The organism is Aeromonas sp. s1(2024) (assembly GCF_040908005.1).
GTDB classification, from domain to species: domain Bacteria; phylum Pseudomonadota; class Gammaproteobacteria; order Enterobacterales; family Aeromonadaceae; genus Aeromonas; species Aeromonas caviae.
On record NZ_JBFOCW010000038.1, the window covers coordinates 1 to 40,466 of the forward strand.

Here is a 40,466-nt window from a genome sequence, read left to right on the forward strand (position 1 = left end):
TGGATTTGACCCCATAGGTCCAGACACTTTTTCCCGCTTAGGGTTGTGATACCCGACTGCGCAGAAATTCCCGTGGTGAACGGTATCCCAAGGCGCTGTGCGGGTGGTGCTCGTTATAATGCTCAAACGCGATAGCCAAATTGCCTACCGCTGTTCGGCTATCCGGTTTTGGCATCATCTCGATATAGTCTCGCTTCATCGTCTTCACGAAGCTCTCCGCTATACCGTTACTCTGTGGGCTTCTCACTGCTGTCGTTCTGGGCTCCAACCCGATTTCTCGTGCAAACGCGCGGGTCTCATGGGCTCGATACGCCGAGCCATTATCAGTCAGCCACTCCACCGGTGATGCCGGCAACGAATCCCCAAAGCGATGTTCGACAGACCTCAGCATGACATCTTGCACAGTGTCACTATCGTAACCCCCAGTACTGGCCGCCCAGTCCAACGCTTCCCTATCGCAGCAATCCATGGCGAACGTGACACGTAGTTTTTCACCGTTATCGCAGCGAAACTCGAAGCCATCTGAGCACCACCGTCGATTGCTCTCCTTGACGGCAACACGCCCCTTATGTGCCTGCTGGGCCAATGGTGCAGCTGGTTTTCTTTCCAGCAGCAAGCCATGTTCGCGCATGACGCGATATACCCGCTTAGCGTTTACCACAGGTTGTTCTGTTGCCTCAGACTGACGCCGTAACAGCGCCCAGACCCGGCGATAGCCATAGGAGGGAAGCTCTGCCATCGCCTCCATGATACGGCCAAGTAAGGCTGCATCATCACGCTGGCGATGATGACGACCATCTTGCCAACCCGGTTTTCGATGAACACGAACGGATAGCTGCGCACGCGATACATTAAGAGCCTGGCTCACAGCACTTAATCGTCGTCCCCCGGCAACAAGGGCGCATGCGCAATCCATTTTTTTGCTCGACCATACTCCACGGCTTCTTTGAGGATCTCGTTCTCCATGGTCTTCTTCCCGAGCAGACGCTGAAGCTCTCGGATCTGCTTGATGGCAGCAGCCAACTCGGAAGCAGGAACAACATCCTCACCGGCGGTGATCGCCGTGAGAGACCCTTCTTGGAATTGCTTACGCCATTTGAAAAGCTGGTTTGCGTTGACGTCGTGCAAGCGAGCAACATGAGAGACGGTCATCCCGGGCTCAAAGGTCTGCTGCACGATGGCGATCTTTTCTTGTGGAGTCCGGCGTCGACGGCGCTCGGCCCCTGTTAACACTTCGACCATCTTCTCGTTGTGACTAGTACTGAACATAGCTCCAAGACTACCTCTTAAGTTAAGAGGGGCGAAGTGTCTGGATCTTCAAGGGGCCAATCTAATCCCTGTTTTACTATGTCCCGCCAACTCAGCCACAATATGCTCAGCAACGTCCGCCTGCTGTAACTCATCGATGTAGCTATGCCGCAGCCCGTAAAGCGTGGGACGGCCCTGACCTACGATGCCAGCATCATTGAAGTGGCGTTGGAAGCGACAGGTGATGTTATGCGCCCAGTCGTCGTCTTTGCCTGATGGTTTGTCGTCGAACAAAAATACCTGCCCCTGACCGCGACGACTCTCCACATAGTCCAGGAATTGATGTCCGATCAACGCACTATGTAGCGGCACGGTACGGTACGCATTGGCACTCTTGAGCTGTTGATCCACCTCTCCCGCATCGACCATCAGACACCAAATCCCCTCAACCTGTTTGATGTTCTGAGTTTTGAGCTGGCAAGCCTCGGAGGGTCGCAGCCCGGCATACAGGCACAGCAGGGGCACCCACCAGTCTTGAACTCTCAATTTTTTGCCTTTCTGGGATTGTTTGCTGCGCAGGCTGGCAAACAGCTGAGCCAGTTGAGGGCGATGCCAGCGCACTCGCTCCTCATCCGCCCGTTTGTGCGGCTTCTTGCCTGCCGTCAACCCATCAAAAGGGTTACGGCTGCAATAGTCCAGCGCCACGCACCAACGGAAGAACTGTTTCAGGGCGGCGAGGTAATCTCCTTTGGTTTTGAAACTGAGGTTGGTCTTGCGCAGCAAGCTGTTGCGGTACTCCTGTGCCAGCGCGGGCGTCACCTCATCGACTTTAACCCCTTTGGCCCAGGTGACGAAGGCGTTGATCCGAAGTTGGAGCTGGCCCACCGACCTATGCTGGATCCCCTCACTGGTTTTAGTCTCGATGAATCTCGCCAATGCGTGGGTGAGCATGATCCCACTGCTGGGGCAAGCTGGGGCATCAACAGAAGGTTCACGAGGTGTGGAAGGTGTTTGAGGAGGGATGAACCCCGCTGCTTTGAACGCGTCTAGATCGGCGCGGATCCAGCGATAGAAACTGCGGGGGGCAGTATCGGCAGGAGTAGCCGCGATAAGTGCGCGAGTACGAGCTGCCACTGCCAGGTTGCGGTCTACGGCGAGCTGACGATCTTTGGTGCAAAGGGAAGTACGGATAGCGAAGGGCAAGCCACGGTCACGTAATGACTTAGGCAGCGGGAGACGAGTGTAGTAGGTGCCGGAGGCATTTTTACTCAGATACATGATTGTTCCACCCAGTTGATCCAGGAAAAAAATCACGTAAGTCTAGAAATGAAAAAACCCGTTGAAATTCAACTGGTTATATTTGGCGGTGAGGGAGGGATTCGAACCCTCGATACGTTGCCGTATACACACTTTCCAGGCGTGCTCCTTCAGCCACTCGGACACCTCACCAAATTTTCACTTCTTTGAAGTGGCTTTCGTAACACGCGATGCGTGCTTCTTGCCAACTTCATCGTGGGCAGCCCTCGGGCACCCCACCAAAGTTCTGTCTGTGATTTAACGTGTTCAGCCAACACGGGTTCGTTGCGCTGCTGCGCTGGAACGGGGCGTAATGTAAGGGATAGGAGCGGGCCGGTCAATCCAATTTTTTATCTTTTGCCACTGATTGCTCAATTAGCGAACCAAGTGACCAAAAAGTTGCCGTTTCCTATCCCTTTCCATCAATTTTCAACCGCTTCGTGCAAATGTTCTCCTCGAATGGCCTCTTCCAGCGAACCGTAGAACTCCAACTCCCCCGCCACCGGGCGCACCTTGCCCCGGGCCAGGGTCTTGAGGGGCTGGAACTGCAACTCGGCCACCTTGAGCCGGACACCCGACTTGGCCATCCGTCTGGCAAACTGCTGGAAGGCGGAGAGTCCCCCCGCATCCAGGATGGAGACCGCCTCCATCTGCAGGATCAGCACCTTGTGATCCCGTACCTGGGCCAGCAACTCGTCGAAGACCCGCTCCGCCGCCGCAAAGAACAGGGGCCCGTTGATCTTGTAGATCAGGGTCTGGGCCGGCACCTCGCTCGCATAGCGCTTGTGCTCCGCCAGGTTGTGCAGCCGGGTCATCTTCGCAATTTCCCGCATGAACAGCAGCGAAGCCAGGATCACCCCGAAGGTGATGGCGATGACCATGTCGAAGATAACCGTGAGAGACAGGCAGACCAGCAGCACCAGCACGTCGGACCTGGGGGCACGGCGCACCAGATCCACCACCTTGTGGGCCTCGCTCATGTTCCAGGCCACCAGCAGCAGCAGGGCCGCCATGGCGGAGAGCGGCAGCCAGGAGAGCCAGGGGGCCAGCACCAGGATGGCGGCCAGTACCACCAGGGCATGGACGATGCCGGAGATGGGCGAGGTGGCCCCGGCCCGCACGTTGGCGGCGGAACGGGCGATGGCGGCCGTCGCCGTGATGCCGCCGAAGAAGGGGGCCAGAATGTTGCCAAGCCCCTGCCCCACCAGCTCGCCGTTGGAGCTGTGCTTGCGACCCGTCATGCCATCCAGCACCACGGCGCAGAGCAAGGATTCGATGGCACCCAGCATGGCCATGGAGAAGGCGGCGGGCAGCAGCCGCTCGATGGCGGCCAGGTTCCACTCCACCGGCGCCCCGTCCGGTCCCGGCAGGGCCCAGGGCATCACCAGGGTCGGCGCTATGGGGGGGATCCCCATCCCCTGGGTGCCATCGGCCAGGGTGTAGCTGAACTTGCTGCCTATGGTGGCCACGTCCACCCCGAACTGATGCAGGCCAAAACCCAGGCCCACCCCCACCAGCACGGCGGGCAGGTGGCCCGGCACCGGCAGCCGCAATCTGGGCCAGAGCAGCAGCACCACCAGGGTGGCCACCCCGACGAGCGTGTCACCCCACTGCCAGCTGGGCAGGGCATGGGCCAGCGCCTGCACCTTGCCCAGGTAGGTCTCAGGCATCTCGGGCACCTGCAGGCCGAAGAAGTCCTTGATCTGCAGGGTGGCGATCACAATGGCGATACCGCCGGTGAAGCCCAGGGTGACCGAAGGCGGAATGTACTCGATGAGGCGCCCGAGCCGCGCCATCCCCATGGCCACCAGGAAGCAGCCCGAGATCAGGGTGGCCATCAAGAGTCCCCCCACCCCGAATTGCTGGGCCACCGGATAGAGGATCACCACGAAGGCGGCGGTAGGGCCCGAGATGGAGAAACGGGAGCCCCCGGTCACGGCGATCACGATGCCGGCGATGATGGCGGTGTAGAGGCCGTGCTGGGGCGGCACGCCGCTGGCGATGGCCAGCGCCATGGCCAGCGGGATGGCGATGATGCCGACCGTGATGCCGGCGATGAGGTCGCGGCCGAAGCGCGCCACGCCATAGGGTTCGTCGATGCAGGATTGGCGCAATGCGATAGCCAGCTTCACGCCTTGTAAGGAAGCTTGATTGTGCATGTCTAGGGTAATACCAGAAGAAGGAGACAAAGGCCGGGGTGAACCGGCACCCGATCATCATCAAGGGCCGGCAGAGCTGTCGACGCGGCGATGGTATCCTGAGCAACCATACCCGAGCCGGCCCGATAATTCGATGGGCGGGATCAAGAAATGGACATGAGCGCGCAATATTGTCGCCTATCCCCTGTATTTGCGCGCCGTTTCCCGCCAACTGCGGCCGCCCTCCGTGCTGTTTCTCCCAAGAAAAACCCTGACCTGCACCTCTGGATGAAGGAGAGGACGCACAGGCGTGCATGTTCCCGCAAGGGCATCTCAAGCTGCTGATTGTGCTGAAAATAGTCCACAGCGACCAAGTTTTGGACAAACAGGCCAAAAAGCCATTTTTTACGCAAGCCATCGGGTTGACACCCGTCCCTCAGGCCATTAATATCCGCCCCGTCTCGACGAGACAGGCAATTCCTCCTTAGTTCAGTCGGTAGAACGGCGGACTGTTAATCCGTATGTCACTGGTTCAAGTCCAGTAGGAGGAGCCAATTCCCTCGTAGTTCAGTCGGTAGAACGGCGGACTGTTAATCCGTATGTCACAGGTTCAAGTCCTGTCGAGGGAGCCATCTTCCAAAGCCCAGCCTTATGGCTGGGCTTTTTCATTTCCCCTGCCCCACCTCGGGGCAAGAGCGGTCGCCTCCCGATGCGCTCGTCCCTTGCCGTCGGGTCCTGCCGCCACAAGATGGCGCAGGCATACCCTCCATGGGGTACCACTCTGGTGCACCCTCGGCCATCCACTGATGACAGAAGAGTCATCCATATGATTTTTCTATAAAAAATTAATGATACAGGCCTCGGCAGCGACTCGATTGGCTGGCACACCCCTTGCAACTCCTGAGATCAGGGACGTCACAAGGAGTTGCCTATGCTGCCCATCAAGCCCCCCGGACCCGGTTGTTACGACGAGATGCTGCTCGCCAACAACCAGTTTCGCGATCATTACCACGCCTACCTGTCGTGGCTGCACCAGACCGACGAGAAGAGCATAGAGCGCAAGCGTGAGGAGGCCGATCTGCTGTTTCGCCGGGTCGGCATCACCTTCAACGTCTACGGGGATGGGGACGGCGCCGAGCGCCTCATCCCGTTCGACAGCATTCCCCGCATCATTCCCGCCCGGGAGTGGCAACATCTGGACAAGGGGATCCGCCAGCGCGTCACCGCCCTCAATGCCTTCTTGCACGACATCTATCACGATCAGCGCATCCTGAAGGCGGGAGTGATCCCGGCCGCCCAGATCCTCACCAATGCCCAGTACCAGCCCTGCATGCAGGGGGTCGACCTGCACCGGGACACCTATGTCCACATCACCGGGGTCGACATCATCCGCAACCACGACGGTGAGTACTATGTGCTGGAGGACAACCTGCGCACCCCCTCCGGGGTCTCCTACATGCTGGAGAACCGCAAGATGATGATGCGCCTCTTCCCGGAGCTGTTTCACAACCAGCCCATCGCGCCGGTGGAGCGCTACCCGGCCCTGTTGCTGCAGACCCTGCGCGAGAGCAGCCCGGTGGACAACCCCTGCGTGGTGGTGATGACTCCAGGACGCTTCAACAGCGCCTACTTCGAGCACAGCTTCCTCGCCCAGCAGATGGGGGTGGAGCTGGTGGAGAGCGCGGATCTGGTGGTCAAGGATGGTCAGGTGCTGATGCGCACCACCACTGGGCTGAAAAGGGTGGATGTCATCTATCGCCGCATCGACGACGACTTCCTGGACCCCCTCGCCTTCAACCCGGACTCCCTCATCGGCGTGCCGGGCCTGCTCTCTGTCTACCGCGCCGGCGGCGTGGTGCTGGCCAATGCCATCGGCACCGGGGTGGCGGATGACAAGTCCATCTACCCCTATGTGCCGGAGATGATCCGCTTCTATCTGGGGGAAGATCCCATTCTCAACAACGTGCCCACCTGGCAGTGCCGCGAGCCGGCTGCCCTCTCCCACGTGCTGGCCAATCTGGAGGAGCTGGTGGTCAAGGAGGTCCATGGCGCCGGCGGCTACGGCATGCTTATAGGCCCCTGCGCCAGTCGCGAGGAGCTGGCCCGTTTTCGCGAGCTGCTCAAGGCTCGGCCGGACAACTACATCGCACAGCCGACCCTCTCCCTCTCCACCTGCCCGACTTTCGTCGACGCCGGCATCGCCCCCCGCCACATCGACCTGCGCCCCTTCGTGCTCACGGGGCAGGAGCTGCGCCTAGTACCGGGCGGCCTGACCCGGGTCGCCCTCACCGAAGGCTCCCTGGTGGTCAACTCCTCCCAGGGCGGTGGCACCAAGGACACCTGGGTCATGGAGGGCAGCCCATGCTGAGCCGCACCGCAAGCGAACTTTACTGGATGTCCCGCCACCTGGAGCGGGCGGAGAACACGGCGCGCATGCTGGACGTCACCCAGACCATGTCGCTGATGCCCTCCATCGACGCCGATCACAGCGAGCTGGTGGCGCCTCTCACCATCAGTGGCACCCACGAGCCCTTCCTGGCCCGCTACGGCCAGGTGAACATGGAGAACCTGCTGCAATTCTTCTGCTTCGACGAGGAGAACCCGAGCAGCATCTTCAGCTGTCTGCGCATGGCCAGGGACAACGCCCACGCGGTGCGGGGCAAGATCCCCGGTGAGGTGTGGGAGAGCATCAACGCCGCCTGGATAGAGATCCGTCGGCGGCGCCAGGCGGGGCTGTCCAGCGGTCAGGCACAGGAGTTCTTCGACTGGATCAAGGAGCGCTCCCACCAGTTTCGCGGCGCCACCTATGGCACCATCATGCGCGGTGACGTGCTCTGGTTCCTGCGCCTTGGCACCTTCATCGAGCGGGCCGACAACACGGCGCGCATCCTGACCGTGAAGTATCAGGTGATCCGGGAGGACGAGGACAGCGTGCGCGAGTTCTACCGCTGGAACGCCCTGTTGCGGTCAGTGGGCGCTTACGAGGCCCACCAGACCCTCTACAAGACGCTCTCCCATGCCTCCATCGCCGAGCTGCTGATCCTGCGCAATGAAGTGCCGCGCTCCCTGCGGGCCTGCCTCGACGAGATGGAGCTGATCCTGGCCCAGATCGAGGGCAACGCCGGTCAGACGCCCCGGCGTCTGACCACCATACTCAACGCCCATCTGACCTATGGCGCCATCGACGATGTCTTTGCCCTCGGCATGCAGGCGTACCTGAGTGATTTCCTCAGCGACATCGGCGCCATCGGCCAGAGCATCCACGCCGCCTACCTGGAGGTATTATGAGACTCATCATCGATCACCAGACCCGCTACCACTATGCCGACGTGGTGCGCCGCAGTACCCAGTACCTGCGCCTGACCCCCCACAGCACGGCCCGCCAGCAGATCCTCTCCTGGGAGCTGGAGCTGCCGGGGGAGGCCACCTGCACCACGGACGGTTACGGCAACATACTGCACGTGCTGAGCCTGGAGTCCCCCCACGAGGGGATCCTGATCCGCGCCCACGGGGAGGTGGAGATCTGCGACGACGCCCCGGAAGATGAGGAGTCCTCCCTCATCTCTCCCTTGAGCTACCTGAGGCCCACCCCCCTCACCCGCCCGACCCCGGCCCTGCAGGATCTCGCGAAGGCCTGCCTGCCAGAGGAGCCGACCCTGGCCGACTTGCAGAGCCTGATGGCACGCATCCTGGTGCTGATGCCCTATCAGCCCGGCAGCACGGATGCCACCTTCAGCGCCGACGAGGCACTTGCTTCGGGCAGCGGCGTCTGTCAGGACCACACCCATGTCTTCCTGACCTGCTGCCGCCACGCCGGCCTGCCGGCCCGGTACGTGAGCGGTTACCTCTACAGCCAGGACAACAGCCACGTGGCGATGCACGCCTGGGCCGAGGTGTGGATCGAGGAGCGCTGGCACACGTTCGACGTCACCAACCTCACCAGCTCCACCAGCGAGCACCTCAAGCTCGCAGTCGGCATGGATTATCTGGATGCCTGTCCGGTGCGCGGCGTGCGCTATGGCGGCGGGTGCGAACAGTTGCAGAGCCAGGCGCAGGTGACCCGCCTGGATGGACAGCAGCAATGAAGACCGGGAGAGTCCTGGCGGGAGTGCGGTCATGACCTATTGCGTCGCCATGTGCCTGCAAGACGGCATGGTGTTTGCGTCCGACTCGCGCACCAATGCGGGGGTGGATCACATCGCCACCTTCCGCAAATTGCACCTCTTCACCCGGGAGGACAGGGTGATAGTGCTGCAAAGCGCGGGCAATCTGGCCACCACCCAGAGCGTCATCAGCCTGCTGACGGAGGGGCAGGAACTCCTTGCCCTCCCCAGCCTCTACGAGGCTGCCGCCCTCATCGGCCAGACCATACGCACCGTCATCAGCCGGGATGGGGGTCAGCAGCAGGGCCATATCAACTTCGGCTGCAACATCCTGCTGGGGGGGCAGATCCGGGGGGAGCGCCACCGCCTGTTCCACATCTACCCGGAGGGCAACTTCATCGAGGCGAGCGCTGACACCCCCTACTTCCAGATTGGTGAGAGCAAGTACGGCAAACCCATCATCGATCGCATCATCCACCATGAGACGCCGCTTCAGACCGCCCTGCAATGCGCCCTCATCTCCATCGACTCGACCCTGCGCAGCAATCTGTCGGTGGGCTTGCCCCTGGATGCCCTGGTCTATCACGAGGGCAGCTTCTCGGCGACGAACCAGCACCGCATCACCGAACAGAACCCCCATTTCGTGGCGCTGCGAAAGGCCTGGGGCGAGGGGTTGCAACAGTTGTTCCAGGGTCTTCCCACCTTCCCCCTCTAGGCCGGGCGGGAGGCGCCAAGGCGCTTTCCCGCTCCTTTCTTTCCGGATATTCTGGCTGCCTTCCTTTTCGATGGAGTTTCCCATGCGCCGCTTCAACGTCATGCTCAACGGCAGCCGGTTGATGATGTTCCCCTTCTATGTCTGCATCCTTATCTGTGTCGCCCTCCTGATGGTGAAGTTCGCCATGCAGCTCTATGTGCTGTGCCGCGACATCATCGACATCCACTATCTGGATCTCATCACGGGGGTACTCACCCTGGTGGACTTCGTGCTGGTGGCCCAGATGCTGATCCTGGTGGCCATCTGCGGCTACGTGCAGTTCATCAAGACCCCGGAGCAGCGAGCAGCCCTCGGCGACAACTGGCTCAGCAAGATCAACTTTGCGTCCCTCAAGCTCATCGTCATCAACTCCCTGGTGACCATCGCCGGCATCGAGGTGCTCAAAGCCTTCCTTGACGACGGCACCGGCAACGAGATCGAGATGAAGTGGTCGGTCATCGTCTTCCTCGCCTTCTCCACCGCGGCACTTATCTATGCGGTGACCGAGCGGCTGGCGGAGCACAAATAGGGCCCGGCGCCATTCAGGGTCTATTCATCAAGAGCCGAATTGATAACTCTTTTCATTACCCTTACTGCATTGTAAACTTGCTCGCCCCGGGCTGAACCGCCCGGGAGCTGGAGCACCCATGACGAGTCTTTCCCTCTCACCACGACACTGCTGGCAGTGGCTGGCCTATCACCATCAGGCGGCCGAGGGTGCCCTTTATCTGATGTTTTTCTCCGGTCTGCTGCTGTGGGAACCCCTGACGCCGACCTGGTCCCTGGCGCGCTGGAACCTGTTTTTGCACGTTGCCCTCTCGCTCACCCTGTTCCCCTTGCTGTTTGGCGCCTTCTGGCTCTCCCATCGCAGCCTGCTGCGCAAAAGCCGCAAGCCTTTTTTGCGCACCACGGGGCGCATCATCGAAGCCTTGCTGCTGATCTGTCTGGCCAGCGGACTGGTGCTGGTGCTGCACGGCACCCCGGGGGATAGCCTCGGCAACCTTGCCAACTGGGCCCACTGGCTGAGCGCCCTCGCGTTGACGCCCCTGGTGCTGCGCCACGCCTGGCGCTGGACCATCTTGACATGGCGCACCTGATCTTATGTTGAAGTTGTTGTTATCCCTGATGTTGGCCACCCTGCTGCTGGGGACCGCCTCGGCCCGGGAGATGGGCACCGCCATGATTGCCTATGACGAGGGGAGTGCCCCGCGCCTTGTCACCGCCAACCAGAACGCCGGCTCGGTCACCCTGCTTGAGCGCGATAGCGGCAAGCGACTCAAGGAGGCACAACTAGGTGGCGATCTGCGCCAGCTGGCCCGCGCCGATGACGGCACCCTGCTGGTCACCGACTACAGCGGTGATCGCCTGCTGCTGCTGGATGATGATCTCGACCTGGAAAAGGTGATCCCCACCGACCATAGACCCTACGGGGTCATTTTCGATGCCAAGCGGCAGTGGTTTTGGGCCACGCTGTTCGAATCAGCTCGCCTGCAGGCCTATGACACAGCGGGCAAGCTGCAGCTGGATGTGGCCACTGCCGAAACCCCGCGCGGACTGGCCTTGACCGACAATGATCGCCTGCTGCTCACCCACACCATGACCGGCCAGCTCGCCATCTATGATCTTGCCAAGCTTGAGAAGGACGCTAAGGGAGCTACTCTGCCCAAGCCCAAGCTCATCACCCTGGCGGAAACCCACAGCGATACCCCGAGCGACTCCCAGGGATTGCCGCGCCTGCTGGACGGCATCGCCCTCTCCCCCGATGGCAGCGAGGCCTGGCTGCCCCACGTGCTCTGGAGCTTCGACCACCCCTTCCAGTTTCAGAGCACCGTCTTCCCGGCGGTCTCCATCATCGATCTCGATGAAGAGAAGGAGCGGGTCGATGAAAGAAAACAGCTCTTCTTGCAGATCAACCTGCCCAGCGTCGGCAACCGCAGCCAGATCGTCTCCAACCCGTTCGCGGCGCGCTTCGCCGCCGACGGCAAGCGGGTCTACCTGACCCTGGCGGGCTCGGAAGATCTGCTGGTGTTCGACCTGTCGCGCAGCGGCAAGCAGAACAGCAACCGCCACCGCCGCAAGAAGTTTCAGGGGGGTGCCAAGGCGACCCAGCTCTTGCGTCACCTGCCGGGCCAGAATCCGCGCGATCTGCTGATCGATGGCGACCACATCCTGGTGCACAACGTCATGGGGCAGGATCTCACCCGTCTCAACACCGGCGGCAGCGGCCCGTTTGCCCGGGTCACCGTCGATGTGCCCCACTTCGCCAAACTGGTAGAGACCGATCCCCGCCCCGCAGCCCTCAAGCGCGGTGAACGATTGTTCAACCTGGGTAATACCGCCGCCAACAGCCGCTTCCCCATGGCGGGGGACAACTGGATGAGCTGCAACTCCTGCCATCTGGACGGGTTCAATTTCACCAACCGCTATCTGATGGCGGCCCATCGCCAGCAGAGCGGCGACAACGCCATCAACGGCCACGCCAACCTCGCCAACATGGTGGCGGGGGACTTTATCGGCGAATACCTGCGCATGACCCAGCAGACCCAGGGCGGCATGGGCCATGACACCCGCGATGGGGCCGAAGCGGTTGACCCCGCGAGGCCCCAGCCCGAGGTGCAGGCGATGATGGAGGATCTGCACGCTTTCGTGACCAGTGACGGCAACCTCCCCTATCTGGCCAACTGGCTGCGGCTCGATGCCCCGCGCAGGGATCCTGCCAAGGCGCCGACCACCCACCCGAAAGAGTGGCTCAACTCCGCCTCCTGCCAGAACTGCCACCAACAGGCGTTCCAGGACTGGAGCGAGAGCAACCACCGGCTGATGGGCAACTCTCACCCCTACTACAAGGTGGTGCAGGCGCTGGCCCGCGAAACCGAAGGGGAGGCCTTCGGCCAGTGGTGCCAGGGCTGCCACATGCCTCAGCAGGTGATGAACGGCCAGACTGATCTGCCCAAGGGCTCCCACATGTTCGAGCAGGGCGGAGCCTCGCTCATTGCCGCCCACCAGAAAGGCGAGCCCGTGGTGGAAGAAGGCACAGGCTGCGTGCTCTGCCATCGCATCACCCGGCTCGAGGATGCCGGCGGCAACAGCGCCTTTACGGTCAATTTGAAAGACCGCGAGAGCTATGTGTTCGAGGATGCCCCGGGCGGCAGCCTCCAGCACTGGCTGGCCGAGCGGCAGATCAACGCCCGCCCCGCCATGCACAAGGCCTCCTACCAGAAGGATTTCTACCGGGACGCGGCCCTGTGCAAGTCGTGCCACAACGAGTTTGCCCCGGGCACCGGCGCCAATATCGTCAACACCTGGGACGAGTGGGAAAGCTCCAGCTTCGCCAAAGCCGAAGATCCCGCCAAACGGCGCACCTGCATCGACTGCCACATGAATCCTACACCTGGCAACGGCGGCGCGCCGGTGGCGGGCCAGTCCACCGAAAACGGCACCGTGAAAGAGCGGCTCTATCGCCACAACTTTACCGGCGCCCAGCATCAGCTGGTGGGGCTGAGAAGTGCAACCCTCGAGCAGGAGAGCCTGGCGCTCTTGCGCTCCAGCGCCACCCTCTCGGCCCGCATTGAAAACCAGAGTGGCCAACCCGCGCTGGTGGTGAGAGTCGCCAATACCGGCGCCGGCCACGCCCTGCCCACCGGGGTCGCCGATTTCCGTGAACTCTGGCTGGAGTTGACCGTCACCGACGCCAGCGGCAAGCGGGTGCTTGAAAGCGGCCAGCCGGTGGATGGCGCCGTCCCTGAAGATGCACGACTGTTCAGAAAAGTGTTCGGCGACGCCGAGGGCAAGCCGGTGGGGCTCAAGTTCTGGCGTTACGCCAAGCTCCTTGAAGATACCCGCATCCCGGCCGATGGCTGGCGCGATGAAGCCTGGCCGCTACCCGCAGATGCCCGGGGGCCCTTCAAGGCCGATATCAGACTCAATTTCCGCACCTACCCCAAGTGGGTCAATGATGCGGTGCGCGCCGCCGAGCCGAGCTTGCCGGAGCCACCCATAGTGCTACTCAATCGGCTGCAACTGACCCTGCAGCCCCTCCCCGTTACGCCCGATACGGAGCCTCAATCCTGATGTTCGCAAGTTTTCTCATTACCCTGCGCGAGGGGCTGGAAGCCTTCCTGCTGGTCGGCATCTGCCTCTCCTACCTCGCCAAGCTGGGGGCGAGCCGCTACAACAAGTTCATCTATCTGGGGGTGGGGCTGGGTCTTGTCGCCTCCCTTGTCATCGCCTTCCTGTTCCAGGTGGTGGTGAGCCAGTTCGAGAGCGAGCGCTACAACCATTTGCTGATGGCGGGGATCCTGATCTTCGCCACCCTGGTGCTCACCTATATGGCTATCTGGATGCAAAAACAGGCCAAATCCCAAGTGGGGGCCATGACGGCGCGCATCGATGCCGCCATCGACGGTGGCAACCTGTTTGGTCTGGTGCTGCTCGCCTTTCTGGCGGTGATGCGCGAAGGCTTTGAAACCGTGCTCTTCTTCTCGGCCCTGGTCTACTCCGGGCAAGGGGTGGATCTGCACCAGGGGCTGATGGGGGCGCTGGCGGGGCTACTGGTCTCTGTGGTGCTGGTGTGGGGGCTGCTGCGCTCCACCCGCAAGGTGGCGCTGGCCCCCTTCTTCCGCTGGACCGGCCTGCTCATCATCATCATCGCCGCAGGCTTGCTCTCGTCCGCCGTCAACATGTTGCAGGCAGCGGACGTCATCACCTTCTGGACCACGCCGGTCTTCAACATCAGCCACATCCTCGACGATCAGGGGGTATTCGGCACCTTCCTGCGCGCCCTGTTTGGCTACAACGCCTCACCGGCCGGCCTGCAGTTGCTGACCTGGGCCTGCTACCTCATGATCTTTGTCACCCTCTGGCATCGCAGCTATCGCCCCCAGGGGAGCGCCGCCCCGACCAGGGGCTGAGCCCGGGATCACACTCTGTTCGGGAGCCGCGCACAGGCGGGCTCCCCCAGCTATCACGCCGTTTCGGAACACTCATGAACGACAACAACAAGAAGCACATTGCGGTGCTGGGCGCCGGCCCTGCCGGTCTGATGGCCGCCTGGCGCCTGCGCCAGGCCGGTTTTGCGGTCACCCTGTTCGAGCAGGAGCCGGTCGTCGGCGGCATGTGCGCCACCCAGACCTTCAAGGGGCGCGACGGCGAGTATCGCTTCGACTACGGCGGCCACCGCTTCATCACCAAGAACCCCGAGCTGCTCGCCTTTATCGACGAGCTGATGGGGGACGACCTGCTCCACGCCGAGCGAAAGAGCGTCATCCGCTTTGGCGGGCGCACCTATGACTACCCTTTGAACCTGCCCAACCTGCTCAAGACGGCGCCGCTGGCCCTGATGGCCGGTGCGGTGAAGGATCTGCTGCTGTTGCCCTTTGCCAAGAAGCCCACCGATTTTGCCAAGGCGAGCTTTGCCGAGTGGATCCAGAGCCACTTTGGTCGCACCCTCTACCGCCAGTTCTTCGAGGGCTACACCGGCAAGTTGTGGGGCATCAACCCGGACCAGCTCTCCGCCGACTGGGCTGGCCAGCGCATCAGCCTGATCGATCTCAAAGACGTGGCGCGCCGCCTGCTGCCAAGGCGCAACGGCAGCATGTCGGTGCGCACCTATGCCCGCAAATACCGCTATCCCAAGTACGGCTTCGGCCAGATCTTCACCACGCTCGGCGAACGGCTGGTGGCAGAGGGGGTAGAGCTCAAGACCGGCGCCACCATCACCCGCCTTGAGCAGACCGATGGCCACATCGAACGGGTTTATTGGTCACATGATAATGTGGAGCAGAGCGAGCGATTTGATCAGGTGATCTCCACCCTGCCGCTGCCGCTCACCTGCCAGCATCTGGGCTTGCCGTGCGATCTGCACTACCGGTCGCTTCGCTTCGTCAATATGCCCCTCAAACAGGAGAACCTGTCGGACAACACCTGGCAGTACCTCTCCGACCCCCATATTCTGGCGACCCGTCTGCAGGAGCCCCGCCGCCGCAGCCCCTTTATGGCGCCCCAAGGCCAGACCTCGGTGATGCTGGAGATCCCCTGCAATCCGGGGGATGCCACCTGGCAGGCACCGCTCTCTGATCTGCGCGGCCGGGTCACCGCCGATCTCGCAAGCCTCGGCGTCGACACCCAGAAACTTGGCGATGAGACCTTCGAAGCCCGCAGCGAGTACGCCTATCCGCTGATGGATCTGGGCTATCAGGCCCGCCGCAACGAAGCCATCAAGGCGCTGATGCCGATAGGCAACCTCATCATGACTGGCCGTCAGGGGACATTCCGCTACATCTTCACCGACACCGCCATGGAGATGGGGATGATGGCCGCCGACATGGTGATCGACGGGGTGGACAGACGCCACGCCATCTTCAATCATCGCAACGAAAACACCGTGATCGAAACCCAGAGCGTGGCCTGACCGCGCCATTGGCATAAGTAAGGAGAACAGGATGACCATCCGCCCGGGTTTACTCGCCCTCACCCTGCTGCTGACCCTGAGCGGGCAGGCGCAGGCTTACTCCTACGCCGCCGCCGGCAAGGAGCCGCTGATCGATGCCCGCGAGGCGCTGCTGGGGGCCGCCACTGACGGCAAGGATGCCAGCGCCACCTTGAGCGAGATTGCCGAGGAGCTGACCTATCTGGAAGAGCACCACCAGGTGGAGCTGCAAACACCGCTGGCCGCCGCCATCAAGGCCAAAGACGCAGCAACCACCGCCGCCCTGCTCAACCGGGCCTACAAGGCGGAGATCGAGCGCCGCCTCGAGGGGGCCAGCCAGAACCTTGGCGACTACCAGACCGCCAAGGTGCTGGTGGTCAAGAGCAAGCGCTTCCTCGATTTGATCCTCCCCTCCCTCGACGAAGGGGATCGCAAGGCCGCCGAACAGGCGCTGGCCAAGGTACTGGACGCCATCGGCAACCCGGGAGTGTTCGGGGTGGGTGCCAAACCTGCCGATGCCGCTGCCTTCACCGAGGCCGAAAAAGCGCTGATGGCCGTGCTGGCGTCGCTTTGATGACCTCTCATCGATGACGACGGCCCCCCTCATCCCCAACCCTTCTCCCGCACGGGGAGAAGGGGGGCGTCGCCACGGCCGATTACGCTTCGCCAATCGACTCTACTTGCTTGCCCTGCTGCAACTGGCCTGGCTTGGCTGGCTGCTGACCTTCCCGGTAGCACTCGATTCCGACGATGCCCTCAACTTTGCCCACGGGGTGGTGCGCTTCAGCGTGCTGGAGTTCTCCCCCCACTTTCCGGGCTACCCCGCCTTTATCTGGCTGGCGCGACTGATCAATCTCGCGGTGGACGATCCGGCCCGGGCGGTGCAGTGGGCCAGCCTCTTGGGGAGCAGTTTGCTGGCGCCGCTCGCCGCCTCCCTCGCGGTCAGATTGTGGCAGCGGCCAAGCCTGCTGGCGCCGGTCTGGCTGCTGGTGCTGGCCCTGCCGCTCACCCCGACCCTGGCGCTCTCCGGCCTGTCCGACGGGCCTGCGCTCGCCGCCTGGCTGGCCGCGCTGCTGGCCTTGCTGCATCGCAAAGCGGCCCTGGCAGGTCTGCTGCTCGGCCTTATGCTGGCGCTACGCCCCTCCTACTTCGTGCTGGCTCTGCTGCCCCTTTGGCTGGGGATGGCGCAGCAGGGCAACCGCGTCAGGTTTGTGCTCCCCATCGCGCTGGTGGGGCTAGCCTGCCTGCTGTTTGTCTGGCAGGCCGACGGCTGGGCCTATTTTGCCGAGGGGCGGCGCTTTACCGACGGCCACTTCACCCTCTGGGGCAACACGGCGGCGGCCCACGGGGATCGGCTGCTGAGCTGGGCGAATACCTTCAACGATCAGCTCACCCCGCTCTGGCCCCTGTTGATGGGAGCCTTGCTGATACTGCCACTCTGGCAACGGTCAAAAGATCACAATGCGACCCCCTCCGTGCTCTGGACGCTCTACTGGCTCGTTCTGCTGCTCTGGACCCTGGTTGGCCAGAATCCGGACAATCCCCGCCATCTCGCGCCCATCACCCTGCTCGGCCTCGTGCTGCTGGCAGGCTGGCTGCCGCGCCGGGGCGAGCTGCCAGCCATGCTGGGAGCCCTGTTGCTGCTGCTCAGCACCCTCACCCCACCGGTGGCACCAGCCATGACCCGGGCCGCCAGACTGGCCGAACAAACGTGCCCGGGGCTGGTGACCCAGTGGGGAGTGAGGCTGCTTAGGGAAACCACAACCCTGCCCGTCACCGACGGCTGGTACCGGGGGGATGCCGCCCTTGCGCTCACCCAGGGGGCCTGCCGCCTCAGCCGCCGCCCCCTGGGGGCAGAGGCGCTACCAGGCCCTTATGACACCCTCTGGTTTTCCCCCCGCTTTCACGCCGAACCCGGCCTCTGGCTCGCCCTGCCCCGCTGAACCGGGCACTTGCGAGGGCATCGCACGACTCGTCTACACTCACTGCGCATGGGCCTGGCAGGGAGAGGATGAATGAAGGGAGGCAAGGAGTGGGCACTGGTGCCCCTGATCCTGGCGCTGGCCTGCGCCCTGCTGATGCTGCCGCTCTGGTGGCAGGGGGGCAGCCAGGGACACGATCTGTTCCACCACCTGCTATCCGGCCACTACTTTGCCCGCCAGCTCTGGCAGGGGGAGCTCTATCCCCGCTGGCTGATGGCCATGAACGGCGGCTTCGGCAGCCCCACCTTCTTCTTCTATCCCCCGCTCCCCTACTACGTCAGCGCCCTCTTTGCCGGGCCCGGTGCCCACCCCCAGCAGGCCATCTACCCTTTACTTGGCAGCGCCACCCTGGCCCTGCTGCTCTCTGGGGTGTTTGCCTATCTGTGGCTGCGTGCCACCACGCCCCCTGGCCGGGCCCTGGCCGCCAGCCTGCTCTATCTGGCGCTGCCCTATCATGTCGCCATGGATCTCTATGCCCGCTTCGCCCTGGCGGAGTTCTGGGCCTTCGCCTGGGCTCCCCTTATCCTGCTGGGGCAGGATCTCGCCCACCGCGGACGACCTCAGGGGTTGCCCCTGCTGATCCTGGGGCTGGCGCTGCTGGCCTTCTCCCACCTCCCCAGCCTCTTGCTCATGATGGGGCTGGTCACCTTGCGCGCCTTCTGGTTCGCCAGACGCACCCGCACTCTGACGCCCTGCTGGCAAGCCCTCGGCGCCCAGGGCGTGGGGCTTTGCATGGCAGCCGCCCTGCTGCTGCCCGCCCTGGCGGATCAGGGGGCCATCTCCATGGAGCTGATGCGCGGCGGCATGTTCGACTACAGGCGCAACTTTCTCGACCGCCTGCCCAGCGCCTGGGAGGACTGGCGTTTTCGCGGTCACCTGGCGTGGCAGAGCATGCTGACCCTGGTCCTGCTGCTCATCGCCTGGGCCGCCGCCCGGGAGCCGCGCCACCCCGAGCTGCTGTGCTGGGGGGCGATCGGCGTCGTCGCCTTCCTGATGATGCTGCCCCCGAGCCAGCCTCTCTGGAGCCTGCTTCCCCCCTTGCAGCGGGTGCAGTTTCCCTGGCGGCTCAACCTGGTGCTCGCCCTTGCCACGGTCGCTGTGGTGGCGCTCGGCACCCAGCCCCATCGTCTCTGGCAGGGGCTCTGGTGGGGAGTATTTCTGCTGACCCTCCTCTCCACCCTGGCCTATGTGCGTCACGCCCCCCTGACCCAGGCCCCCGAACGAGAGGCCATGGCATTCGAGTTCGACAGCAAGCGCAGTGCCCGGGAATACAGACCAAGGCAGGTACCGGGAGGCATGTTCGCCCCGACCCTGCTCGCCTGGAAGGAGGAGTTCCAGCCGCCTGTCAGCGCCGAACCGCCAGGCGCGAGCTGGAGCCTGACCCGCTGGCAACCCCGCGCCCTGGCGCTGGAGGTCAAGACCCGGGTACCGACCCGGCTGGTCCTGCACCAATACCATTACCCCGGCTGGGAGGCCCGCCTCGACGGACACCTGGCGCTGACGGTGAGCGCCAATCGCCAGGGGTTGATGCAACTCTGGGTTCCGGCGGGCCACCACAGCCTCACCCTGACCCTGGCGGCACGCTGGCCGGAGCGCACCGGCAATGCCCTCTCCCTGCTCGGATGGCTTGCCTGGCTCTGGCTGCTCTGGCGCCACACCAGACAAAAGGGCATCGGGCAGGATGCACCTGATCGCGCCCGCCAAAACTGATAGACTCAACACCTGCCTCTTAACCCGGCCCAGCCCACGACTCGGATACCCTATGCCCCAAGCCAGCTCCCTCTCCCCCCGTTTCCTCTTCATCCTGCTCGGTGCCCTGGCGGGCCTGACTCCCCTCGCGGTGGACATGTATCTGCCCGCCATTCCCGCCATCGCCCGGGATCTGGCTACCAGCATCGACGGCGCCCAGCTCACCATCAGCGCCTTCCTGGGGGGCTTTGCCATCGGCCAGCTCTTTTACGGGCCGCTCGCCGACAGCTTCGGCAGAAAGCCGGTGATCCTGGCGGGCCTGACGATGTTTGCCGTGGCCTCCGTGGGCTGCGCCATGGCGGACTCCCTGCCTGAGCTCCTCGCCTGGCGCATGTTGCAGGCCGCAGGGGGCGCCGCGGGTTCCGTGGTGGTCAACGCCCTGCTGCGCGACCTGTTCGAGAAGGATGCGTTTTCCCGCGCCATGTCCTTCGTCATCCTGGTGATGACCCTCGCCCCCCTGGTGGCCCCCGTGGTGGGGGGGTACATCAGTGCTCACAGTGACTGGCGGGTCATCTTCTGGCTGCTGGTGGCCATCAGCCTGCTCATCTGCCTGGTGATGCAGTGGAAAATTGAGGAAACCCTCAAACCCGAGCACAAGCAACCCCTGCGACTCGGGCAGGTGCTTCGCAACTACTGGGGGGTGCTCTCCCACCGTGGTGCCATGGGCTATGTGCTGTGCGGCGCCCTGTCGAGCTCCGGCATGTTCGCCTTCCTGAGCGCCTCCCCCTATGTCTACATCGAGTATTTCAAGGTGCCGACCGAGCACTACGGCTGGCTCTTTGGCCTCAATATCCTGCTGATGATGGTGGTCACCTTCGCCAACAGCCGGCTGGTGAAAGGGGTGGGTGCCGAGCGCATGCTGCGATACGGCCTGACCGTGCTGCCGCTCGCCGGGGCCCTGCTCATCTACAACGCCTGGAGCCAGACCGGGGGCCTGTGGGGCATCGTCATCCCCGTCGTGCTCTTCGTCGGCCACATCAGCCTGGTGGGGGCCAACGCCATGACCGGCCTGATGGGCCACTTCCCCCAGTCCGCAGGCACCGCCTCGGCGCTGGCGGGCACCCTGCGCTTTGGCCTTGGGGCCCTGGTGGGGGTACTGGTCAACCTCAATCCCCCTGAATCGCCGCTCCCCATGGCCATCGCCATCGCCGGTTGCGGCCTGGGGTCGGCCCTCAGTTACTGGCTGCTGAGCGGCAAGCGCGTCCCCTGATGCCTTGCAATGAAAAAGCCCTGTCCATGGACAGGGCTTTTTGCATCGGGGCGCAGGCCTCAGTCATCGGCCTGCAACCCGCTGCGCGCCAGGATCTCGCTCTCCAGCCCATCCAGGCTTAGCTGGTTCTTCTTGCGCCAGTAGGCCTCAATCCCCTCCCGGCCCTGACGGGCCGACCAGTTGGCAAGATCCTCCCTGTCCCCCTGGTACTCATACAGAGGCACCGACATGCCGCACGACGTCTGGACCCGTTCAATGTCCAGCAGGAAGATCTGGCGAGCCGCGACGCTTGGGGGGAACAGCGCCAGCAACGACGGCCACTGCGGATCAGTGCGGTGCAGCACCCGTGCCTGGCCATAGGCCCGCAGAATAAGCGGCGCCCCCTCGAAGGCGCAGAACATCACCGTCATGCGCGGCTGTTGCAGCACCTGGGCTGCGGACTCGTTGCCGCTGCCGGTCAGGTTGAGCCAGGCCAGGGTGTGGGCATCGAGGACGCGCAGCGAATCCCCGCCCTTGGGGGAGAGATTGACCGATCCCTTCGCGGCCGCCGTACCGACGAAGAAGATCTTCTGCCCCTCGATAAAGGTGACATGGCGCGGCAAAAGCGCCTCGAACAGTTGTCCCATCCTGCCTCTCCCTGGTGCCTGGCACCGGGTTGCCTAAAACAGGGCGCTGTTGAGCCACAGGTGCGCCCCTATGCCGACCATATAACCAAGCAAAATGGCAGGCAACCACTTGAGGTGCCCGACGAAGGTATACATGCCCCTGGCCTGGCCCATCAGGGCCACCCCGGCGGCGGAGCCGACCGAAAGCAGACTGCCCCCCACCCCGGTGGTCAATGTCACCAGCAGCCACTGCCCCGTGCTCATCTGCGGCTCCATGGAGAGCACGGCGAACATCACCGGAATGTTGTCGATCAGGGCGGAGAGCAGGCCGATGGTGACGTTGGCCAGGGTCGGATCGCCACCGTCATAGAGGAAATGGGATGCAAGCGCCAGATACCCCATAAACCCGAGGCCGCCGACGCACATCACCACCCCGTAGAAGAAGAGCAGGGTGTCCCACTCCGCCTTGGCAATCTTGTTGAACACATCGAACGGCACCACCGAGCCCTGACGCAGCAGCCTGGCCTCGTCCCCGGTGCGCTCATACAGCGCCCGTGCCCGGGCCAAGGTAACGGGCTGGGTCTTTCGCAGATAGAAACTGAAAAATTGCAGGTAGCCCAGCCCCATCATCATGCCGAGCACGGGGGGCAGCCCCAGGAAATGATGGCAGGCGACGGCGGTCACTATGGTGAGCACAAAGAGCAGCACGATGACAACGGCGCCGCGCCTTGGCACCACCATCTCGCCCGGCATGGCGGGCACCAGACGGGGCACCATCAGGCTCATCAGGGTGGCCGGCACCAGGAAGTTGAGCAGGGCGGGGATGAAGAGCAGCAAGAACTGCTGGAACGGCACCTTGCCCGCCTGCCACACCATCAGGGTGGTGATGTCGCCAAAGGGGCTGAAGGCGCCGCCCGCATTGGCCGCCACGACGATGTTGATGCAGGCCAGGTTGATGAAGCGGCGCTCCCCGTTGGCCACGTTGAGCACCACTGAACACATCAGCAGCGCCGTGGTGAGGTTGTCCACCACGGGGGAGATGAAAAAGGCGAGAAAACCGGTGAGCCAGAAGAGCGTACGCAGGCTGAAGCCCGCTTGCACCAGGCGTACCCGCAGCACGGCGAACAGCAGTCTGTCCTCCATGGCGTTCACATAGGTCATGGCCACCAGCAAGAAGAGCATCAGCTCGGCATACTCCAGCAGGTTGTGGCGAAAACCAGCCTGAACCAGCTCGCTGTGCCCCTGCCCCGTATAGACCAGGCCGATGGCTATCCAGATGATGCCGGCGGCCACCAGCACCGGCTTGGACTTGCGCAGCTTCAGGTACTCCTCGGCCATCACCAGGGCATAAGCCAGGGCGAAGATGGCGAGGGCGAAGAGCCCGACCCCGCTGTGGGTCAGATCGAGGGGGCCGTTGCCCGCAGCGGCGGGGGCACTGAGCAGGGCCGCCCCGGGCACGAGGCGAAGGAGTCCAGACATGGCGGCATCTCCTGGCAGGCGTCTGGCATTGAGGCTAGCAGCCCAAAGGGAAGCCGCCCTCCTTGTCATCCTGATGAGCGGCCCGCCGCGGGCACTCAGGCAAACATGAGCGAGGCCCGTTGCCAGGCCCCGTCATCAGGAGGTCTTCTTGCCAAAACCCGATTGCTTGAGGGTGTAGCCTGCGCTGTTTTGCCAGGCATCCAGCCCGCTTCGGTTGTTGCCCGCCACCAGGCTCGCGGCCAGGCTCGGGCTGTTGAACAGCTGATCAGCGGTAAAGATGAAGCCCCCTTCGGGGTGGGGAACGAGCACCCCCTTGCCCAGCAGCTCCTGGCGCAGCTCGATCACCGCCTCGCGCAGGGAGGCCGCATCCTCGCCGTTGGCGGTGGAGCCCGCCTGGACCATGAAACCGGGGTTCTGCCGCTTGCCCACCGGATAACCATGGGCCTCTGCCCCCTTGCCGTTGAAGTGGTAGAGCTCGCGCTCCCCCGGCTTGTTGTCGGAGAGGGCCTTTTGCAGGGTCATCAGCTCGTTGTAGATATCGATGGGGACCACGGCAGCCTGCTTGACGCCCTTGCTGTCGACGATAAAACTGACTTGCTTGTGTAACATCCTTGCTCATCCTGTGACCCATGGAAGGCCCTATTCTAACCACCTCAGGCGAGCGGGATCCAGCGAGGATCCCCATCCCTTTTGCAGGCGCGATCACTAACTGGCATAGTGACGGACATTGTGAAAGCCATTGACCATCAAACGGTTATACCATGCTTAGCCTGCGCAACCTCAGTAAACGCTTCGCCAACGGCGGCGAGACGCTCCCCCTGTTTGAGGGGCTGGATCTCGCCCTCACCCCGGGGGAAACCTGCCTGCTGCTGGGGCAAAGCGGCTGTGGCAAGTCCACCCTGCTCAACCTCATCGCCGGTCTCATCGCCCCGGACGAGGGGGAGATCTGGCTGGAAGAGACCCGCCTCGACACCCTGCCGACAGACGAGCGTGCCCGGCTTCGCGGGCGCCATTTCGGCATCGTCTATCAGGATTTCAACCTGCTGCCGACCCTGACCGTGGCCGAGAACCTCGCCCTGCCCCTTCAGATAAACAACCTGCCCCAGGACGATGGGCGCCTCGATGCCCTGCTCACGCGCCTTGGCATGAGCCACAAACGCCACGCCTGGCCGGAGCAGCTCTCCGGCGGCCAGCGCCAGCGGGTGGCGCTGGCCCGTGCCCTCATTCATCAGCCTCGTTGGCTGCTCGCCGACGAACCCACCGGGAGTCTCGACGAGCACAACGCCGAGCAGGTGATGGCCCTGATGATGAGCGCGGTGCGCGATACCGGCGCCGGTCTCTTGCTGGTGAGCCACAACCCGGGCTATGGCGACCTGGCGGATCGGGTGCTGCGCCTTGAAGGGGGACAGCTGGTCGAGCTCAAGGGGCGCCGCCATGGCTGACGTCTGCCGGGGGGCCTGCTGATGTTGCCGCTCAAGGCACTGCTGCGCCTCTATCGCGCTCACCCCTGGCTGCTCTTGATGAGCCTGGCCGGGCTCACCCTCGGGGTCACCCTGGTGGTGGCCATCGAGCTCTTGAACCACAGCGCCCGCACCAACTTCGTCGCCGCCCGCAGCCAGCTCGCCGGGGAGGCCAACTACCGCCTGGCCCCCCAGGGTGACCTGGATGAACAAGTCTACGTGAGGCTGGTGCGAAGCCAGCCGAACCTTGACGCCATGCCAGAGCTTCACGCCTGGCTCAAGGACGAGCAGGGGCGCAGCTTCCAGTTGCTGGGGATGGATCTCTTCAACCCCGGCCCCCTGCGCCGCCTCTTTGGCGATGCGCCAGACAGCCAACCCGATGTCTCGTTGAATCGCGCCGACAGCGTCTGGCTGGCCGCCCCCGAGGCGAGGCGCCTTGACTGGCAACCGGGCCAGTCGCGAACCTTTGTGCTGGGGGATGAGGGGCAACGCCCCCTGACCCTTACCCTGGCCGGCACCTTCGAGCCCGGCGCCGTCCCCATGGAGCGGCTGCTGGTGACCGACATCGGCCTCGCCCAGCCCCTGCTTGGCAAGGCTGGCAGACTGGATCGCATCGTCTTCAAACTCAGTGAGCAAGAGGCCAATACCTTGCAAAGAGCCTTGCAGGCGGCCCTGCAATCCTATGCCCCCCATCAGCCCCTCTGGCTTGAGCCCATCAGCCCAGCGCTCGATGCCAGCCAGCTCGGGGATGCGCTGGCCCTGAACCTTACCGCCCTCTCCCTGCTCGCCATGGCGGTGGGATTGTTCTTGGTGTTCAACGCCCAGCGCTTCGTGCAGAGCGTGCGCCGCCCCCTGCTCGCCCAGCTCATCATCCTCGGGATGCCGCCGCGCCGGGTGCTTGGCTGGCTCATGCTGGAGCTTGTGATCCTCGCCACCCTCGGCACTCTGCTCGGGCTGCTACTGGGGATCCTCTTGGCCCTCTCCCTGATGGGGCAGCTCACCCAGGCGCTGGCCGATCTCTATGGCCCCAACCCCATCGATCTGCTGCGCCTCTCCCCCGCGAGCCTTGGCAAGGCGCTGGTCATTGGCCTGCTGGGCACGCTCGCCGCCAACCTGCCCGGCTGGTGGCAACTGCTGCGCCAATCCCCCCTTGCGCTGCGAGAGGGCAACAGTCGCCCACCGGCTCACCCCTGGCAACGCCGGGGGCTTGCCATCGCCATTCTGCTGCTGTGCGCCCTGTGTCTGTGGCGGCCAGAAACCGGCCTTGGCGGCGCCCTCTTCGTGGCCGGAGGCTGGCTGCTCGCCATGGCCCTCCTGCTGCCCGATGCCCTTCGCTCCTTGCTGGGGCGGCTGCGTGCACGCGGCCCCCTCACCGCCCGGCTCGGGGTGGCCGAAACCCTCTATCACCTGGATCGCACCGCCATCGCGGTGATGGCGCTGCAACTGGCCATCGCCGCAGCCATCGGCATCGGGGTCATGGTGTCGAGCTTTCGCTCGAGCGTGGAGATCTGGCTCGGCCAGCGCCTGGCCGCCGATCTCTACGTCACCGCTCCCAAGGGGGTGGCGGGCAGCAGGGGCGCCCTCGGCGAGCAGACCCTCAACACCATCCTCGCCTCGCCGGACGTGCGCGCCGCCTCCCGCCGTTCGGTGCACCCCGCCCGCTGGCAGGGGCAGCCCATCGAGTGGGCGCAGATGGACTTTATCCCCGAGCTCAAAGCCGCCTATCCCTTGCTCGCCGGGCGCTGGCCCGCCGCTCCCGACGAGGTGCTGGCGAGCGAACCGCTGACGGTACGCCTCGGGGTCAGGGTGGGCCAGCGCCTCGAGGTAACCAGCGAGGGGGGGCCGAGGGCTTTCACCGTCACCGGCGTCTATCAGGATTACGGCAGCGACAAGGGGCAGATACTGCATGCCTTCGAAGGGGGCAAGGTGCAATCCCTTGCCCTCTTCAGCCCGGACCCCGAGCACCTTGGTGACAGGCTCAGGAGCCAGTTTGGCGAGCAGGTGAACCTGTTGCCCGCCCCCGCCATCCACGCCGCCGCCCTCAGGGTGTTCGATCAGACCTTCGTGGTGACCGAACTATTGAAGTTGCTGATCCTGGGGATCGCCTTCGTCGGCATCGGCTCGGCCTTTATGGTGCTGGGGCTGGCCCGGCGCGGCGAGTTGCAGACCCTGCAAAGCCTTGGCCTGAGCCCGCGCCACTGCCGCCGGCTGCTGGTGTGGCAAGGGGCAGGCCTCGGGCTGCTCACCGCATTGTTGGCCCTGCCGGTGGGCTATGGCCTTGCCTGGGTGCTGATTGAGGTGGTCAACCCCCGCGCCTTTGGCTGGCGGCTGGCCTTCGAGGCCGCCCCCCTGCACGCCGTCACGGCGCTCCTGCTCGCCCCCGTCTGTGGCGCGCTCGCCTCCTGGTATGCCGCAAGGAGAGTGGTATGAAAGATTGGTTGGCGCACTGGCTCAGCCATGGCTTGACGTTCCCATTGACCAGATCTCTATCACCGCCCCTGATTCAGCGCAGAGAAGCGCACAGAGCTGCCGCGAACCATCCCCTCTCCCTTCGGGAGAGGGCCAGGGTGAGGGGAATCTTGTCCTCTTGGCTTGCAGCCCTCTTGATCCCGCTTGTTGCCATAAGCGGCCACGCGCAGGCCAGCGATCTGGGGAGCATCCTGGGTGACGGCAACGATCACTTCAAAAAGGCCCTGCCGGGTCAGTCCATCAACCTGCCCGCCGATCACGGTGCCCACCCCGACTACCGCTCCGAATGGTGGTATCTCACCGGCAACCTGAAAGACGAGCAGGGACGCGGCTACGGCATGCAATGGACCCTGTTTCGCCAAGGCATTGAACAGGAGATCACCTCGGAGAACCCCTGGCTCACCCCTCAACTCTGGTTGGCCCAGTTTGCCATCACGGATGTGAGCAAAGGCAGCCACCAGCAGGACGAGCGCACCAGCCGCCAGGGGCCAGGGCTCGCCGGTGCCAGCGGCGGTGAGTATTGGCTGAAAGAGTGGGTGCTTACCTCTCAAGGGGAATCGCTCTTTCCCGCCACCCTCAAGGTGCGGAGCAAGGCGGGGGATCTTGATGTGAAGGTGAGCGCCGCCAAGCCCGCGGTACTGCAAGGTAAAGCGGGTTTCAGCGAGAAGAGCCCGGGCAACGCCTCCTTCTACTACTCCTACCCGCGCCTGACCATCAGCGGCACCCTGATCTTGGATGGGGAGACCCGTAACGTCAGCGGTGAGGGCTGGTTTGATCACGAGTGGAGCAGCTCGGTATTGGCCCAGTGGCAATCGGGCTGGGACTGGTTTTCGCTGCAGTTTGAAGATGGCCGCGAGTTGATGCTGTTTCGCCTGCGCACCAAATCGGGACGCTCTGAGCCGGAGAACCGCTACGGCATCCTGATTGAACGAGACGGCAGCAGCCGGGTGCTGAATCCTGCGCAGATCCGCCTCACCCCCGGCAAGACCTGGCGCGGCCCCAAGGGGCAAGCCTACCCCATCGAGTGGCAGCTGGCAGCCGGCGATATGAGGCTCACCATCCAGGCGCGCCTGCCCGATCAGGCCATGACGGGACGCTTTGACTACTGGGAGGGGGCGGTATCCGTCTCGGGGGATGCAAAAGGCGTCGGTTATCTGGAGATGACGGGCTACTGAGTCTTACCCCGTTCGCCATCGCGGATGAGCAGGTTCGACTCATGGATGTCAGCATCGGTGCGCGTTTGGCGATGCTGTTGGCCGCCTTCTCGCTGTCACAGGCGGACAGGGCGGCGGTGCAGGCGATGGCCAGCATGGCTTAGTGGTGCATTCAATCGCCGCTGAATTTACTGGAGGAAGGGTTCGCCGGTCGACGCAAGATCTGTAACCAGCTGTTACAAGGCATTGATGAGCAAGAGATAACACATGACTTGGTTGGCCGGGCGGTGTGGCAATGAAGAGAAGCCATCTCCCCTCCCCCCGTTTCTCTTGACCTTTCCCTGTAAAAATCTGACCACCATCAAGATTTCATTCAAATCCCACGGAACGGCTGTGTTTTTACTCAACAGGAGCGGTCGGCCTTTGATAGGCTACTACTCATCCGGCCCTTATAGCCCCAGAGGCATCCAGAGAGTGGCAATGTTCAATCCTATTTTATTCAGCTTGAAGGCAGCACAACGGAAGCTGAAATCCGTGCGGTAGGGAAGGTGCGAATAAGTCATATGGCACGAGAGCATTTACTGGTAACCCATTGATATTAAATGACTAAAATTTTCATTTTTTGTTCGTGGGATACTTGTTCGCACTTTCCCTAATAAGTTACCTTAGTAACCCTATTGAAAACGGCAGGATATTTATCCTGCCGTTTTTATTTTTCTATCTCGCCGCCTGATCCACCAGATAGAGGATGCTGTGATAGGGAATGCCAGCGTGCTGGCTGAGCCCCATTTCACAGGTGCGGCTATTGCTGAATCCCTGACGGCAATCCCTGGGCACTTGAGCTGCCAGGCTGGCAAGTGCCGCGGCGTTGAGCTCCGGGGTCATCAACCCCTTGTCACCGGCAAAGCCGCAGCACTGGATATGCTCTGGCACGATCACCTCGCGGGCACAGGCGCGGGCCACCGCCAGCATCTTATCGCCGAGCCCCATGCGCCGGCTGCTGCAGGTGATATGAAGCATCACGGTCTCATCGATGGGGGTCAGCTCAAGGTGGGGCAGCAGATGTTCCAGCACAAAGGCGGAGGGCTCGAACACCCGAAGACCCTTGCCGAACGCCCCCGAGAGCAGTCGCTGCACGCAGGGGCTGGTATCGAGCAGCACGGGCCAGCGCCCCTGTTCGCTTGCCTGCCACAATGCATCGGCCAGCTCACTGCGCTTGGCTTCCGCTACCTCGCTCATCCCCTTGCTGTCATAGGGCATGCCGCAGCAGAGCCCCTCGATACCTTGCGGCACTATGACCCGGCAGCCCGCTTTATTGAGCAAGGATTGCACCACGTCCGGCAGTGACGGGGCCTCCTCCTGCTGGCCGAATACCCGGCTGGCACACGACGGCAGATAGACCACAGCGCGCTCGCTGGATCCGTCATGGCTCCCCTCCCCTTGCAGCCATTGGTAGCGGCTCGGCCCCGGCAGGGTGGGCAACCAGGCGGGGGTGCGCTGGCCGCTGAGCTTGCGCACGCCCCCCACCAATCCTGCCAGCGCCTTGTCTCCCAGCAGCTTGCCGGCAATGGCTTTGAGGCCGAGAGACCCACGGGCCGCGCGGGTAACGCCGGCGAAGTGATCGGCGCTCCAGCGGGCGATGGGCACAAAGCGCTGGTACTTTTCGCTACGCAGCTTCTTGATCAGGCTGCCAGTGTTGATGCCCACCGGGCAGCGATCGGCGCACAGCCCGGTGGCGGCGCAGGTATCGATGCCCTGATAGTCAAATAGCTGGGCCAGCTGGTTGGAGGGCTCATCGGCACGATTGCGGCGGGCCAGTTCGCGGTAAAGCACGATGCGCTGGCGCGGCGACAGCGACAGGGTGCGCGAGGGGCAGACCGCCTCGCAAAAGCCGCACTCGATGCACGGATCCACGATGGCATCGCTCGCCGGCATGGGCTTGAGGTGGGCCAGGTGGGCCTTGGGGTCATCGTTGATGATGACGCCAGGATTGAGCAGGCCGTCCGGGTCCAGCAGCGCCTTGATGCGCCGCATCAGCGCCATCCCCTCCGACCCCCATTCCAGCTCCACATAGGGGGCCATGTTGCGGCCGGTGCCGTGCTCGGCCTTGAGCGACCCGCCAAAGCGCACGGCGACGAGCTCCGCCACCGCATCCATAAAGGCGCCGTAGCGGGCCACCTGGGCCGGATCGTCAAAGCCCTGGGTAAAGACGAAGTGCAGGTTCCCCTCCAGCGCGTGGCCGAAGATGATCGCTTCACCGTATTCGAAGCGATCGAACAGGGCTTGCAGCCCCGCCACCCCTTCGGCCAAGCGCTCGATGGGAAAGGCGACATCTTCAATGATGACGGTGGTGCCTGTGGTACGCACCGCCCCCACCGCCGGGAAGAGCCCCTTGCGAATGGCCCAGAGGTCGGCGCTGTCGATAGTAAAAGGCACAGAGGCGACCTGGACGAACTCGGCGGCCATGGCCGTCACCTGCTCGCAGCGAGCCACCAGCGCCTCTTTCGATTCCCCATGCACCTCCACAAGCAGGGCGCAGGCAGCCAGATCCAGCGTCTTGATAAAGTCCGGCAGACCGGGCTTGCCCGCCACCGAGCGCAGGGAGCGCCCATCCATCAGCTCCACCGCCGCCACCGGCGCACTTTTCAGGCGCGAGGTGGCCAGACAGGCCTGCTCGGCGTCCCGAAACACCAGCAGGGCCGAGGCCTTGTGGGGGTATTCGGGCACGGTGTCGAGCACCACCTCGGCGATAAAGCCGAGGGTCCCCTCCGAGCCAATCATCAGGTGGGTGAGGATATCGACAGGGTCCTCATGGTCGAGCAGGGCGTTGATGGCGTAGCCGGTGGTGTTCTTGAGCCGGTACTTGTGGCGGATCTTGGCGGCAAGTTCGGCATTCGCCAGCACTTCGGCACGCAGGGCGGCAAGCCCCGTGAGCAGCTCCGGGCGCCTGGCCGCCAAGGCGGCGCGGCTCTGGGGATCGCCGCTCTCCAGCACGGTGCCATCGGCCAGCAGCAACGTCATGGCGTGCAAGGTGTGATAGCTGTTGTGGGCGGTGCCACAGCACATGCCGCTCGCGTTGTTGGCGGCGATGCCACCCAGCTTGCAGGCGTTGATGGAGGCGGGATCCGGCCCAATCTTGCGCCCCAGGGGTGCCAGATAGCGGTTGGCATCGGCGCCGATCACCCCGGGTTGCAGGGCGATGCGCGCCCCCTCGTCCAGAATGCGGTGGCCGCGCCAGCTGTCGGTCAGGGTGATGAGCACCGAATCACTCAGGGCCTGGCCCGAGAGGCTGGTGCCGGCGGCGCGAAAGGTGCACGGCAGGCCCAATTCGCGGCACACTCCGAGCACGAAGCGCACCTCCTCGAGGGAGTCGAGGCGCACGATGCGCTCAGGCACCAGGCGGTAGAAGCTCGCGTCCGTGCCGTGGGCCAATCGCAAGTCCGGGTCGCTCACCAGCCGCTCCGGCGGGATGCGCGAGAGCACGGCGGCGTCAAATTCATTCCAGCGCATCAGCAATCCTCCACCAGCACCACCAAGAGGCGGCTCGGGCCGTGGGCGCCGTAGGCCAGGGTCTGCTGGATGTCGGCGGTCTTGGAGGGGCCGGAGACCAGCAACAGATTGGTGGGCATGGCCTGCTGCCAGCGCCCGGCCGCCACCAGCCCCGCCAGGTTGTCGGTTATGGTGGAAGCCGCCAGCAGGGCGATATGGCAGGGGGGCACCAGGGACAAGGTGCGCGGCTCGCCGCCATCGGGCAGCAATACGAGCGTCCCGGTATCGGCGATGGCGCCCGCGCAGTGGGTAATACCCGCCTGACAGACGTCGAACAGATCGTCCTTCCAGCTCGCGAACTTGCCTGCGGGGGTCAGCACAGATCGCCCGGCGCAGGCGGCCGCGACCGCCTCCTGCCAGCGGCCGCCCTGGCCACAGGCCAGACTCGTCACGCCCTCTTCATCCAGCCAGGCGGCCAGATCCCGGGCAAGGGTTGCTTCCTTGACGGTCAGGATCTCGGCGTGGCTGGCGCTGATCCCGGCAACAAAGCGCTCGCGCCGCGCCTGTTCATCCTCTCCGCGCCAGGGCTGCCAGCCATGGGGGGCATGTGCCATGGGGGTGGCGGCGCCGCGCAGGCGGCTTAATATGGCCTCTTTGCTCGACATCTCAGGACTCCTTCTTCTTCTGGCGCAGCAGGGCGTGCAGGCTCTGGGGGGCGGGTTTGGGGGCTTCGCGGCACTGGGTCCAGGGGCCCAGGTGTTTGGGCATCAGCCCCCGCAGGCGACCGGCCACCCCGGTTGCGGCGTGATAGAGGCGCGGGTGGGTGGCGGCAAAGGCAAAGCCCTGCATGGCGAGGGTCTCGAGCCGGCTCCTGGCCGCCCCCTGCCCCGCCAGCGGTTCGTGGCCGGGCTGTGCGTCGTGCTTGGCCTCCCGACGCAGGCGCTGCAACATATCGGGAATGGGGATGCGCACCGGGCACACCTCGCCGCAGGCACCGCACAGGCTCGATGCCGTCACCAGATCGCTCGTGCTCTCCAGCCCCAGCAGATGGGGGGAGATGATTTTGCCGATGGGCCCCGGGTAGATGGTGCCATAGGCGTGGCCGCCGATGCGGGTGTAGACCGGGCAGTGGTTCATGCAGGCGCCGCAGCGGATGCACTGCAAGGTCTTGCGCAGCTCCTCGTCCCGGTAAGCCTGGCTGCGGCCGTTGTCGAGCAGCACCAGGTGCACCTCGTCCGGGCCGTCCAGCTCCCCTGCCCGGCGCGGGCCGCTGATGACGTTGAAGTAGGTGGTGATGGCCTGACCGGTGGCCGAGCGGGTCAGGGCGCTGTAAAGGGGCGGCACGTCGGATAGGCACTCCACCACCTTCTCGATGCCGGTGATGGCCACGTGCACTTTCGGCACCGTGGTGCACATGCGCCCGTTGCCCTCGTTTTCCACCAGACAGAGGCTGCCGGTCTCCGCCACCGCGAAGTTGACGCCGGAGAGCCCCATGCCGGCGCGGCGAAACTCTTCGCGCAGGGCTCGCCGCCCGGTCTGGATCAGGGCGTCCACGTCCGTGGTGGGGGTGAAGCCTTCCAGGTTGCTTGCGAAGGTGTCGCTCACCTCCTGCTTGTTCTTGTGGATGGCGGGCATGATGATGTGGGACGGGGTGTCGCCGTCGAGCTGGACGATAAACTCCCCCATGTCGCTCTCAAGGCAGCGGATGCCGTGGCGCGCCATCTCGTGGTTGAACCCCACCTCCTCGCTCACCATGGACTTGCCTTTGACGATGGAGCTCACCCCGTGCTGCTGGGCGATGCGAAGGATGATGGCGTTGGCCTCGGCCGGCGTCTGGGCCCAGTGCACCCGGATGCCGTTGCGCTCGCAGTTGGCTTCGAGCTGCTCCAGCAGGTCCGGCAGACGCGAGAGACAGCGCTGGCGGATTTGCTCCGCCGCATCGCGCACCGCCGCTTCTTCGGCGGGGTCGGCGAAGGCATCGCGGCGCTTGGCGCGCAGGTAATCCATGGCGCCGCGAAAATTCTGGCGCAGCACCGGGTCGGCCAGGGCCGCCTCGGCCTGGGGATGGAAGCGGCGCGGCGAATACTTGGCGTGGTCAGACATGGGGCTGGGCCTCTTTGGTATGAGCCAAATCGCTAACAGCGGCGCCGTTATGAGCTATTTCGTCACTCTCGGGGCGGCTGTGGGCGAGCAGGAAGCTCGCCAGGTGGGTGGCAGGCAAGATCCTGCCCTGATAGGCCAGGGATCCCTTGATGTTCAAGAGGCACCCCCAGTCGGCGCTCACCAGGGTGTCGGCGCCGGTGGCCAGCAGGTGGCGGGTCTTGTCCTCCACCATGGCCTGGCTGATGTGGGGGTGGCGCACCGAGAAGGTGCCGCCAAAGCCGCAGCACTCGCTCTCGTAGGCCTGTTCATGCAAGGTGACGCCATCGAGCTGCCCCAGCAGGCTGCGGGCCGTGGTGTGTACCTGCATCTCGCGCCGGGCCGAGCAGGAGGTGTGCATGACGATGCTCGCCTCCCCTACCCCGTGCCAGCGCACCCGGCAGACCCGGGCCAGAAACTCGGTGAGCTCGAACACCCGATCGCAAAAATCGGCCACCTCGGGGCTCTCGGGGAAGAGGCGGCGGTAGTGGTGGTGCATCATGCCGCCGCAGGAGCCCGACAGCACCACCACCGGCCAGGGCTCGGGGAAGAGCGCCATCTGGCTTTGCGCCACCTTGCGCGCCTCCTCCTCGTGACCCGAGGTGTAGGCTGGCTGCCCGCAGCAGGTCTGTTTCTCGACAAAGTGCACCCTTATCCCTTCCCGCTCGATCAGGGCGATGGCATCGAGCCCCGCCACCGGGTCGAACAGGTCCACCAGACAGGTGGCGTAGAGATAGACATCGGCCGGCTTGGCCGGGTAGACCCGCATTACCTTCATCACTTGCTCTCCTTACTTGAGCTGCAGCAGTGCGTCCGAGATGTGGAAGCTGTACATGAGCGCCAGCCCGATAAGGCCGGTGACCAGCAGGTAGTAGAGGGTCGGCAGCGCCGTCTTGCGCAGCGTCGCCCCCTCACGGCCGAGCAGCCCCACGGTGGCCGAGGCCGCCACCACGTTGTGAATGGCAATCATGTTGCCCGCAGCGGCGCCGACGGCCTGCAGGGCCAGCATGGCGGCGGTGGAGACCCCCAGGGTCTGGGCCACCTCGAACTGGAACTGGCTGAACATCATGTTCGATACCGTGTTGGAGCCGGCGATAAAGGCCCCCAGCGCGCCGATGGTGGCGCTGAGGGCCGGGAAGAACTCCCCCACCAGCCCGGCGGCAAAGTTGGCGGTGGTCACCGGCATGCTGGCGAGATCCGCCCCGTTGACGCCGGAGTTGATGAAGATACGCACCATGGGCACGGTGAAAATCAGCACGAAGCCGGCGCCGATCAGGGTGCGGCTGGACTCCCCCAGTGCCCGCCCGAAGGGGGCGAGGGAGCGCGATTGCAGCCAGGTGGCGAGCAGGGCGCAGAGCACCAGCAGGCCCCCCGGCAGGTAGAGCGGCTCAATGGAGGCGCTGACCCCCTTCTCCCCCAAGAGGTCTGTGAAGGCGAGGCTCACCGACAGGAGGCTCGCCTTGAACTCCGGGCTCACCCGGCTCGCCACCAGCAGGAGCGCCAGCGCCACATAGGGAAACCAGGCCAGCATGAGCGACATGGGGCGGCCGGCGGTCTCTTTGAGATCGAGCTTGAGGGAGCCCAGCCACTCGGCGGGCCACTCGTTCTCGGGGGCGAAATCCCAGGAGTTCTTGGGCACCAGAAAACCGGCTCGCGCCGCCGTCACCACCAGGGCCAGCCCCACCAGGCCGCCGATGAGGGACGGGAACTCGGGGCCGAGCAGCATGCCGGTGAGGGCATAGGGGACGGTGAAGGCGAGCCCGGCGAAAATCGCAAACGGCAGGATGGAGAGCCCCTCGGTCCAGCTGCGGTTGCGGCCGAAGAAGCGGGTCAGCATCATCACCATCAGCACTGGCATCAGGGTGCCGACGATGGCGTGAATGAGGGCCACGTTGGTGGTCACCTGTTGCAGGTAGATGTCCCAGCTGCTGCCACCGGCGCTCAGGGTCTGGCCGATGGCCTGGTTATCCAGCCCCTTGTTGATACCCACCAGGATGGGGGTGCCCACCGCGCCGAACGACACCGGGGTGGACTGGATCATCATGCCGAGCAGCACGGCGGCGAGCGCCGGAAAGCCGATGGCTACCAGCAGCGGCGCGGCGATGGCGGCCGGGGTGCCAAAACCCGAGGCCCCTTCGATAAAGGCGCCGAAGCACCAGGCGATGATGATGGCCTGGATGCGCCTGTCCGGCGAGATGTTGGTAAAACCACCGCGAATGGCGGTGATGGCGCCGGTGTGTTTGAGGGTGTTGAGCATCAGGATGGCGCCGAACACGATCCAGAGCACGGTCACCGTGATCACCAGCCCCTGCAGGGTGGAGGCGAAGACCCGGGTCGGGCTCATCTGCCAGCCCCAGAGGGCGATGAACACGGTCAACAGGAAGGCGACGGGCATGGCGCGCTTGGCGGGCCAGTTGAGGCCGACCAGCAGCACGGCGGCCACCAGGATCGGCGAGAAGGCCACCAGGGCCAGCAGGGTGTCTGTCATCATTGCGTCCTTGTCCAGAGGGGTGCAGAGGCGCACCTTGTTGTTGTTTTGTTAAGCGGACGTGACCTTACCCTGTTCCTTTTTCGCGATATATGGAAATAATGAACAACATTCGTTCCAAAAGTTGATCAATATGGCCAGTACCGACGACCTCATCCTCTTCGCCCAGGTGGTGGAGGCCGGATCCTTCAGCAAGGTAGCTGAACAAAATTCCCTGACAAATTCAGTGGTTAGCAAGCGGATCGGGCGTCTTGAGGAGGAGCTCGGGGTCCAGCTCCTCTATCGCACCACCCGCCGGCTCACCCTGAGCGAGGCGGGCAAGGCGCTCTATCAAGGTGCCAAAAATGTGAAGGCCGCCGCACTGGACGCCTTCGACGCGGTGGCGGGATTTGGTGAAAAGGTGAGCGGTCATGTGCGGATGTCGGTGCCCACCATCTCCGGCGAGCTCTTGCTCGCCGATGCGGTGGCCGATTTTTGCCAGCAGCACCCGGGGCTCACGGTGGAGATGTCGCTGGACAACCGCTTCGTCAACCTGGTGGAAGAGGGGTTCGATCTGGTCATTCGCACCGGCTATCTGGATGACTCGAGCCTGATTGCCCGCCACATTCTCGACTCCCAGTGGGTCATCTGCGCCGCCCCCGCCTATGTGCGCCGCTTCGGGGCGCCGCGGGTGCCGTCAGACTTGCTCACCCACAACTGCCTGCGCTACGCCTACCAGAGCACAGGGGCCTCGGAGTGGGCCTTCAAGGGGGAAGAGGGCAACTATCTGGTGTCGGTGTCGGGGAGCTTTTCAACCGACAACGCTGGTGCCCTGCGCAAGGCGGCGCTGGGGGGGCGCGGCATTGTCTATGTGCCACGCTGTCTGGTCTATCACGATCTGATGAACGGCGAGCTGGTGGACTTGTTTCCCGACCGGGTGGGCAAGAAGCTCGGCATCTACGCCGTCTACCCCTTCACCCGCCAGCCGCCGCGCAAGATAAGGCTGCTCATCGAACACATCCGCCAGCGCTATCTGGAGATTGGCCACTACTTCATCTGAGGCCCTTGTCGGGCTTCAAAGGGCGGACGACGCCGCCTGACGGGAGAGAAACGCCAGGGACTGGCGGTTGAAGTGATCCGGCTGCTCCACGTTGCAGACGTGGCCGCACTTTTCGATGATTTCGAGGCGGCTGTAAGGGTCGCGGGCCACCTGCTCGCGCACCGGGGCGAGGAACATGTGATCCTCCTCCCCCATCACGTAGAGGGTGGGAATGGGCAGGGCCCGCTCGCGAAAGTAGCGCATCAGGGGGTTCACCTCGGTGGCGAGACGGAACCAGCGCTTGAACTCCTTCTGGCACAGCTTTCTGGCCTCGCGCACGAAGAGGTTGCGGGACTCCTGATGGTGCTGGCGCGGCATGATGATGAAGGCGAACAGGCGGTAGAGCCACATGTAGGGCAGGAAGTGCTGGCCGAGGCGACCAAGCTGCACCAGCACCCGGGAGCGGATGTCGAGACGCAGGATGGCGCCGCCGAGCACCATGCTCTTGACCCGCTCGGGGCGAAGCTCCGCCAGGTGGCGGATGAGGATGGTGCCAAGAGAGATGCCGACAAAATGGGCGTGGGGGATGCGCAGGTGATCCAGCAGGCGCAGGATATCCTCGGTCACGGCCCGAAAGCTGTAGTGCCCCTTTACCACCTGCTGCAGCTGGTTGGACTGGCCGTGACCGCGAAGGTCCAGCAGCAGCACGTTGAAGTGCTCCCGGTAGGCCCGCAACTGCTTGAACCAGATGGAGGAGCTGCCGCCCGCACCGTGCACGAACACCACCCAATCCCGATCGGGACCCAGTTCAAAGGTCTTGTGGTACAACATCTCATGGGCTCCCGGGGTGATGGGGGGTATACTCGGCGCGCATATTAACAGAAGGCTCACCCCGGTGAACATGCTTCCACCATGATCGGACCAGCCTGGAGTCCCCATGACCCTCGTTCAATTGCGTGAATTTTTGCTCAGCCAGCCCGGCGCCACCGAGGACACCCCCTTCGGCCCGGAGATCCTGGTCTACCGCATCGCCGGCAAGATGTTTGCCCTGGTGGACTGGCAGGCGGAGCCCCTCTCCATCAACCTGAAGTGCGAACCCGAGCTCGCCCTGCTGCTGCGGGAGATCCACCCCGAGGTGAAACCGGGCTGGCACATGAACAAGCAGCACTGGAACACGGTGACCCTGAGTGAAGGCCTGTCTGACGATCTCTGGCAGGGCTGGATAGTCCACTCCTATGAGCGGGTGGTGGCGGGTCTGCCCAGGGCGAAGCGGCCCCAGGCCCCCCGCGCGACCATCAGGGAGGGTTGATCCATGCCGTCTCTTTCTTCTCCTCGCATCGTCCCCCTCGAGGAGGCGCACATACCAAGGCTTTTGGATCTGTTCGAGCAGTCGGTACGCCGCCTGGGGCCTGCACACTATAGCCCGGAGCAGGTGGAGCAGTGGGCCAGGGGCGCCCATCACCCGGGGCTTGCCAGCCAGTTGCGCGAGCACCATGGCTGGGTCATCGAGCAAGACGATGTGCCCCTTGGCTTTGCCACCCTGAGCGATGACGGTCATCTCAGCCTGCTCTACGTGAGCGCGGATCATCCGCGCCAGGGGCTCGGCACCCTGCTGCTGGAGCGGGTGCTGGCAGCCGCCAGCCAGATGGGACTTGGCAGCCTCACCACGGAGGCGAGCGCCTTCAGCCTCGCTCTCTTCCTGCGTCACGGCTTCCTGCTGACCGGATTGGAGACGGTGGAGCGCGGCGGTGTCCAATTTATCCGCCATCGGCTCCACTGCCGCTTGCCATGACGGGTTCAGCCACTAAAATACGCACCATTTCCCCAAGACAATGAAGAAAGGGCAGCCATCATGGTGGTAGAGAGCGACGGTTACATTGCGCTGATCGAGTATCTGGTAGAGAGTCTGGGTCTGTTCGAGAGCCAGCAACAAGGCGGCGGCGCCCAGACCATCGAGGATCTGGTGAGCAGCCGGGTGGCCGACAACCTGATGGCCATCTGCGAGCAGAACCCCCAGCTCGACCCCAAGGTGCGCTTCCTGATCATGCAGGAGGCCGATGCCGTGGTCGCCGACCTGGAAGAGGTGCTCTCCGCCGTCTGGTTGTCCGCCCCCAGCGAAGCCCAGCAAGCCTTCCTCATCGAGTTCATCGACCTCATCAAGAACCTGTTCGACAGCACCATCAGCTGACCCCCCCCCTGCCGTGACGGCAAGGGGACGAGATGCAATGAGGCGAGGAGTGAGGCGGGACGCCCAATGAAAAGGGCCGCCTCATCGGGCAGCCCTGCTTGCTAGCATTGTCAATTCATCGCGCTTGTCAGAGTAATGAATTTCGGGGCAAAAAAATGTGTCTGGTCTTGGCAACCATCCGTGGTCGCTACCCTGTTGGTCAGCCAGGGTTCAGTTTAGTTCCCCACCTGACGCATTTTTTTCAATTATTTTTCATCACAATGACACGGGGGCCTGATGGCCCCCGTGGTATGCAATGACGCCTCAGCGATTCAGGCTGGGAGGCAGGCAGACGCCGATGCCCCCCAGGCCGCAATACCCCTCGGGATTCTTCTCCAGATATTGCTGGTGATAATCCTCGGCGTAATAGAAGGGGGCCAGCGGCAGGATGCGGGTGGTGATGGTGCGCCCGTCACCGCTCGCCGTCATGGCCTGCTGGTAGGCGGCCAGGCTCTGCTGGGCAATCGCCTCCTGGGTGTCGTCCCCGACGAAGATGACGGAGCGATACTGGGTGCCGATGTCGCCACCCTGGCGCATCCCCTGGGCCGGATCATGGTGTTCCCAGAACAGCTTCACGAGATCCCCATAGCTGATGACCTTGGGATCGAACACCACCTGCACCGTCTCGGCGTGGCCGGTCAGGCCGCTGCACACCTCCTTGTAGGTGGGATTGGGGGTCAGCCCCCCCTGATACCCGGCGGCGGTGGAATAGACCCCGGGCTGCTGCCAGAACAGACGCTCCACACCCCAGAAACAGCCCATGCCGAACCAGGCAAGCTCCATCCCCTCGGGCCAGGGCCCCTGGGTCGGGTGGCCGTTTACTGCGTGCACCTGGCCAATCTCCAGCGCTTCCCGCCGTCCCGGCAGCGCCTCTGCCGGTGAAATAATCTGCTCCATATGCCCTGTCCTTGTATAAAACCCCGCGCAATGCGGCTGACGAAAAGGAACACCGAAGATATCAGGTTATTAGCCCGGATCAACCAGGGAGCGGCCCCCGGGGCGACCCTCCCGCCCTCGCCTGCGTCTTCCCC

33 protein-coding genes and 3 tRNA genes are annotated in these 40,466 nt (G+C 63.9%); 22 read left to right on the forward strand and 14 right to left on the reverse strand.

The window, feature by feature from the left end:
* Positions 1–37 precede the first annotated feature (37 nt).
* From AB5Y70_RS08860 to dauA, 4 genes are all read right to left on the reverse strand, one after another.
* Positions 38–1,242, reverse strand: a protein-coding gene (locus AB5Y70_RS08860; protein ID WP_102948393.1) for an IS3 family transposase whose coding sequence is annotated in 2 segments (ribosomal slippage) — positions 38–924 and positions 924–1,242 — 1,206 coding nt in all. Because the reading frame shifts where the segments join, the coding sequence is not laid out codon by codon here.
* A gap of 75 nt (positions 1,243–1,317) precedes the next feature.
* Positions 1,318–2,526 carry a site-specific integrase gene (locus tag AB5Y70_RS08865; protein WP_223954969.1) on the reverse strand — a complete coding sequence of 403 codons (1,209 nt, stop codon included), beginning with the start codon at positions 2,524–2,526 and terminating at the stop codon, positions 1,318–1,320.
* A gap of 83 nt (positions 2,527–2,609) precedes the next feature.
* Positions 2,610–2,697, reverse strand: a tRNA-Ser gene (locus tag AB5Y70_RS08870).
* Between the two features lie 269 nt (positions 2,698–2,966).
* Positions 2,967–4,703: a C4-dicarboxylic acid transporter DauA gene (gene dauA / locus AB5Y70_RS08875; RefSeq protein ID WP_043155632.1), complete on the reverse strand. Its 1,737-nt coding sequence runs from the start codon at positions 4,701–4,703 to the stop codon at positions 2,967–2,969.
* Positions 4,704–5,160: 457 nt separating this feature from the next.
* Between dauA and AB5Y70_RS08880 the strand changes: the two genes are divergently transcribed.
* The 15 genes from AB5Y70_RS08880 (at position 5,161) to AB5Y70_RS08950 (ending at position 20,907) form a co-directional block, all read left to right on the forward strand.
* A tRNA-Asn gene (locus AB5Y70_RS08880) sits at positions 5,161–5,236 on the forward strand.
* 2 nt (positions 5,237–5,238) lie between these two features.
* A tRNA-Asn gene (locus AB5Y70_RS08885) sits at positions 5,239–5,314 on the forward strand.
* Positions 5,315–5,613: 299 nt separating this feature from the next.
* Positions 5,614–7,050 (forward strand): circularly permuted type 2 ATP-grasp protein, encoded by a 1,437-nt coding sequence (locus AB5Y70_RS08890; protein WP_042075286.1) that lies wholly within the window; start codon positions 5,614–5,616, stop codon positions 7,048–7,050.
* On the forward strand, positions 7,044–7,970 hold the full coding sequence (locus AB5Y70_RS08895) for an alpha-E domain-containing protein (RefSeq protein ID WP_039038937.1): 927 nt from the start codon (positions 7,044–7,046) through the stop codon (positions 7,968–7,970). Before AB5Y70_RS08890 ends, AB5Y70_RS08895 begins: the two co-directional genes overlap by 7 nt.
* Positions 7,967–8,767 (forward strand): transglutaminase family protein, encoded by an 801-nt coding sequence (locus AB5Y70_RS08900; RefSeq protein WP_010674395.1) that lies wholly within the window; start codon positions 7,967–7,969, stop codon positions 8,765–8,767. The genes AB5Y70_RS08895 and AB5Y70_RS08900 overlap by 4 nt, the downstream gene beginning before the upstream one ends.
* A 31-nt stretch (positions 8,768–8,798) precedes the next feature.
* A complete protein-coding gene (locus tag AB5Y70_RS08905) occupies positions 8,799–9,500 on the forward strand; it encodes a peptidase (RefSeq protein WP_010674394.1) in 702 nt (233 codons plus the stop codon).
* An 82-nt stretch (positions 9,501–9,582) separates the two neighbouring features.
* Positions 9,583–10,068 (forward strand): YqhA family protein, encoded by a 486-nt coding sequence (locus AB5Y70_RS08910; RefSeq protein WP_010674393.1) that lies wholly within the window; start codon positions 9,583–9,585, stop codon positions 10,066–10,068.
* A 118-nt stretch (positions 10,069–10,186) separates the two neighbouring features.
* Complete coding sequence (locus AB5Y70_RS08915) at positions 10,187–10,636, forward strand: hypothetical protein (RefSeq protein WP_202040352.1); 450 nt, start codon at positions 10,187–10,189, stop codon at positions 10,634–10,636.
* 4 nt (positions 10,637–10,640) lie between these two features.
* On the forward strand, positions 10,641–13,610 hold the full coding sequence (locus AB5Y70_RS08920; protein WP_290437189.1) for a hypothetical protein: 2,970 nt from the start codon (positions 10,641–10,643) through the stop codon (positions 13,608–13,610).
* A complete protein-coding gene (locus AB5Y70_RS08925) occupies positions 13,610–14,449 on the forward strand; it encodes an FTR1 family protein (RefSeq protein WP_139737696.1) in 840 nt (279 codons plus the stop codon). Before AB5Y70_RS08920 ends, AB5Y70_RS08925 begins: the two co-directional genes overlap by 1 nt.
* 74 nt (positions 14,450–14,523) lie before the next feature.
* Positions 14,524–15,948, forward strand: coding sequence for an NAD(P)/FAD-dependent oxidoreductase (locus tag AB5Y70_RS08930; protein WP_161470434.1), 1,425 nt, complete (start codon positions 14,524–14,526; stop codon positions 15,946–15,948).
* A gap of 31 nt (positions 15,949–15,979) precedes the next feature.
* Positions 15,980–16,540 carry a hypothetical protein gene (locus AB5Y70_RS08935; RefSeq protein ID WP_161470433.1) on the forward strand — a complete coding sequence of 187 codons (561 nt, stop codon included), beginning with the start codon at positions 15,980–15,982 and terminating at the stop codon, positions 16,538–16,540.
* Between the two features lie 106 nt (positions 16,541–16,646).
* Positions 16,647–17,909 carry a hypothetical protein gene (locus AB5Y70_RS08940; protein WP_202040353.1) on the forward strand — a complete coding sequence of 421 codons (1,263 nt, stop codon included), beginning with the start codon at positions 16,647–16,649 and terminating at the stop codon, positions 17,907–17,909.
* A gap of 72 nt (positions 17,910–17,981) precedes the next feature.
* Positions 17,982–19,658 (forward strand): 6-pyruvoyl-tetrahydropterin synthase-related protein, encoded by a 1,677-nt coding sequence (locus AB5Y70_RS08945; RefSeq protein ID WP_202040350.1) that lies wholly within the window; start codon positions 17,982–17,984, stop codon positions 19,656–19,658.
* A 52-nt stretch (positions 19,659–19,710) separates the two neighbouring features.
* Positions 19,711–20,907 carry a Bcr/CflA family multidrug efflux MFS transporter gene (locus tag AB5Y70_RS08950; protein WP_010674385.1) on the forward strand — a complete coding sequence of 399 codons (1,197 nt, stop codon included), beginning with the start codon at positions 19,711–19,713 and terminating at the stop codon, positions 20,905–20,907.
* 59 nt (positions 20,908–20,966) lie between these two features.
* Here AB5Y70_RS08950 and AB5Y70_RS08955 read toward each other — a convergent pair whose 3' ends face one another.
* The 3 genes from AB5Y70_RS08955 to AB5Y70_RS08965 form a co-directional block, all read right to left on the reverse strand.
* A complete protein-coding gene (locus tag AB5Y70_RS08955; protein WP_043155609.1) occupies positions 20,967–21,533 on the reverse strand; it encodes a pyridoxamine 5'-phosphate oxidase family protein in 567 nt (188 codons plus the stop codon).
* 33 nt (positions 21,534–21,566) lie between these two features.
* Positions 21,567–22,991, reverse strand: a complete 1,425-nt coding sequence (gene nhaD / locus AB5Y70_RS08960; protein ID WP_043155607.1) for a sodium:proton antiporter NhaD — start codon at positions 22,989–22,991, stop codon at positions 21,567–21,569.
* Positions 22,992–23,126: 135 nt separating this feature from the next.
* On the reverse strand, positions 23,127–23,600 hold the full coding sequence (locus AB5Y70_RS08965; RefSeq protein ID WP_010674381.1) for a DUF4357 domain-containing protein: 474 nt from the start codon (positions 23,598–23,600) through the stop codon (positions 23,127–23,129).
* 152 nt (positions 23,601–23,752) lie between these two features.
* Between AB5Y70_RS08965 and AB5Y70_RS08970 the strand changes: the two genes are divergently transcribed.
* The 3 genes from AB5Y70_RS08970 (at position 23,753) to AB5Y70_RS08980 (ending at position 28,095) form a co-directional block, all read left to right on the forward strand.
* Positions 23,753–24,433, forward strand: coding sequence for an ABC transporter ATP-binding protein (locus AB5Y70_RS08970; RefSeq protein WP_043155604.1), 681 nt, complete (start codon positions 23,753–23,755; stop codon positions 24,431–24,433).
* Positions 24,434–24,454: 21 nt separating this feature from the next.
* Positions 24,455–26,881: an FtsX-like permease family protein gene (locus tag AB5Y70_RS08975; protein WP_053288507.1), complete on the forward strand. Its 2,427-nt coding sequence runs from the start codon at positions 24,455–24,457 to the stop codon at positions 26,879–26,881.
* Positions 26,882–27,054: 173 nt separating this feature from the next.
* On the forward strand, positions 27,055–28,095 hold the full coding sequence (locus tag AB5Y70_RS08980; RefSeq protein WP_053288508.1) for a lipocalin-like domain-containing protein: 1,041 nt from the start codon (positions 27,055–27,057) through the stop codon (positions 28,093–28,095).
* Between the two features lie 696 nt (positions 28,096–28,791).
* Here AB5Y70_RS08980 and AB5Y70_RS08985 read toward each other — a convergent pair.
* From AB5Y70_RS08985 to AB5Y70_RS09005, 5 genes are read right to left on the reverse strand one after another with little or no spacing between them, the layout of a single operon-like run.
* A complete protein-coding gene (locus AB5Y70_RS08985) occupies positions 28,792–31,584 on the reverse strand; it encodes an FAD-binding and (Fe-S)-binding domain-containing protein (protein ID WP_043155597.1) in 2,793 nt (930 codons plus the stop codon).
* Entirely contained in the window at positions 31,584–32,228 is a 645-nt protein-coding gene (locus AB5Y70_RS08990; protein ID WP_043155596.1) for a lactate utilization protein C, read from the reverse strand. Before AB5Y70_RS08990 ends, AB5Y70_RS08985 begins: the two co-directional genes overlap by 1 nt.
* A gap of 1 nt (position 32,229) precedes the next feature.
* Positions 32,230–33,666: a LutB/LldF family L-lactate oxidation iron-sulfur protein gene (locus AB5Y70_RS08995; RefSeq protein ID WP_043155594.1), complete on the reverse strand. Its 1,437-nt coding sequence runs from the start codon at positions 33,664–33,666 to the stop codon at positions 32,230–32,232.
* Positions 33,659–34,480 (reverse strand): (Fe-S)-binding protein, encoded by an 822-nt coding sequence (locus AB5Y70_RS09000; protein ID WP_043155591.1) that lies wholly within the window; start codon positions 34,478–34,480, stop codon positions 33,659–33,661. Before AB5Y70_RS09000 ends, AB5Y70_RS08995 begins: the two co-directional genes overlap by 8 nt.
* Before the next feature lie 12 nt (positions 34,481–34,492).
* Positions 34,493–36,190, reverse strand: coding sequence for an L-lactate permease (locus AB5Y70_RS09005; protein WP_043155589.1), 1,698 nt, complete (start codon positions 36,188–36,190; stop codon positions 34,493–34,495).
* A 61-nt stretch (positions 36,191–36,251) separates the two neighbouring features.
* Here AB5Y70_RS09005 and AB5Y70_RS09010 point away from each other — a divergent pair, with 61 nt between their 5' ends.
* On the forward strand, positions 36,252–37,229 hold the full coding sequence (locus AB5Y70_RS09010) for a LysR family transcriptional regulator (protein WP_081000955.1): 978 nt from the start codon (positions 36,252–36,254) through the stop codon (positions 37,227–37,229).
* 15 nt (positions 37,230–37,244) lie between these two features.
* Here the strand turns inward: AB5Y70_RS09010 and AB5Y70_RS09015 are convergent, their stop codons facing one another.
* Positions 37,245–38,039, reverse strand: coding sequence for an alpha/beta fold hydrolase (locus AB5Y70_RS09015; protein WP_010674369.1), 795 nt, complete (start codon positions 38,037–38,039; stop codon positions 37,245–37,247).
* Positions 38,040–38,145: 106 nt separating this feature from the next.
* Here AB5Y70_RS09015 and AB5Y70_RS09020 point away from each other — a divergent pair, with 106 nt between their 5' ends.
* The 3 genes from AB5Y70_RS09020 to AB5Y70_RS09030 are packed head-to-tail and all read left to right on the forward strand — an operon-like array spanning position 38,146 to position 39,396.
* A complete protein-coding gene (locus AB5Y70_RS09020; protein ID WP_039038958.1) occupies positions 38,146–38,517 on the forward strand; it encodes an MmcQ/YjbR family DNA-binding protein in 372 nt (123 codons plus the stop codon).
* Positions 38,518–38,520: 3 nt separating this feature from the next.
* On the forward strand, positions 38,521–39,000 hold the full coding sequence (locus AB5Y70_RS09025; RefSeq protein ID WP_029314371.1) for a GNAT family N-acetyltransferase: 480 nt from the start codon (positions 38,521–38,523) through the stop codon (positions 38,998–39,000).
* 60 nt (positions 39,001–39,060) lie between these two features.
* On the forward strand, positions 39,061–39,396 hold the full coding sequence (locus AB5Y70_RS09030; protein ID WP_010674366.1) for a DUF3802 family protein: 336 nt from the start codon (positions 39,061–39,063) through the stop codon (positions 39,394–39,396).
* 303 nt (positions 39,397–39,699) lie between these two features.
* Here AB5Y70_RS09030 and msrA read toward each other — a convergent pair whose 3' ends face one another.
* Positions 39,700–40,332: a peptide-methionine (S)-S-oxide reductase MsrA gene (gene msrA / locus AB5Y70_RS09035; RefSeq protein ID WP_010674365.1), complete on the reverse strand. Its 633-nt coding sequence runs from the start codon at positions 40,330–40,332 to the stop codon at positions 39,700–39,702.
* Positions 40,333–40,466 lie beyond the last annotated feature (134 nt).

Bases quoted from the DNA above. Each gene is read 5' to 3' on its own strand.
- AB5Y70_RS08925 (WP_139737696.1), top strand. From the start codon at position 13,610: ATGTTCGCAAGTTTTCTCATTACCCTGCGCGAGGGGCTGGAAGCCTTC.
- AB5Y70_RS08995 (WP_043155594.1), bottom strand. From the start codon at position 33,666: ATGTCTGACCACGCCAAGTATTCGCCGCGCCGCTTCCATCCCCAGGCC.
- AB5Y70_RS08935 (WP_161470433.1), top strand. From the start codon at position 15,980: ATGACCATCCGCCCGGGTTTACTCGCCCTCACCCTGCTGCTGACCCTG.
- AB5Y70_RS08915 (WP_202040352.1), top strand. From the start codon at position 10,187: ATGACGAGTCTTTCCCTCTCACCACGACACTGCTGGCAGTGGCTGGCC.
- AB5Y70_RS09005 (WP_043155589.1), bottom strand. From the start codon at position 36,190: ATGACAGACACCCTGCTGGCCCTGGTGGCCTTCTCGCCGATCCTGGTG.
- AB5Y70_RS09020 (WP_039038958.1), top strand. From the start codon at position 38,146: ATGACCCTCGTTCAATTGCGTGAATTTTTGCTCAGCCAGCCCGGCGCC.
- AB5Y70_RS08945 (WP_202040350.1), top strand. From the start codon at position 17,982: ATGAAGGGAGGCAAGGAGTGGGCACTGGTGCCCCTGATCCTGGCGCTG.
- AB5Y70_RS08910 (WP_010674393.1), top strand. From the start codon at position 9,583: ATGCGCCGCTTCAACGTCATGCTCAACGGCAGCCGGTTGATGATGTTC.
- AB5Y70_RS08950 (WP_010674385.1), top strand. From the start codon at position 19,711: ATGCCCCAAGCCAGCTCCCTCTCCCCCCGTTTCCTCTTCATCCTGCTC.
- AB5Y70_RS08930 (WP_161470434.1), top strand. From the start codon at position 14,524: ATGAACGACAACAACAAGAAGCACATTGCGGTGCTGGGCGCCGGCCCT.
- dauA (WP_043155632.1), bottom strand. From the start codon at position 4,703: ATGCACAATCAAGCTTCCTTACAAGGCGTGAAGCTGGCTATCGCATTG.
- AB5Y70_RS08905 (WP_010674394.1), top strand. From the start codon at position 8,799: ATGACCTATTGCGTCGCCATGTGCCTGCAAGACGGCATGGTGTTTGCG.
- AB5Y70_RS08865 (WP_223954969.1), bottom strand. From the start codon at position 2,526: ATGTATCTGAGTAAAAATGCCTCCGGCACCTACTACACTCGTCTCCCG.
- AB5Y70_RS08975 (WP_053288507.1), top strand. From the start codon at position 24,455: ATGTTGCCGCTCAAGGCACTGCTGCGCCTCTATCGCGCTCACCCCTGG.
- AB5Y70_RS08965 (WP_010674381.1), bottom strand. From the start codon at position 23,600: ATGTTACACAAGCAAGTCAGTTTTATCGTCGACAGCAAGGGCGTCAAG.
- nhaD (WP_043155607.1), bottom strand. From the start codon at position 22,991: ATGTCTGGACTCCTTCGCCTCGTGCCCGGGGCGGCCCTGCTCAGTGCC.
- AB5Y70_RS09000 (WP_043155591.1), bottom strand. From the start codon at position 34,480: ATGAAGGTAATGCGGGTCTACCCGGCCAAGCCGGCCGATGTCTATCTC.
- AB5Y70_RS09030 (WP_010674366.1), top strand. From the start codon at position 39,061: ATGGTGGTAGAGAGCGACGGTTACATTGCGCTGATCGAGTATCTGGTA.
- AB5Y70_RS08970 (WP_043155604.1), top strand. From the start codon at position 23,753: ATGCTTAGCCTGCGCAACCTCAGTAAACGCTTCGCCAACGGCGGCGAG.
- AB5Y70_RS08920 (WP_290437189.1), top strand. From the start codon at position 10,641: ATGTTGAAGTTGTTGTTATCCCTGATGTTGGCCACCCTGCTGCTGGGG.
- msrA (WP_010674365.1), bottom strand. From the start codon at position 40,332: ATGGAGCAGATTATTTCACCGGCAGAGGCGCTGCCGGGACGGCGGGAA.
- AB5Y70_RS09015 (WP_010674369.1), bottom strand. From the start codon at position 38,039: ATGTTGTACCACAAGACCTTTGAACTGGGTCCCGATCGGGATTGGGTG.
- AB5Y70_RS08895 (WP_039038937.1), top strand. From the start codon at position 7,044: ATGCTGAGCCGCACCGCAAGCGAACTTTACTGGATGTCCCGCCACCTG.
- AB5Y70_RS08985 (WP_043155597.1), bottom strand. From the start codon at position 31,584: ATGCGCTGGAATGAATTTGACGCCGCCGTGCTCTCGCGCATCCCGCCG.
- AB5Y70_RS08955 (WP_043155609.1), bottom strand. From the start codon at position 21,533: ATGGGACAACTGTTCGAGGCGCTTTTGCCGCGCCATGTCACCTTTATC.
- AB5Y70_RS09025 (WP_029314371.1), top strand. From the start codon at position 38,521: ATGCCGTCTCTTTCTTCTCCTCGCATCGTCCCCCTCGAGGAGGCGCAC.
- AB5Y70_RS08900 (WP_010674395.1), top strand. From the start codon at position 7,967: ATGAGACTCATCATCGATCACCAGACCCGCTACCACTATGCCGACGTG.
- AB5Y70_RS08890 (WP_042075286.1), top strand. From the start codon at position 5,614: ATGCTGCCCATCAAGCCCCCCGGACCCGGTTGTTACGACGAGATGCTG.
- AB5Y70_RS08990 (WP_043155596.1), bottom strand. From the start codon at position 32,228: ATGTCGAGCAAAGAGGCCATATTAAGCCGCCTGCGCGGCGCCGCCACC.